A 57671-nucleotide genomic window follows, 5' to 3' on the forward strand; every position below is an offset into this window, starting at 1 on the left:
GAATTATTATTTAACGATGTTATGGATATCAAAACAAAAGTGGGTTGAAATTTTTTGTGATGAACAAACAATAAAAAGGCCAAGTAGAAGATACTTGGCCTTTGTGGGGATATTAGTGATGATGAATTTTAATTACAGCTTATTTCTTTAAAGCATGTTTCGCTGCATTTTCGCCAGCTTTACGGCCGAATACCACTGTATCAGCAATCGCATTACCGCCTAGACGGTTATAACCATGAACACCACCAGTCACTTCACCAGCAGCAAATAAACCAGGCATTTTCCAGCTTTGCAAGTTTAAGATGTTCGAGTCAGTATCGACTGCAATTCCGCCCATGGTGTGATGGATACCTGGAGCTACTTTTACAGCGTAGTAAGGTGGCGTACTTAGGCTTAATGGTAAATTAGCTCGGCCGAATGCATCGTCTTTACCTGCTGCTTGATATTTGTTGTAATCAACCGCTGTTTTAGGTAAATCGCTCATGCCAGTGATTTTAGCTAACTCTTCAATAGTATTTGCCTTACTTAACATACCTAAATGCTCGTAACCACGTACCATTTTCTTCTTCTCAACTAACTGCTCGTCAAAGACTAACCAGGCATATTGATCTTTTTGCTTAAGGATGGCATCTGAAGCGCGGTCACGAGTGGTTAATTCATTGATGAAACGTTGGCCATCCGTGTTCACCATGATGGCACCAACACCACGTACAGTTTCAGAGATTAAGATACGGCTATCTTTTCCTACTGTTGGATGCGCCTGAACCCAATCAATATCAGTCATAGAAGCACCGATTTCTTTAGCAAGTAACACACCATCACCCGTTGCTGTAACGTTGTTTGAGCTAGACATGTCTTTCATCGTTGGGCGGTAGTAAGCAACCATCTGCTTATTCATACCATAACCGCCTGTCGCAAGTACAATAGAGTCAGCTGCAACCATGTTGTAACCAGAATGACGGCCGTGAACCACCACTCCAGCAACTGATTGGTCATCGTTTAAGACGATTTTTTCAACCCTTGAGTTAACGCGAACAGGGATATCACGTTCGATTGCAGCTGTACGCAAGGTGTCAATCAAATGTGGGCCAATTGAAGCGCCACCAGATGGCGCGTGAGTACGCTCAGCTCTTGCACCGCCTGAACGTTTAAGCTCACTCATGTCAGCACCCAAAGACTCTAACCAAGCCACTGCGCCAGCAGACTCTTCTGCCATAGTTTGTACAAGCTTAGGGTCATTTTGATAACGGCCGCCTTTCATTGCATCCTCTGCATACCATTCAACACTATCTTCAATGCCTTTGGCTTTTTGCTGCGGTGTGCCTACAGCGTTAATCCCACCAGCAGCTAACATTGAGTTACCGCCTGTGTATGGTGCTTTTTCAAATAACACCACATTGGCGCCCGCCATTTTTGCAGAAATTGCAGCGTTAAAACCAGCAGAGCCACCACCAACAACGATTACATCAAGTATTTCTACAGGGCCTTTAGCAATCGCTTGTTGGATTTTGTCTTGATTCCAATCACCATCCCACTTTTTCTTCGCTTTTGAATCAGCAAAAGGCATCTCCATTTCAAAGTTGTGGCAGTTATTACAGGTAAGTTCTGGCTTAGCATGTGCTGTGTGGCATGAAGTACAGTTGATATCACCTAAATGCGATGTATGTGGATCAAATTCTAAACTGTCATTAGCTAACTCCTCATAACTACCATGGCAATCTAGACATTGCGCATTTTCATGAGTTTGACTGTCAGTCATGCTTTTCTTGATGTCTTTCATTTTGCCAGTTACATGACAAGTCTGACAGTCGCCCATTTCCGCATGAAATGATGCCAAGTCATTTTTTGCAATTGCGCTGCCCGAAGTAAGCATCATCACTGCTACTGCCGAAGCCAAATATTTAAGTTTCATGTGTTCGATCCTTTATAAGTGTTTTTTATGTCTCTTTGTTGAGAGCAAGATTACTCATTAAGGAGTATCAAAACTTAGACCTTTGTCATGTTTAAGCTTCGGTTAAGTTTTAATGAAAACCTATTCAATTTTCTTTAATCAGCAACATAAAACAAACAGCTGTGACTCATGTTCATTTTATCAATAACCAAAATCACTACGATGTGAACCATCAAATCTAGTTACCTATCTAGATAGATAGACAATGAATCTACATAAATTTTTAGCCTAGAACGTTAATAAATAACCATTTGAAAAAGTGGCACATTAATCCAGTTAAGATTTTTACACAAATAATAAATAATACAAAATTTACAATTAAAACAATGGGATTGAACATGAAAAAATCACTACTATCGCTATCAGTTATAGCATTGCTTTCTGCAAACTCTTATTCAGCACTTGCCGATTCACCGCAGTTTTATGGTCGTTTAGAAATGGCTGTCACCAATTCAGATAACGGTGCGACAACTCAAAATGGTAAGTCAGGAACGGTATTGGAGAATAATTTCTCACGACTTGGTGTACATGGCAGTGAAACAATTGCTAACGATATTGAGTTACTTTATCGCGTTGAAGTTCAGGTCAACTCAGCAACAAATGAAGGTAACGATGACGTATTCAAAGCAAGAAATACCTATTTAGGTTTAAAAGCAAATCTAGGTACGGTTTTGGTGGGACGTAATGACACCGTAATGAAAACATCAAAAGGGACTGCTGAAGCGTTTGCTTTAACCAATGCTGCATACAACCGTATGATAGCCGGCCAAGATCGTAAGGCTGACGGCATTACTTATTACTCGCCAAAAATCGCTGATTTAATTACTTTCAACGCCACATATTTACTCGATGATAACTACGCAGAATATGATGACAACGGTGAGCGCAGTGATTATGACGAACAGCAATATGCTGTCAGTATTATTGCAGGTGACAAAAAACTAAAAAAACAACCTTATTACCTAGCTGCAGCCTATAACACTATCGGTGGGGTCGATGCTTATCGCGGTGTGGCTCAAGTTAAGTTCGGCAACTTAAAATTAGGTGGTTTATTCCAAAACACTGAAAGCCAAGAATACAGCTATAAAGAAGGTAATTCATACTTCTTGAGTGCAGTTTATAATTTAAACGGAGTTAATTTAAAAGCTGAAATAGGTAAAGATGAGGCTGGTTTTGGTAAGTATTTCAAAAATAGCGCGATGTCTTCAAGTGACTATAAACAAGCAACAGATGTTGATATTAACTCTTTAGTTATCGGCGCAGATTACCGTCTTTCAAAATCAACGATGGTATTCGCTCATTACGCCAAATACGAAGGTGAATATAGAGTCGAAAATGCTGGTCCTGTTATCGATTTAGAAGAAGACAATATCTTTAGTATTGGTGTTCGTTACGACTTTTAATACCTCCGATGCGCTAAACGTTGAAGTTTAGCGCCTCCTTTAATAGGCGCCACTTTTATAAAAAATATGAGCAGTGTTACAAAAAATACAACTTAAACAATGATTTTAGCGTTGTTTATTCATATATCGTTATAATCATCTAAATCATTAATAAATTACTTTGTCATTATGAAAATAACCCTTAAACAACTTACTATTTTTAAAGCTATACATGATAACGGACAGATCTCAAAAGCTGCGCAGCAGCTTCATATGTCTGTTCCAGCTGTCAGTATGGCGCTAAAAGAGTTGGAAGGTTCTTTAGGCACACGCTTATTTGAACGAAGTAGCAATGGGTTAAGCACCAATGATAATGGCGAAGTTATTCTCCCTTATGCCAATGAGATGTTGTCTAAAGGGACTCAGCTTGAACAAATGTTTGCAGAGCGAAATGCGGTTGGCGGTACGATAAAGATTGGTAGTAGTAAAACAGCAGGTAATTATATTTTATCGCGTAAGATCCCCCAGTTTAAAAAATCCCACCCACTGGTAGATATCAAGTTAGTCATTAATAATAGCCTGACAATTGAAAAGATGGTCTCAGAAAAAGAGCTGGATTTGGGTTTTGTTGATGCAAAACCAGGGCTGAACAACCTTAAGTATGAGCAATGGATTAAAGATAAGATTTGCCTTGTCACCAGTTGCGATAACCCGATACTAGAACAAACGATTACCGCAGAGTTATTGTCTGAACAATTATGGGTGCTGGATTCTACCATGTCAGTTTCAAGGCTCAGAAATACCCAATTATTACGCAGTGCTAAAATCAACATCAATAATGAATTATCGATGAATACCATGGGCGCAATTAAACGTGCCATAGGTACAGGCATTGGCGTTAGTGTTCTGCCATATCTTGCAGTAAAAGAAGAAATTCGTCGTGGTGAGATAGTTGAATTAGAATTAGCAGGCTGGGATTTTCAACGGAAATATTGGTCAATTAGCCGAAATGACGAAGCTTTATCGCCATTATTAGAAGAGTTCATTCGTTTTTGTAACGCATAATGCGTCACTTAACACTGTAAGGTAGCCAAAGCGTTTATGATCAACCAAGATCCTGTCATATTTGGCTTACTCACCACCATCATTGGTTTAGTTTTTTATACTAGCCAGTCCTCACATCCTGTGTGGAAACAGGTTTACCGCTTCGTCCCTGTCATGGTGATGTGCTACGTACTCCCTTCTTTACTTAATACCTTCAATATTGTCGATGCCAGTCAAAGTGAATTAAATACGATTACATCCAAATTTTTAATGCCAGCTTGCTTAACCCTATTAATTATTAGTGTCGATATAAAATCAATGCTGTTACTGGGGCCCAAAATAATCATTTTATTTCTATTAGGCAGTTTTGGGGTGATCATTGGCGGCCCATTAACCTTACTGTTGTTTGCAAAAATAGCACCTGAGACGATAAGTTGGGTTGGCGCTGATGCGGCTTGGAAAGGAATGGCTACTTTAGCGGCTAATTGGGTCGGAGGCACCGCGAACCAAATCGCCATGAAAGAGATTTATCAGGTCGAAGAAAACCTTTTTGCGATTATGATTTCTGTCAATGTCATATACTCGGCTATTTGGATGTCATTCCTACTGATTTGCGCTAATAACGCAAACTTCATTGATAAGAAAATAGGCGCTGATGCCAGCCAGTTTAAAAAACTCATTGAAGTGACCGACAGAGGCATATCAAACCAACAAGGTTTACCCACACTGAAGAGTTACATGTTGATGTTCAGCGTTGCCTTTGGCGTTACTGGTTTTGCTCACTTTGGCGCTGACATCATCGCGCCTTTTTTTGCCGAAAATTACCCCCAAACTGAAAAATATAGCTTAACCTCAACGTTCTTCTGGATTGTTATCATTGTCACCACAACCAGTATTGTCCTATCCAATACCAAAATACGGGAACTTGAATCAGTAGGTGCTTCTAAAGTATCAACAGTAATGTTGTATTGCTTAATTGCAAATATGGGCCTGCAGATGGATCTGTCTATGGTTGATGATTTTCCTATCTATTTTGCTATCGGATTTGTCTGGCTTTCAATTCATGCCATGGTTGTGATTATTGCTGGGCTGTTGATGAAAGCACCGGTTGCTTATATGGCTTTAGCCAGTCAATGTTGTATTGGCGGAGCGGCATCATCACCAGTCGTAGCAATGGCATTTCACCGCTCACTGGCCCCTGTGGCAATTTTGTTTTCGGTATTTGGCTATGCTTGGGCAACATACATGGCTTGGATATGCGCAGAATTGATGAGAATGACAGCTCAATAGCTGTCATTTAAAGTTGAGGCTGAAGGTTACGTAACGCTGTTACAATTAACGCTACCTCCGCTGCCTTAATTATTAGCTCTAAATACCTTTTTTAAGCGCCAGTTTTGTAGTACCTGTTTTTGTAAGCGCCTGAATGAGCGACGATTCGAGATTTAAAGACTTCATTTTGATCGATAAAAACAATAGTTAAATTAACCCTAAATAGACTCTGGTTTTTATCTGTTGGGGTTGAGTTATGTTTAGCTTTTCAAAAATCAGCGGTAGGGTTTTTAATTGGATAGCATTATTCTGGCTTTGCTCATTAAGCCAAGTACCGTACAAGTATTTCACTTTCTTATTTAAATCCTCATCCGAGCCTGAATGTAAAAAAGTTGCATAACGCCCTTCTGGTATCATTGACTCCATAAAGTAGTCTGAAACATCAGTGACAGAGCGTAAATCAGCTTTTTGCGTTTGAGTAACGCTGACTGCAATATCAATATTAAATTGCTGCAAAGGTTCAGCTGCAGATTGATAAATAAAATTAAACGTACGGCTTGTATCGGGTGAAAGCTGATGAGCTTGTCTAAAAGCCCTCATTGCCTCAATCGTTTGTGGTAAATATTGAGCTTGTGTCCGATGTTCAATAGCAATTAGAGGAATAGCTTCAAGTTCAACCAATTCTATATTCACTTGATCTGCCATTAATTCGTCATGGCCTTCTGACAAGGTTTTTAATGGCTGCTGTTTCTCGAAAAAATTCCCCCAGTCAGGCGTTAACTGGAACTGACTTGGACTTTGACCTATTGCTTTAGTAAACGCCTCAGTAAAACTTGCTTCACTACCAAAGCCGGCAGACTCAGCCACTGTTGAAATAGGTATCGTTTTATCAAAACCCAGTTGTTGCGCCGCTTCAAGATTACGTAATAAGCCAATATAATCTTCAGTCCTTGTATGAAATAAACTATGAAAGATAAAATCGAAATGACACTCAGGAACCTGAGCGATGCTTGCCAAAAGTTTACAATCTAAACGAGATGTTAAATTGTTATCGATATGGCTTAGAACGTGCTCAAAGCGTTGGCTGATTTTTTCCACTGCAATTAACCTTAAATAAATGATCTTGAATTAAAAACTTATACGACAAATAATGCACTCAAAACGTTCGCGGTGATTTTTACAAACCAGTCGTTAACTGACTTTATTCCAACAAAAATAAGCTTCATCAGCCAGCGCTAACAACTGCTTATCCTCTGTCGTGTCACCGTAGGCATAAACTTTTTCGAATGAATCCAGTTGATATGATTGCTTTACTCTACGCGCTTTTTCATCGGCGCTGCAATCGCCATTTAAATAAGCTCCTGTTAACAGTCCATTTCTTGATGCTAATGTTGCACAAATTAATTCGTATTGGTGCTTTTCACACCATGGCGTTAAATAGGCATCGAGTGATGCAGATACGATGACAATCACATCTCCTTGCGCTTTATGCCAAGCTAGCCTTTGTTTGGCTTCCGGTTTGATGATTGAATCAAGCGTCGAAGCATATTCTTTACCTTGGGCCCAAACGGCTTTATGTGAACGTCTAAAGAAACAAAAATAACTGACAACAGTGCGGATCCTTGAGCCGCCAATAAGCTTCAATTTATAAAGCAAAATCAATGGCACTAGCAAGGGGTAACAAATCACTATGCGCCATTTAGGCGCACTGAAGTATATGAATGGTGTGTAGGAGTCTGTTTCTGTGATGGTGCCATCGAAGTCAAAAAGCGCAATATTCATGAAGGTCCTTCTGCATGAGCCAATAAATGATTAATCATCATTGACTGACTTTGTTAAAAAGCAAATATAAAAAAGCCAAGGTTTCCCTTGGCTATTTAATCTATCTTGTATGCTAAAAAATTATTCAGCTACAGGATATTCAATTTTAGCTTTTGCTTTTAACGCTGCAATAATAGAGCGGTAATCAGCTTCACTGTACTGAGGAGCTAAACGTTGTTTGATGCTATCAACAACATTGCTATCAATTCCTTCAGCGGCATTCACTTTATCAAGTGCAATAACGGCAAAACCATTGGCTAATGCAGCGGTATCAAATGCAACTGCACCTGATTCTGGCGCTGGCATTTGGAATGCTTTAGTTGTAATAGCTTGGTCGATATCTTGACTGAAACGAGGTAATTGCGCTTTAGTTGCAATAGTCACTTCAGTGATTTCATTACCCGCTTTTAACTCAGCTAATAACTCGTTAGCTTTCTCACTGGCTTCAAGGTTAGCCTGGTCTTGCACTAAACGTGCTTCGATACCTGCTTTTACTTCACTCAGTGGTAAAGTACCTGCATCTTGGTGTTTCAATAAACGAATAACAACAACATGATTAGGCTCAAGCTCAATCACTTCACTGTTCATACCGCTACCGATAACATCATCAGAGAAAGCAGCACGGATCAAGTCAGGCTTGTTTAGGTTAGCAGGTGCATTATTACGTGAGAATAACTCAGTCGACTGAACTTCAACATTAAGTGCTTGCGCAGTTTCATCTAGCGTATCAGGTACTTCGTAACTGGTATCAGCTAAAACGCTTTGTAAGCTGTAGAATTCATCTACTGCTTTCTTATTCTTTAGATCAGCCACAATTTTGTCTTGAACATCTTCAAATGGCGCAGCAGCACCAGATTGGACGTCAAGTAACTTAACGATGTGGTATCCGAATTCACTTTTAACCACTTGAGAATATTCATCTTGGTTAAGTGAGAATAATGCAGTATCAAATTCAGGATCCATTACGCCTTGTTCAAACCAGTCTAATTGACCGCCTTGTTCTGCACTAAATTGATCATCTGAATCAGTTTTAGCAACGTCAGCAAAATCTTCACCTGCATTGAGTTTAGCAAGACTGGCTTCAGCTTTCGCTTCGTCTGCACTGTCATCGCCTGATGCAAATAGAATGTGCGCAGCTAAACGTTTTTCAGGAGTTTGGTACTGTTGCTTATTTTCTTCGTAAAAGTCTCGTGCATCTTCAACAGAAGCGTCAACACCTTCAGCAATGTTCGCAACATTTAGCTCTACATACTGCAAGCTCACTTTTTCTTGATCCATAAATTGCATCAAGTTGCTGTCGTAGTAATTTTTAATCGCTTCATCAGATACTGTAGCTGATGCTAAGTATGGTTCTGAATCAACAACTAAATAGCGAATATCACGAGTTTGTCCTTGGACTTCAGCTAATTGTTTAGCTTCGCCATCTAATACAAATTCAGTGCCGACTAACGAAGTCAGTAACTGACGACGCGTCATGTCAGTGCGCATCATATTTCTGAAGCTAGCAGTTTGGTAGCCTAGCTGACGTAAAACAGCTAAGTAACGCTCATTATCAAACACACCATCCGTTTGGAAAGCAGGTTCATTAACAATCGTTTGTCTAATTTGGTCATCTGAAACACGTAGGCCTAAATCGTCAGCAGCTTGACTCATTAATTTGTCAGCAATAAGACGGTCTAATACATTCTGCTTGATACCATTCATGTAGTTATCGTCAGCAGATAATGCATCAAACATTTCACCCAGTTGTTGCTCTAGGCGGCCACGTTCGTTTTGGTAAGCTTGTTCTAGTTCATTTGCAGTAATATCGTCACCGTTAACTACGGCGACAGCAACATCAGTTGAAGTCCCTAGGTAACTACTTACACCAGCAAATGCGAACGAAAGAATCACTAGCACTAAAATACTTTTAGCAATAACGCCTTGTGAACCTTCGCGAATTTTTTCTAACATCTGAATTCTCGCTTGTTGCGATTAAAAATAAAAAGGCGCACCACTTCGGGATGCGCCTTCTTGTAATTTATATGGAGTTATCAGACGCTACCTCGGGTATGACCCAATTCCTCCGAATATCAAAACTAACTGTGTTCTTTCTGATATTTTTTTCGCAAAAAGCACTGTTAAAACAGTGCTTTCTACAAATGCCTTACAAAAGGCAACGATATTAACTATTTAGTTAACAGCGTCTTTTAGAGCTTTACCAGCTTTGAAAGCAGGAATATTTGCTGCTGCAATTTTGATTTCCGCACCAGTTTGTGGGTTACGGCCAGTACGTTCTGCACGTTGACGTACTTCAAAAGTACCAAAACCAACTAGAGAAATTTTATCGCCTTCTTTAAGTGCTTCAGTAACAGCACCAATGAAAGAATCTAATGCACGGCCAGCGCCTGCTTTAGAAATGTCAGCACCAGAAGCGATTTTCTCGATTAGTTCAGATTTGTTCATGTCATCCCCTTGAATGTTTATTTTCGCGCCGCAACCAAATCCGTCTTTAGAGCGGTCTGCGGAGGCTTTTTTGTTATAAGTTTGATACCACACCAAACTTAATTGGAAAACCATAAAAAATGTACTTGGATACAGCTCAAAGTCAGTTGCGCCAAGGGTTTGGTGCTAACTGACTCTCCACTTATCTAGGCTACCACAGCTTTCGCGTTTGTTAAGCCCCTTTTTTCACTTTTTTTAGGTTCAAAGCAACTTTTTTTGCTATTTAGCTACTTTTTGACCACTTCAAAGCCCTTTACAGGTCTCTCTAAGGCCAATTCAAGCACTTCATCAACCCATCTAACTGGGTGGATTTTAAGATCTGCAATAACATTCGCAGGAATTTCTTCTAAGTCGCGTTCATTTTCTTTAGGAATAAGAACAACTTTTATACCGCCACGGTGTGCTGCAAGTAACTTTTCTTTCAAGCCACCGATAGGCAACACTTCACCACGAAGGGTAATTTCACCTGTCATTGCCACATCACTTTTAACAGGGTTACCTGTTAAACTCGAAACTAATGCAGTACACATCGCTGCACCAGCTGAAGGACCATCTTTAGGTGTGGCCCCTTCAGGTACGTGAACGTGAATGTCACGTTTCTCGTAAAAGTCGCCATTAATACCTAATTGCTCTGCTCGCGCTCTAACAACAGTCATAGCAGCTTGAATCGACTCTTGCATTACGTCGCCAAGAGAACCGGTATAAGCAAGCTTGCCTTTACCTGATACTGACGTTGCTTCAATTGTTAGCAAATCGCCGCCAACTTGAGTCCATGCTAAACCTGTGACTTGGCCAATCTGGTTATTTGACTCAGCTTTACCATAATCAAATCGCTGCACACCTAGGAATGATTTCAAGTTATCTTGATTCACTTTTACGGTTTTAACAGACTTATCTAATAAAATCATTTTAACGACTTTACGACACACTTTAGACAGTTCACGTTCCAATGAACGCACACCAGCTTCACGGGTGTAATAACGGATCATGCCAATAATGGCACTATCTTCGATATTGATTTCTTTAGGCTTAAGTCCATTGCGCTCAATTTGCTTAGTCAGCAAATGCTTTTTAGCGATATTGAGTTTCTCATCTTCGGTATAGCCCGATAGACGAATCACTTCCATACGGTCAAGTAACGGTCCAGGAATATCCATTGAGTTAGATGTCGCAACGAACATCACATCAGATAAGTCATAATCAACTTCTAGATAATGGTCGTTAAATGCTGCGTTCTGCTCTGGGTCAAGGACTTCAAGTAATGCTGATGATGGGTCACCGCGCATATCTGAACTCATCTTATCAATTTCATCTAATAGGAATAATGGGTTTTTAACGCCCACTTTCGCCATTTTCTGAATGACTTTACCAGGCATAGAACCTATATAGGTACGACGATGACCACGGATCTCAGCTTCATCACGCACGCCGCCTAGTGCCACACGTACATACTTACGCCCAGTAGCTTTAGCAATTGACTGACCCAGTGACGTTTTACCGACGCCTGGAGGCCCTACTAAACATAAAATAGGCCCTTTAAGCTGCTTAACTCTGCTTTGAACCGCAAGATACTCAAGAATGCGTTCTTTCACTTTCTCTAAGCCGTGATGATCGGTATCTAAAATTTCTTCAGCTTTAGATAAGTCACGTTTGATTTTAGAACGTTGGCTCCAAGGCACTGACGTCATCCAATCAACATAGCTTCTCACCACTGTCGCTTCTGCTGACATTGGTGACATCATTTTTAATTTGTTTAGCTCAGCTTCAGCTTTTTCTTTGGCTTCTGCTGGCATTTTCGCTTCTTCAATCTTGCGAGCGAGTACTTCAAACTCGTCTTGACCTTCATCAAGATCGCCAAGTTCTTTTTGAATGGCTTTCATTTGCTCATTCAAATAGTACTCGCGTTGGCTTTTTTCCATCTGCTTTTTAACGCGGCCACGAATGCGTTTTTCAACTTGTAATAAGTCGATTTCGCCTTCCATCATCGCCATTAAATATTCAAGACGCTCGCCGACGTTAATCATTTCAAGTACAGACTGTTTGTCTTCTAACTTCAGCGGCATATGTGCAGCCATAGTGTCAGCAAGACGAGCCGCTTCTTCTATTCCTGTTAACGACGTCAGTACTTCTGGCGGGATCTTTTTATTAAGCTTAATGTAACCTTCAAACTGACTGATAGCGCTGCGAACGAGCACCTCTTCTTCTTTTTCAGCAAGTTCTTCAGATTCTAAGTATTGTGCCGTTGCAACAAAGAACTCTTCTTCTTGGGTGTATTTGTCAACTTTTGCACGCTGACCACCTTCAACTAATACTTTTACTGTACCGTCAGGCAATTTAAGTAATTGCAGAATTGACGCCACTGTACCAATTTCGAAAATATCGTCTTTTGTTGGTTCGTCTAAATCAGCTTCTTTCTGTGCGACCAATAAAATTTGTTTATCTTGTTCCATTGCCGATTCTAAACATCGAATTGATTTCTCTCGTCCGACGAATAACGGAATTACCATATGGGGATAAACCACTACATCTCGAAGTGGCAGCACGGGGAGTTCGATATGCGCTTCACGCTCTTGGGTCATAGTTCGATTCCGTTTGATGAATGGATTTTATAATCAGTATATTGGGATGTTTCTTGAACTTTCAATGGTTAATACGAAAAAAGGAGCCCAATGGACTCCTTATTTTTCATAAACGGCTAAAAGCGTCTATTTATTGTTCGCCACCAGCGACTTGATTGTCGGTGTTTTCATAAATCAATATAGGTGCAGACTCACCTTTTACTACTGATTCATCAACTACAGCCTTAATCACACCTTCTACAGAAGGGATGTCATACATGGTATCTAACAAGATATCTTCGATGATTGAGCGTAGACCACGAGCACCTGTTTTACGCGTCATTGCTTTATGGGCAATCGCTTTAAGTGCATCTTCACGGAACTCTAACTCTACCTCTTCCATCTCAAATAACGCACCATATTGTTTCGTCAGTGCATTTTTAGGTTGAGATAAAATTTGTACCAAAGCTGCTTCATCTAACTCTGTTAGCGTTGCAACAACAGGTAAACGGCCGATGAACTCAGGGATCAAACCAAATTTGATTAAATCTTCTGGCTCAACTTTACCTAGCGTTTGTGAAATCGTCGTTTTGTCAGCTTCGCCTTTGACTTCAGCGCCAAAGCCAATACCTGTTCCTGTTAAGCCACGTTGCTCAATCACTTTTTCAAGTCCAGCAAACGCACCACCACAGATAAATAAGATCTTAGAGGTATCAACCTGTAAAAACTCTTGCTGTGGATGCTTACGACCACCTTGCGGAGGAACAGAAGCAACAGTACCTTCAATTAATTTCAATAAGGCCTGCTGAACACCTTCACCTGACACATCACGTGTTATTGAAGGGTTATCAGATTTACGGCTGATCTTATCGATTTCATCGATGTAAACAATACCACGTTCCGCTTTTTCAACGTCGTAGTCACACTTTTGCAGTAGTTTCTGAATGATGTTCTCGACATCTTCACCCACATAACCAGCTTCAGTTAACGTAGTCGCATCGGCCATCGTGAATGGCACATCTAAAGAGCGCGCTAACGTTTCAGCAAGTAACGTTTTACCACTACCGGTTGGACCGATAAGTAGGATATTACTTTTACCTAATTCAACACCTTCAATCGGTGTGCCATTACGCAAACGTTTATAGTGGTTATATACTGCTACCGACAACACTTTCTTGGCCTGATTTTGACCGATTACGTAGTCATCTAGATGCGTTCGTAATTCATGTGGTGTTGGTAATTTATCATGATCGCGCTTAGGCGATATTTCTTTAATTTCTTCGCGAATGATGTCATTACAAAGTTCGACACACTCGTCACAAACATATACTGAAGGTCCAGCGATTAGCTTTCTAACTTCATGTTGGCTTTTTCCGCAAAAAGAGCAGTACAGTAGTTTGCCACTGTCACCGGTACTTTTGTTATCGCCCATTACCCTACCTCTGTTGCAGCCTGTTCACTGTTTTTAAAAAACCATCTGTGCAATTAATAACCTGCACAGGAACAGTCAAATATTTTTTATACGCTATTCATCACAGAATAGCCTACTCAGGCCTAAAGATCAGCTACGCTTTTCAAAAACTGAATCAACTAATCCATAATCAGCAGCTTCTTGCGCACTCATAAAGTTATCACGGTCTGTATCACGCTCAATAACTTCAATCGGTTGACCAGTATGCTCAGCTAACATTTCGTTTAATTTATTCTTAATGCCTAAGATTTCTTGAGCATGAATTGCGATATCCGATGCTTGACCTTGGAAACCACCAAGTGGTTGATGGATCATCACACGTGAATTAGGTAAACAATGACGCTTACCTTCTGCTCCGCCTGCTAATAAAAACGCACCCATGCTACATGCTTGGCCAATACACACAGTACTTACATTCGGCTTAATGAATTGCATAGTATCGTAAATTGCCATACCGGCAGTAACTGAGCCGCCAGGTGAATTAATATAGATAGATATATCTTTGTCTGGGCTTTCTGATTCTAGGAACAATAGTTGCGCCACGATCAAGTTAGCCATGTGCTCTTCCACTTGGCCAACCAAGAAAATTACTCGCTCTTTTAATAAACGAGAGTAAATATCATATGAACGCTCACCTTTAGCCGTTTGTTCAACAACCATAGGTACAAGAGCATTGAGTACAGATTCTGGCGCTTTATGCATTTTATGCTTCCCTAAAATAAAAATGGCTCGTATGAGGAACCTCATACGAGCCATTAAATGGCGAACCGCCAATCAAGTCAAGCGAAGGTTACGCTTTACCTGTTGCCTTGTTCATAAATTCTTCAAATTCGACATCTTTAAGTGTCACTTTTGCAGATTTTAATAAAACTTCAACAGCTTGCTCTTCAAGCGCTACGTTGCGCATGTTTTGCATAAGCTCTTTGTTGCCATTGTAATATTCAACAACTTCACTTGGATCTTCGTAAGCAGAAGCCATTGAAGCGATCAAACCTTGAACACGTTCGTCTTCAGCTTGAAGTTCATTAGTCTTAATAACTTCACCTAAAAGTAAACCTACTTTTACACGACGCTCAGCTTGTTCAGTGAACAAATCAGCTGGAAGCTCAGGCATGTTTTCAGTTTGACCACCAAAACGCTGCATTGCTTGTTGACGAAGTACATTCACTTCACCATCAACTAATGCTGAAGGAATTGTGATTTCGTTAGCTGATAATAAGCCTTCGATAACTTGTTCTTTAACATTTGCTTTAAGCGCTTGTTCAAGTTCACGAGTCATGTTTTTACGGATTTCAGCTTTAAGCGCTTCTAAGCCACCTTCAGCGATACCGAATAAAGAAGCGAATTCATCGTTAACTTCTGGTAATTCTGCAGCTTGAACTTCAGTAAGGGTAATAACGAACTTAGCCGCTTTACCTTTTAAGTTTTCAGCATGGTAATCTTCAGGGAAAGTCACTTCGATTTCGAATTCATCACCGGCTTTATGACCAATAACACCAGCTTCAAAACCTGGGATCATACGGTTGCTACCAAGCTCTAGTTCGAAGTCGTCAGCTTTGCCGCCTTCAAATTCTTCACCGTCTACTGAACCTACGAAGTTCATTTTAGCTTTGTTGCCTTCTTCAGCAGCAGTTTCAACTACAGCGAACGTAGCGTGTTGCTTGCGAAGCGTTTCAATCATTGTATCAACGTCAGCGTCATTAACTTCAGCTTGTGGTTGCTCAACTGCGATTGCATCTAAACCAGTTAACTCAACTTCTGGGTAGATTTCGAAAGTCGCAATGAAGACGAAGTTTTCGCCTTCATTTTCGCCTGGAGCGAAAACAGGTGCGCCAGCTGGGTTTAACTTCTCAGCCATGATCGCTTCAATGAAGTTGCGTTGCATTACTTCACCAGTCACATCTTGACGGATAGCTGCACCGTAACGTTGGTTGATCACAGATACAGGTACTTTACCTGGACGGAAACCTGAAATTTTTGCACGTTTCGCTTCACGTAATAAGTTGTCTTTAACTAATTTCTCAATTTGTTCAGCAGGAACAGAAATTGTTAGGCGACGTTCTAGGCCTTGAGTTGTTTCAACAGAAACTTGCATTGTTTTACCTCGAAATATGTCTGACGTCCTTTGTAATAGTCGAAAGCTCAACTATTAAATATTCATTTCTTGATGATTAATGTTTACTAATAAAAGTGCGATACAGCAGCTTTTCAGCGCCATTACCCGTAGTAATTCGTATTAGATATTTATCAAGACGCGACATTATAGCGACGGTTTACTGCTGAGTCGAGTGTGAAAACGGGGTAAAATGGGGATTTTAGACATAAAAAAAGCGACCTAAGGTCGCTTTCTCTACAATCGTGCATTTTTAATGCAAAATTTGGGGTGACTGATGGGGCTCGAACCCACGACAACCGGAATCACAATCCGGGGCTCTACCAACTGAGCTACAATCACCATAATATGGTACGCCACTCAGGATTCGAACCTGAGACCCACGCCTTAGAAGGGCGTTGCTCTATCCAGCTGAGCTAGTGGCGCATGGTTTACAAATATTATCTGTATAACCTGTAAGCTTAATAAATTGATTTGGTCTTCAACTTATGTTTCAAGCTTATTCGCAAAGCCTATGCTTTACAAATATAAAATTGGTCGGTGATAGAGGATTCGAACCTCTGACCCTCTCGTCCCAAACGAGATGCGCTACCGGGCTGCGCTAATCACCGAGATGTCTACTGCAAATAAGTATTAAGTTGCCCTAATTGGCTTATCTGTGAGAACGGAGCGCATATTAGCGAGTCACTTTAATATCGTCAACGACTTTTTTTATAAACTGGTTCATCTGCTGTTTTTACAAACAAAAAATTCTGTTTTTAATAAATCGTTTAGCCATTATTCATGACATGCCTATGCCTGACTGGTAGAATACGCCACGTTAAATTTTACCTCAATCGCGCCATATAAAGGAAACTATACACACATGACAGCCCAAAACATTGATGGCAAAGCGATAGCTCAATCTATAAGAACCACATTAAAAGAAAAAGTATTGACGCGCAAAGCAGCTGGAAAACGTGTTCCTGGTCTTGCTGTAATTTTAGTTGGCGCTGATGCGGCATCACAGGTTTATGTTGGCAGTAAACGCCGCGCCTGTGAAGAAGTTGGGTTTGAGTCATACTCTTATGACCTTGAAACCACCACAACAGAAGCAGAACTGCTTGCACTGATTGATCAATGTAATGACGATCCAAAAATCGATGGCATATTAGTACAGTTGCCATTACCTGATCATATTGAAGACTCGAAAGTTATTGAGCGTATCAGACCTGATAAAGACGTTGATGGTTTCCACCCATACAATGTAGGGCGCTTAGCTCAACGTATTCCAGTACTTCGCTCATGTACGCCAAAAGGCATTATCACCTTAATCAAGTCGACAGGAATTGACACCTACGGTTTAGATGCAACCATTGTAGGCGCTTCAAATATTGTCGGTCGTCCAATGACACTAGAGTTATTACTTGCAGGGTGTACAACCACAACATGTCATCGCTTTACTCAGAACCTTGAACAAAAAGTACGTCAGGCCGATTTACTGGTTGTTGCAGTGGGTAAACCTGGGTTTATCCCTGGTGATTGGATTAAGCCTGGCGCTATTGTTATCGATGTTGGTATTAACCGACTTGAAAACGGCAAACTTGTTGGTGATGTAGAGTTTGATATAGCAGCTGAAAAAGCCGCATTTATAACGCCAGTCCCGGGTGGTGTAGGCCCGATGACGATTGCAAGCTTACTTGAAAATACCTTGTATGCCGCTGAGCAATATCACGACTAATCAATTTACTGTGCTCATCTGAATTAACTGATTATTCGTTTATTCGTTTATTCGCCCCCACAAAAAAGCCTGCTCAATGAGCAGGCTTTGTTATTTAAGACTTAACTTTCAGTTTGGATTACGACTTTTTACGCCAAGTCGTGCCTTCTTCACCATCTTCTAAAACAACATTTAATGCGTTTAGTCTATCGCGCGCCGCATCTGCTGCAGGCCAGTCTTTTTCTGTACGAGCACGATTACGCTCAACAATAAGCGCTTCAATCTCTGCAACTTCGTCATCACTTCCTTCACCTTGGAAGAAAGTATCAACGTCACGATTGATTAAGCCTAATACATCAGTCAAGGATTTTAGGCTCACACCTAACGCACTTGCTTGAGTCATATCGACTAATTTCAAACGATTAATTTCGCGTACCATTTCAAAAATAACTGAATAGGCTTCAGGCGTATTAAAATCGTCATCCATAGCGGTGTTAAATTTGGCAATAAATTCTTGTGCAGGCGCTGCGGCAACAGTTAAATCTAACCCTTTAAGCGAAGTATAAATGCGCTCAAGTGCAGACTTTGCCTGCTTCAAGTTATCTTCAGAGTAATTTAACTGGCTACGGTAATGACCAGACAGTAAGAAATAACGAACCGTTTCAGGGTCGTAATGCGCTAATACATCACGAATAGTAAAGAAATTGCCTAATGACTTAGACATTTTTTCTTTATCAACCATGACCATACCTGTATGCATCCAGTAGTTCACATATTGTGAACCATGGGCACAGCAGGATTGAGCGATTTCATTTTCATGATGGGGGAACTGTAAATCACTACCGCCGCCATGAATATCAAAATGCTCGCCTAAATGCTTACTGTTCATTGCTGAACATTCGATGTGCCAGCCCGGACGACCTGGTCCCCATGGCGATTCCCATGTTGGCTCACCTGGTTTAGACATTTTCCATAATACAAAATCCATAGGATCGCGCTTAGTATCTTCTACTTCTACACGCGCACCAGCTTGAAGTTGCTCAAGGTTTTGCCCTGATAGGCGTCCGTATTGCGCATAAGAAGAGACACTGAATAACACATCGCCATTATCAGAGACATAAGCATGCTCTTTGGCAATTAATGTTTCAACCATTTCGATAATTTCATCGATATGTAATGTCGCGCGAGGTTCGAAATCTGGGCGCATCATGTTTAATGAATCGAAATCATTATGCATTTCGCCAATCAAACGCTCTGTTAACGTATCGCAACTTTCTTTGTTTTCAGCAGCACGTTTAATGATTTTGTCATCAACGTCAGTAATATTACGAAGGTAATTCACGTCATAACCACGGTAACGTAAGTAACGAACAATCATATCGAAAGAAACAAAAGTACGACCATGACCAATGTGACATAAATCGTATATGGTGATCCCACATACATACATGTCAATTTTGCCTGGATTAATCGGCTTAAATTCTTGCTTTTCACGACTCATACTATTGTAAATTTTCAACATCGATGGTTCTCTTTTACTCGTTTTAATACCAATATAATTGGAACAAAGTCTATCATGAGCAACACTGTTTTGAACACTGCACTTTAAGCCTCAAGTTAGATAAGTTAGAATCGCGCAACAATTTTTATCTAGGTATTTAAATATGATCACTTTGCACACAAACATGGGCGACATCAAAATTGCTCTAAATGCTGAAAAAGCGCCTCTTACTGTTGAAAATTTCATCAAGTACGTTAAAGACGGTTTTTACGACGGTACCGTTTTTCACCGTGTGATTGATGGTTTTATGGTTCAAGGTGGTGGTTTCACTGAAGATATGGTTCAGAAAACACCTAACGCTGCTGTAAAGAATGAAGCGAATAACGGCCTATCAAACAAAGTTGGCACCTTAGCTATGGCGCGTACTTCAGATCCGCATTCGGCGACGGCGCAGTTCTTCATTAACGTCAGCGACAATACTTTCTTAGATCACAAAGCAGAAACTGGCCAAGGTTGGGGTTACTGTGTATTTGCTGAAGTAGTTGAAGGCATGGACATCGTAGAAAAAATTAAAGCTGTAAGCACGGGTAACCGTGGTATGCATCAAGATGTACCACTGGAAGCAGTAGTCATCAACAGTGCGTCTATTGCTGAATAATCAATAGTGCATACTGTATTTATGGGCGATTTGCACTTAAGTGCAGATCGTCCTGATATCTCACAAGCCTTTATCGATTACCTCGATTCAGATTTATCTGACGTTGAGGCGATGTATATCATTGGTGATTTGTTTGAAGTTTGGACCAGTGATGACATTGCTGAACCATTTACTGACGTCATAGCGGCGCACATCAAACAAGTGTCTGAAAACATGCCAGTGTTTTTTATTCATGGTAATCGTGATTTCATGATAGGCAAAGAATTTGCTGCTAAATCTGGCATGCAATTGCTACCAGAGATTAAAATACTCGATTTATATGGCATCAAAACGGTTGTGCTGCATGGTGATAGCTTATGTACTCTTGATAAGTCTTATCAGCGTTTTCGCCGCTTTAGAAATTCGGCCATTGTGAAATGGATATATTGCCACTTACCTAAGTCAACTAGACAAAAAATTGCAGCTGATATCAGGCACAAAAGTCAAAATGGCAATAAAGATAAAAGCTATGTGATTATGGATGTTGAGCAAACAGCGGTTGATGCATTACTCAGTGACACTGATTGCCAAAGAATGATCCACGGCCACACTCATCGCCCAGCCATTCATGAGTTAAACAATAATAAACAACGTATCGTTGTCGGTGATTGGTACGATCAAGGCAGCATTTTAATTGTAAAAAAAGACAGTGCTGAATTACAGCAACTGCCCTTCTCTGCTAAAAAAAATCAGCTCTAGTTGCTGATAACTTTTATTCAGCCAACCAATAATCGCACTAAATCATCCTATGGTTAGCAATCACGCTCTGATTAAACGGATTGTCTTGAGGTTTAAACTGGTAAGCCACTATGAAACTTAAAGTCTTCGTCGGGCAATAAAATCAAATCTGCTTCTACAGTGGCAAAAAAAGCGACCCTTTCACTGATATCTTTGCCTGAAATAGACTCTGCAAGTGATAAGTAGTCTTGGTAATGCCGCGCTTCAGAGCGAAGTAAAGAGATATAAAACTTTTCTAAATCAGCATCAAGGTGTGGAGCAAGTTTTGCAAAACGCTCACACGATCGAGCTTCAATAAACGCTCCAATAATTAACTTATCGACTAATGCATCAGGTTCAAACGTTTTAACGTGCTTCATCATGCCTTTAGCATAGCGACCCGCTTCAAGAAGTTCATAAGGGACATTCTTTTTTTCCATCAGCTCCATGACTTGATAGAAATGATGTAATTCTTCTTTAATCAGCAGCACCATTTTATCAACGAGATCTTGTCCATAAGGACAGTTTTCTCTCACAATAACTTGCTTGGTAATATTACTTTTACCTTTTAAAGAGCTTAGATCGCCAATACGTTTGTAAGCAAACTCTTCATAAGGTTTAACCCACTCAGTTAATCTATTAGCACTTTCTTTATCTACAGCGTATTTCCGAATAAGGAACATCGCACTTTGCGCCGCTTTAAGCTCACAAAGTAAATGGTCGCGTAATATAACCGATAGATTATCAGAATGGCTCGCTTTTTTAATCCAACTATCTGGTGTCTCACACTTTAAAAAACGATAAATGGGCGCCAATAATTGCTGCATGTACTTAAACTTTTGTTAGGGTTTGAACGTATTTTACCTTCGTTGAGGATATTTCTACAGATAAAACACGATTAACCCTTGACGAATCGATGCTTATGTTCAATAAATAGTCTATACATCTTCGTAACAATAGTTGCTAAAGTTGTATTTCGATTGCCTTTAATGGATAAACTTCTATAGGGATGAAGTTATTACTGTGATTAAATCGCTCAAAAAGCAGAGCATTTAAGACAGTATGTGTTGGACTGATTAAGGCGGTTGATATATGGGGCTATGATCAGTTCGTCTGAAGTTTGGCGAGCTATGTATGAATGCTAAACAAGGATAATAACAATGATACTAAATCACTTAATGGGGCTATACACTCATCCGAAGGAAGAGTGGAAAACAATTGAACGCAACCATGAGGCTGTCAAAAGCAGTCTCAGTCACATCTTACTTATCGCATTAATTCCTGCAGTATGCAGCTTTATCGCAACAGCTTATATTGGATGGCACCCTGCAAATGGTGAACCATTATTTTTAACCCCACAAAGTGCGATGTTTATGTCTGTGGGTATGTATTTCGGGTTGATTGGCGGTGTTTTAGCGCTAGCTTATTTATCTTATTGGATGGCTAAGACCTTCGACGCCTCTCCAACATTCACTCAAGCCTTAGAATTAGCAGCTTACACAGCGACACCATTATTCATGGTCGGTATTTCAGTTTTATATCCAGTGTTATGGTTTATCATGCTGGTTGGACTGGCTGGTTTAGCCTACTCAGTATATTTACTCTATGCAGGCGTACCTATCATCATGAATATTCCCGAAGAAAAAGGCTTTATTTATGCCAGCTCTGTAGTGACTGCAGGACTCGTGTTATTAGTCGGCTTAATGGGAAGTAGCGTTATTTTATGGAGCTTAGGCTTTGGACCTATGATGCAATAAGTATTTATATACTATAATTAAAGGCGCTTTCGGCGCCTTTTTTATTGCGTAAATGACTTAGCGTTTTTCGCGCAGTTTGAAATAATTATGTTTAGGATAAAATATGACCAAAAACACCTACCAAAAAATACTCTTTGTTGTATTACTCCTAGCCAGTCTTTTTGCCATTAATTACTGGGTAAAATCTCCTCCGCCGTCACCAATTGACCAAGAGAAAAATTCATATATTGCAGAGTCACCTAGCAAACCTGCTAATACCGAACCTTCAAATACCTTACCTTCAAATACCAAGCTTGCTAATGCAAAACCTAAACCTGTAATAAACAAGAGTAGCCAACCACCTGCTAAAGACATTAGTTTGAACTCTTTAGATGAACTAATCGAATTGTTTAACTCACTTAATTACAACACAGAAAGCTGGGCCGCTGGAGTTAGAGAGGTCCCTCGCTTAACGTTTGAAAGTGTCAGCGAGAAATGGCAACAAACATCTAATGAAATACCGGTACAACTAAAAAAAATGGTGTTTTTTAGGTTAATGGCGCCACTTATTCTTATCAGCAATGAGAACATAACAATAGAAAGAGAAACAGTTAAAGAGGCTTCCTTAAATGATGAGCAACTGATCACTATTGCTCGTAAATACCGAGTCATTAATGATCACCTTGAAGCAATAACCGAAGAACAACGCCAGCAGCTATTAAAACGTGTTGATATCATGCCACCTTCTCTAGTATTGGCTCAGGCGGCAGAAGAAAGCGGCTGGGCAACCTCGAGGTTTACTCTTGAAGGTAATGCTTTCTTTGGCCAATGGGACTTCAGTGGCAATGGCATGATCCCAAAACAACAACGAAAAGAGTTAGGTAATTATGGCTTAGCTCGTTTTGACACGCCTCAAGCTTCTGTTGAAGGCTATATGCTCAATATCAATACTAATGCTGCCTATTTGAAATTACGTGAGCTACGAAGAGATTTAAGAGCAAATAATAAGCCAATTACAGGTTTAGAGTTAGCCAATACATTGGATAAATACTCGGAACGAGGCCAGGCATATATTGATGGAATTCAACAAATGATTCGATTCAATAAACTTGAACAAGTAGATGAAGCTTATCTCAGCGAAAGTGCTCCGCTACATTTGATAACAGCTAATCAATAACTTATTTTCAATTCGCTTTTGAGCTTTTAAATGCTGATAAAAAAATGCCAGAGTATTCACTCTGGCATTTTTAATTTTAAATCCCGTTTTAAGCAACGAGGCATTAACTGCTATATTGACTGATTATGCGAAAGAATCACGCAATGGCACAGTCAAATTGAACACTAAATGCTCTTTACTAGAATCTTTATTGTCCGCACAGAAGTAGCCTTCACGCTCAAACTGATAAGCTTTTTCAGCTTCAGCATTCACTAGGCCTGCTTCTGCAACTCCCTGTAAGACAACCAATGATTCACTATTGATAACTTCATCAATAGTATCGAATGCCGCTGGGGTTGCATCAGTAAATAAACGATTATAAATGCGGAACTCAGCAGGTTTAGCAGTACTTGCTTCGACCCAATGAATCACACCTTTTACTTTACGACCGTCACTTGGGTTCTTACCCAAGGTTTCATTATCGTAAGTACAATAAACCGTTGTGACATTACCTTCGTCATCTTGTTCAAAGCGCTCAGCTTTAATCACATAAGCATTACGTAAACGAACTTCTTTGCCTAATACTAGGCGTTTGAAATGCTTATTTGCTGATTCACGAAAATCTTCCGCATCGATAAATAGCTCTTTACCAAAAGCTAATTCGCGCGTACCCATTTCTGGTTTATTAGGGTGCATTGGTGCATTGATCGTTTCAGGCGTTGCTGAAGGGTAATTCTCAATAACCACTTTAATTGGTCTCAATACAGCCATTGCTCTCGGTGCATGTTCGTTTAATTCTTCACGAATACAAGCATCTAGAACACCACCTTCAATCAAGTTTTCTTGCTTGGTCACACCAATGCGTTGACAGAATTCTCGAATCGATGCAGGTGTATAACCTCTACGACGTAACCCTGCAATAGTAGGCATGCGAGGGTCATCCCAGCCGTTAACTAAATTATTAGTCACTAGGTCGTTCAATTTACGTTTCGACATCAAAGTGTATTCAAGATTCAATCTTGAAAACTCATATTGACGAGTACGGTTAGGCTGATTGAAATCATCCAAATGATCTAATACCCAATCGTACAAACGACGGTTATCTTGAAACTCTAAGGTACATAATGAATGCGTAATATTTTCAATGGCATCAGAAATACAATGAGTAAAGTCGTACATCGGGTAAATACACCACTTATCACCGGTTTGGTGATGATGTGCAAAACGAATACGATAAATTACAGGGTCGCGCATACACATGAACGGCGAAGCCATGTCAATTTTAGCTCTTAGTGCACATTCACCTTCTTTGAATTCTCCTAAACGCATTTTCTCAAATAACGCTAAGTTTTCTTCAACAGAAGTGTCGCGATAAGGACTGTTCTTACCAGGCTCTTTTAATGTGCCACGGTACTCACGCGTTTCTTCTGCATTTAAGAAACAGACATAAGCCAGACCTTTAGTGATTAACTCCACCGCATACTGGTGTAGTTGATCAAAATAATTAGACGAATAACGAATTTCACCAGACCAATCGAAACCTAACCAACGAACGTCATCCTGAATTGAATGAACATAATCGATATCTTCTTTTTCAGGATTGGTATCATCAAAGCGCAAGTTACACTGACCTTGATAATCTTGTGCAATACCAAAATTCAAACAAATAGACTTCGCATGACCAATATGTAAAAAACCATTTGGCTCTGGCGGGAAACGGGTTTGCACACTAGTGTGCTTGCCACTTTTTAAGTCTTCATCAATTATATTACGTATGAAGTTACTTGGACGTACTTCGTTGTCCACTTGACTCATGGAGTTCCTCTTAGTGCACGATGGTAAAATTTTCAGAACTTCGATGATCCTACAGTTTTAAGCGAGTTACAATGCCTGTTTGATAAAAATAATAGTCTAAAAACAAAAAACCAGCATTTATCAAAATGCTGGTTTTAATTTGAACATTAAAAAGGCTTATTCAGTGATAACTCTTACACCTGGAATAATCTGTTGGTTCTTTTTACCTTGTTTCTTAAGCCAGAAATAATAGCCCACTAAAGCAATAGTAAAGAACGAAATCCAGCTGACCGATTGCACTGGGTGTTTGGCAATATTAGCACCTTGATACACCACGGTAGCACTGCCGTAAGCTAAAGCAAATGTCCATAAAGCCGCGAATCGAGCCCACTTGTTACCGAACTCATTCACTAATGCACCCATTGCAGCAACACAAGGCGTATATAGCAATACGAATAATAGGTAAGAAAATGCAGCCACCTTAGTGGTAAAGCCAGCTTGAAGTGCGCTAAACGTTGAGCGATCCACGCCCTGCTCCTCAGCAGCTTCCTCAATACTTTCAACATTACCCACATCTAATGACAATGGATCCTCAGGTGCAATACCAAATAGGTTCTCAGGAATTGTACCTAATGCTTCAGAGAAGCTTTCAGACAGGCTTGCAAGCTCTTCATCACCATCAGATGGATCTGAATAAAGACTGTTTAATGTGCCCACAACGGCTTCTTTCGCAAAAATACCTGTAATAATACCTACTGTTGCTGGCCAGTTATCTTGCTCAACACCCATTGGCGAGAATAACGGAGTGACTTTTTGGCTTAATACACTTAGTACAGATTCTTTACTGTCTTCATGACCAAAGCTACCATCAGTACCAATAGCATTTACAAAGTTAAGCAAGGTCACCACAATCACAATGGTTTTACCTGCACCTAAAATAAAACTTTTTGTACGCTTAGTTGTACGAGAAAACACTGCTTTAAGCTTAGGCATTTCATAGCTAGGCAATTCCATTACAACCGCGCTGCTACTTCCTGGTAATACTGTGCTTCTTAGTAATAAACCTGTACCCACTGCAGCAATAATACCGATGATATAAAGTAAAAAGACTAAGTTTTGTCCTGACTCAGGAAAAAACGCAGCAGCAAACAATGCATAAACCGGTAAACGTGCACCACAAGACATGAATGGCGCCATCATGCCTGTCACGATTCTTTCTCTTTCACTGCCTAAAGTACGGGTAGCCATAATCGCTGGTACTGAACAACCAAAACCAACAATCATTGGAACGAATGCTTTACCCGGAAGACCGATACGACGCATCAAACCGTCGACCACAAAAGCGGCTCTAGACATGTAACCCGACGCTTCTAATACTGACAAGGCTAAAAAAAGCGCTGCGATGACAGGAATAAAAGTCGCTACTGTTTGGATACCCTGGCCAATACCGCCTGCAAGGATTGTTACAAGCCAAACTGGCGAACCAATCGACTCCAGTAGTGCACCGAACTGATCAACAAATACAGCACCTGCGGCGATATCGAAGAAATCAATAAATGCACTACCAACATTGATACTGAACATGAACATCAAGTACATAACAAATAAGAATACTGGCACCCCTAAAACCGGGTGTAATAATACTTTATCTAACTTGTCACTGGCACTTTCGTGCCCCGCAATATCAACTGAACCATCGAAAACTTTTTGAACGAAATCAAAACGAGTTGTAGCTACCAATACTTCAATATCAGTACCTGATTGTTCTGCTATTTGGGTGCACTCTTTGACAACATCTTTAAGGTTAGTGCTATCACATTGACCGCAACCATTACCATTGCCCAACATAGCTAATGCACGACCGCGGCTGAGTTCTTCTGAATGGCGCTGTAAAGTTTTTACGCCTGATTCAATACTTTCATCGTATTGAAGCATAAGCGGTGATTCTGTAATTTCACCATTTAATAATCTTAATACTTGATCTTGCACTTGCTTTACGTCTGCTTCTTTTCGTGAGCAAACAGCAATAACAGGACAACCTAATTCTTTACTCATTAACGCTAAATCAGTGTTGATACCCAATTTTTTGGCAGCGTCGATTTTATTAAGCACCACAACCATAGGAACACCAAGCTCTCTAAGTTGTACGGTTAAGTAAAGGTGTCTTTCAATGTTTGTCGCATCAACTAAATTAATGATGCCATCAACACGTTGCTCAGCGAGATATTGTTGTGCAATTTGCTCATCTAAAGAACAGTCACAACTATTGCCAGCTGGTAGTAAATCATATATTCCCGGTAAATCTGTTAAATGAACATCTGTACTATCTAGGGTGAAATAACCTGTTTTTTTCTCAACAGTCACACCAGACCAGTTCCCCACTTGCTGGTTAGAACCTGTCAAAGCATTAAATAAAGTAGACTTACCTGCATTTGGGTTGCCTACTGTTACGCAATGGAATTCTTTAGTCATTTGTTACTACCACCTCAATAATATCCGCTAAATCACGGCGCATACATAAACGACTGCCTCGTAACTCTAATTCAACGCCTGATCCCATCGGTGCACGGCGGAGCATTTTGAACGCTGTATGAGGTGTAATCCCCATTGATAACAATTTACGCTTTACCGTTTGAGGTAAAGAAAGTTGACCGATTTCAGCAATCTTCGCCGTGTCTCCGGGGTTGAGTTCACTGAGCTTCATTAGACATTCACCTTGCGTTCAAAAATTTTGTTATGGGCTGATTTTATATGAGCCATGTAAGCAATACCTTTACCTAGATCATGTTTTGTAAGTGGAAACGAGAATAGTTTTCAATTGTATTGGTAATTATGTGATAAATATCCATGTTTAAGAAGATATTTTGTGTATTAATTTTGTAAATTTACAGATAAAAGAAGTTCGTGTTGTCTTTCGTGTTATCTAGGCTTATGAACGTATGTCAGATTGAAGCAGGCCAAATACGTGTTCATCAATTTTCACATCACCGATTCTATGGTTTTCTCTAAGCAAACCTTCCTCAATGAAACCACACTTTTTCATGACTTGTGCTGAAGCATTATTCTTTACAGCGCAATAACCAATAAACTTTTCAATATTAAACTGGAAAATTCCCCAATCAATTACCGCTTTGAGACTTTCTGTACCATAACCAAATCCCTGCTTACTCGGTGTGATCAAGTAACCCACTTCAGCCCTATTCATTATTTCACAATCACGAATGAATCCCGTTAATCCAACAAATTCATGAGTATCAACAGTTTCAATAACCAATGTTAGCCATTTACCTGATTGAAAATCCCAAGGTAATAAGCGTTGCTCAAAAGTAGTTTTAATATCTTCTTCTGAAGTAAATTCCCTAATATATTTCAAAACCGATGGGTCTGAATTTATGGCGAAAACATTAGCCCAATCTTCCTTTTTAATTGTTCTGATCAATAGCCTGTCCGTATACAGCTCAACCATTTCACACTCCTTATGCGCTTCATATTTTAAAGACAAAAAAGGCAGCCGAAGCTGCCTTCAACGATTAATGTTGAATTAACCGCGGCTAGTCACCTCAAGCAAGTGATAACCAAATTGAGTTTTTACAGGACCCTGCACTTCATTTAATGGAGCACTAAATACCACTTCATCAAATTCACGAACCATCATTCCAGGACCAAATGAACCCAATTCACCGCCTTGTGCACCTGAAGGACAAGAAGAGTTCGCTTTTGCGATTTCAGCGAAATCAGCACCTGCAACGATTTGTTGCTTCAATTGTTCACACTGCTCTTCTGAACTAACTAAAAGGTGTCTTGCTGTTGCCTGTACCATGGTGAACCCCTACTTTTAAATAATAAAACGTAAAATATTAGGGAGCATCAATTGCTCCCTAAATTTAAATAACAATCGCTAAGCTAACAGTAATTAACTATTTTGCCAATTCAGTTTCAACCCAACGTGCAATCTTTTTCTCCATAACCGCCATTGGTAATGAACCAGTGGTTAATATTTGGTCATGAAAACCTTTCAGATCAAATTTCTCACCCAGTTGCTCTTCAGCATCAGCTCTTAGCTTCAAAATCGTAAGTTGACCGATTTTATAAGATAAGGCTTGGCCTGGAATTGCCATATACCGTTCAACCTCGGCGACAATATCTGACTCCGCCATTGGCGAGTTATCTTTCATGTATTGAATTGCCTGCTCTCGACTCCAACCTTTAGCATGCAGACCAGTATCGACCACTAAGCGCATTGCACGTAACATTTCATCTGACAGCTTACCGAAATATTGGTAAGGGTCATTAAATAGGCCCATTTCGATCCCTAAATACTCCGCATATAAAGCCCAACCTTCTTCAAATGCCGTGTAACCTTGAAAGCGTTGAAATTCAGGTATACCAGTAAGCTCTTGCTTGATGGCAATTTGAAAATGATGACCAGGAGCGGCTTCATGTAAAGAGAGCGTCGTCATGCCCCACTTTGGTTGAGCTTTTAGGTTATAAGTGTTGATGTAAAACACACCAGGGCGAGACCCATCCACAGCTGGAGATTGATAAGAAGCGCCTGCTGCTGATTGTTCTCTAAAGCTTTCAACAGGTTTTACAACATAATCTGCTTTGGGCATAACATTGAAGTATTTTGGTAACTCTTTATTAATGTCATCTTTCAACGACATATAACCATCAATAAGCCCCTGTCTTTCACTGAAGAAATACTCAGGTTCACTCCCTAATGATGCAAAAAACGCAGTTAAATCGCCTTCAAATTTTACTTGTTCTCTCACCACATCCATTTCAGTTAAAATACGTTTTACTTCAGACAAACCAATTTGATGAATCTCATCTACTGACATTTTTGTTGTTGTATGGCTATTGGCTAGAGATTGATACCATTCTTTACCGTTAGGAAGTCCCCACCAACCGTCAGATGCTCTAGCATGAGGCAAATACGTCTCATTAAAGTAGTTTCGTAATTGTGTTAATGCTGGTAATAAATCAGCTTCAATTAACACACTATATTCATCTGTTATGGCTTTCTTTTCAGCTTCGCTAAAATCATCTGGTAGTGCATTAATTGGCGCATAAAATAAGCTTTCACTTGGTGATGAAACTAATTGAGCATCTAATTGAGGAATAATACGTTCAACTAACACTTTAGGCAGCACAACTTTGCTCTTAATACCTTCATCCATTTGAGATTGGGCTAACACAGTCCAATTAATAAAACCTTTTAGACGACCTAACCAATTTTGATAGTCTTCTACTGTTTTGAATGGTTGGGCACTCTCACCGCTGCCTAACTGAATCATACTAATGACAGTGCTATAAAACTGATTCATAGGCATCAAGTATTCAGGATAAGACTCAGCAACTAAATCCATGTGACGATCATAGATAAACATGTCAAAACTCAGCGCTAAGTTTTCAGGTAGTTGCTCGACATCAATAGATTTAGCTTGTTTTAAATAGCGAGAATTAAGCTCATGTCTTTGCTTAAGGTAGGCCGGTGTTAATGAACCACCAAACTGATCGTTGTAATCATTTACCCCTACATATGTGGCATAAATGGGTTCTAAAGCCAATAAATCTTTAAAATAGCTATCAGCCATTTGGTTATATCGCTCTGCTTCTGATTGTGATTGTGTTGCAGATTCAGGTGTTTCTGTAGTCGAAGTATTTTTGTTACTAACATTATTAGTAATATCTTTATCGCTACAAGCTGATAAGGCAACAACAGCTGCTATAGCTACTGCTAGAATATTTTTGTTCATTGGTATTTCCCTATTTGCGGCAACAAGTTTACCGAAATCAATTGTTAATCTAGTTTTAATTTTTATGAGTAATTTATGGAATTTAGCGACTAATAGCCAGTAGAAAACTGTAACAGAGGATAACAAAGAAAACTGATTATTACAGATAACTATAAGACTAACAGGCATAAAAAAAGCCCCATAAAGGGGCTTTTTTATTAACAAATATTATAACGTAATATTGTTAATACGTGCTTTTTCTTTAATATAAGAAATATAGCTATTAGCACTACGCTTCGTCTTGCTGTACTTAGCAGCTCGATTTGCACGTTTGTAAGCAGACTTATACTGCTTCAAACTTAAATGCGCTAATGTTAACTCAAGTTCTGCTTCACCTGGCTCATCTAAGCCAATTGACAGTGCCTTTTCAAACACAGGAATTGCAGATTTTGGCTTTTCAGCTATTGCTAAAATCTTACCTTGTTTAAGGTAAAGATCAGCGTCACCTGACAACTCAGCGGCTTGGCCATAAAGTTTAGCAGCTTTCGTGAAGTCCTTAGCATTATGATAGAAACCGGCTAAAATCTTAATTGTCTTTTCAGACTCTTTGATTAAACCAGATTTCATATGCTTTTCATAAAGCTTAGCAGCATTAATCGGAGCACCGTTTTGCGACATAAGCTGAGCTAGACGAGTAATGTTACCGTCAGACTCAAGAAAACCATTTTTATAAGCTAAATCATAAGTTGCTAATGACTTAGTGTAATCTTCAGTCATCAAATAAAATTGAGCAAGCTGAACCCAAAGACGTTTGTCGTCTTGGAATAAAGGCACCATAACTTCTAGTATCTTTACAGCTTCTTTATACTTCTTCTGGTTGAAGAAAGCAGTCAACTTCATTTGGTAAAGGCCTTTATCAGGCTTTTCAACTAACGAAAGACCTTTATCGGCTACTTCAAGGACTTTATCCCACTGTTTAAGTTCACTGTAGGCAATACCGACACGTCGGAATACTACTGGGTCAACTTTACAAGTGAAATCCATCCACTTGTAGTAGTAAGGAATAGCGTCTTTGAACTTCTTTTCCTGAAGTAACAAATCAGCATACAGACGCAATGTCGCAGCATGATCTGTACCACCAAGAATATCAGCATCAACAGCAGTTTTTAAGTATTTAACTGCTGTCGCCATTTGACCCTTTTCAGCATAAAACGAACCGATCATACGATCGATATACGCTTTATCGAAATCATTTTTAGTATTAACTTCTAATAAGATTTCAATCGCTTGGTCAAGACGGCCTTCTGTATATTCTTCAAAAGCTTTTTGAACTTTTTTACCAGCACTTGCCCCAACTGCTCTAGATTGACGGTCATCAATCGGACACTTTTCAGCGGCTTGAGCTGTAGAAACAGCAAGTAGAGAGCTAGATGATAAAGTCAGTAATAACGCACTAGCTAGTGTAGATATCTTACGCATTAGTTACCTCCTTTATCCAATGAGAAATCAAGCTGTACTGTCATATTAGGAACTTTCATTGCTTTTCCATCAATGATCTTAGGCTTATATTTCCATTTCTTTAGTGCTCTAACTGCTTCGCGGTTAAATAAACGCTTAGGTTCAGCTTTAATAACTTTAACATCTTCGATTCCGCCGAGTTCATTAATAGTAAATGAAAGTTGAACATAACCTTCTTTACCATCACGTGCTGCAGCAATTGGGTATTGAGGATCAATACGTACAATTGGTGTTGCATCACCGTCTCGCGTCATCATGTTGCCAAGTTTAAAACCTGTGCTAGCACCGCCTGCCACAACACCACTCATATTAAATGCCATATTCGTATCAATATCTGATGACGTGTCAGGCGGAGTCGTATCCGGCTTTGGTGGTTGCTCAGGTGGCGCTGGTGGCTTCGGTTTAACCCTTGGCTTGTCCTGAACTTTCGTATCCTGCTTATCCATACTGATCTCAATAATAGGAGAATCAGTTTTGGTATCGGCGCGCTTGGCGCCGCCACCGACCAAGAAGGCCATGAAGACAAACAGGGCGAAAGTAACAGCAGCACCTAAAATGAGTGATACTATTGCTCTCAGCATATTAGTCTTTCCCCGCTGAAATCGAAATTTTATCGATACCCGCTTTCTTAACGTTGTCCATAACCTTAACTACAAGGCCATGCTCGGCTTCTTGGTCTGCTTCGATTAATACAGCCGCTTCAGGTGATTCAGCTAACATACGTTCTACGTTTGCTGTTACACGCTCGATGTCAACCTGACGGTTTTCCATCTTAATTACGCCTGTCTTACTCACACCAATAAAGATGTTTGCAGATTTCTGTTGTGTCGCTGTAGAAGCTTCAGGTTTCTTATAATCAAGACCTGAAGGCTTAATGAACGAAGTCGTCACAATAAAGAAGATAAGCATAATGAACACGATATCTAGCATCGGAGTCATATCTACTTGTGCTTCTTCTTCTACATTTAAATGCTTTTTACGTGCCATTTTAAATACTCTCTCTAGTGGTGTGGCAAGCTATCTTTAAGCTTTTCGAGACTGATTTTCATTTTTGCATCTAATCGAGTGCTAAAAAATACACCAGATAATGCTGCAACCATTCCTGCCATTGTCGGCATGGTTGCCATTGAAATACCAGCCGCCATCATACGAGCGTTACTCGTACCATGAACTGCCATCACATCGAACACTGCAATCATTCCGGTTACGGTACCAAGTAGACCAATCATAGGACAGATGGCTACCAAGGTTTTGATCATCAGCATACGAGCATTCATATCTTGTTTTGCTTGGGACATCCAAGCTTCACGGATACGGTGCGCATACCAAGAGGTTGAATCCTCTCGATTATTCCATAAGTTAATAATACCTTTATGCTCTTTTGGTGCTACCCAATTGACATACCAAAAGCGCTCTAGCATCAATACCCACATTAGGAATAGTACAGCCGCTACCAGCCAGAGGATATCTCCTCCGGTGGCCATGAAGCCCCTGACAGAGTCCCAAACATCCATCAGGATTAGCATCATTAGTCAGCCCTCTTCTCAGCATGCTCTGCAATAATACCAGCGCTTTGCTCTTCAAGAACTTGAACCACTGTTTTACTACGTGCTACTACGATTGCATGCATAAGCATTAATGGTAGTGCAGCAACTAGACCTTGAACAGTTGTCATCAATGCCATTGAAATACCACCAGCCATTAAGCGTGGGTCACCTGTACCGAACAATTGAATTGTTTGGAAGGTTGCAATCATACCCGTTACTGTACCTAGTAGACCCATCATTGGAGCGATAGCTGCTAGTACTTTAATGATTGAGATACGAGCTTCAAGAGCAGGTGTTTCTTTCAAAATTGCTTCGTCAAGTTTCAACTCAAGTGTTTCAACATCAACATCTTTGTTCTCTTGGTAAACCTTAAGAACACGACCTAATGCATTGTTACCTGGATTATTGATATCTTTACGTTGCGCTTTAACTTTAGCACCAACAACATATAGCGTTACTAGACGTTCAATCGAAATTAAAGCACCAAGAACAAGTAAGCCAATAATGATGTAACCAATTGGTCCACCCGCTTCAATACGTTCTTCGATTGTCGCTTTTTGAGTGAATACGCTAAGTAATACGCCACGTGCAGGGTCAACGAATAATTTTTCGTAACCTGAAGTTGCACTAGTGAATGACTTAACACTTGAAACCTGAGCGCCACCCGGTTGTTGTGATAGTTGTTGAATTAAACCAAGGTCTGCGTTGTAAACAACATATTGACCGTCAGCTAATAAGTTATATGCACCAACACGAATAACAGAGGTGTTCTGAACACTACCGTCTAAACCTGTAACGTCTGCATCAAAACTAACAACTTTGCCAGATTCAACCATTTCGAAAAGCTGTGCTTCCCAAAACTGCTCTAGTTCGTTAATTTTAGGTAATTCTTTACGAGCACCTAGTTCTGCAATAAATGCATCACGACCTGGGAACTGTGCAGTAATGTTAGATGAAACTAACTTACCAGCAAAATCACCGGCTTCACCTTTAACAACACCAAACATTTCGCCTAAATCACCAGAAGCAATCTTACGATCTTCTTCTAGTTGGGCAATTTTACGTTCGTTGTCAGTAAAAGCTTGAGCTAAATCTTTACCACGTTGAGTTTCAGCTGCTAAAGCTGATTTTTCACGCTTTAAAAGAGCCGCTTTATCGCCACGCTCATTCAAAAACTCTGCTTCACGCTTTTTGTTTGTTTTACTTGCGTTTGCACGATCTGTTTGTACTTGTTTCAACAATTGTTCAATCGTCTTTGGTGCATCAGCAGCACTAACCATTCCAGACGTTAGCGACAGAGTTGCAGCAACGATTGCTGTAGTAATAAACTTTTTCATTATTGCGCAGCCTCCGCAGCAGGGATTGGTAAGGCGAATAGATCAGGAGCACCTTGACCACGAGCCTGTTTAATTGCTTTGCTTAAGTTACGAAGATAGCTATCTTCTAACTTATCCCAGCTTTTAGAATCTTCGTTATACATCCAAGCCGACTTTTGATCTTGGCTTTGAGCATATAAACTTACTCGACCGAAATTTAAGAAATCAACTAGGATTTCTTTACCGTCAAGTTCTAATTGGCCTGTTTCTGCAATAAGTTTTGAACCGTATTCACGTTCAATATTGTATGCATCAAGGATTAAACGGTACTTTTCAGCTAATGTAACTTCAGCACTGTTTAATGTATCTTTTAAGCGTTGAACACGAGTTTCACGCGCTTCAAGATTGAATGGTAGGTCTAAAGCAATGAATTGCTCTAGTGCATCAACCATTTTAAACATTAAAGGAACAACACCTTGTCTAAGAGCATCAACACCGTCGATATCATCTTGAATTAGTTTCATAGTTGCTTCTTGATCTGCAACTAAGCCTGCAACGTAATCGTTGTATGATTTAAGAGACTCACGTTCATCAGCAACTGAGCCATACTCAAATAGCATGTCTTGTGCTTGATCAAAATATTTGTCTACTTTGTTTTGCGACGCAGCAGCATCTGTATGAATCTTAGTATCTGCTTTTTGTACATCGCTTAGAGGATCTGCAATCACGAAGTTGCTGCTAGCTAATGCAAGCGCGCCAACAAGTGCAGTAGCGATTTTTGTTCTATTGCTTACCTTGGACATAGTTCCCAACCAATTTATAGTGAATTAGAAAGCTTAACTAATGAGTAACAACCAAGATTAATTTGTTAATCTTTGTTGCTGCTACTAAGTCTATCTTTCTCTTGTGATTGTTAGTTTTTTCTTCCCTATTCTATACCTGCTAAGGCATAGACCCGCTCGCATCATTTCACAAAATGTTGACCTATGTCAACAATTGAGAACATCTAAAAGTACTGGAAAGACGAGTTAGTTCTACAAATTGAATCGAAAGATTATTTTCTATACATTTCATTTCAGAAACATGCAGGTTGATTAGCTATCTGCAATATATTACTTGCTATTTTTTTTCAAAGTCACTTCCCATGCAAGTACCTTAGAATCTTCATTAATTTGATTTATAGAAATTAATGACATTTCATTGGGTAGCTTCTTAAGTAGCATGATAATTTTTTCTAAATCCATTGCTGCTGATTTAAGCTCCGTTAACCTAAGACGTTGAGTCGAAATTTCATTAATAACAAAAGATAAATATTCTTTCTTTTTATTAATTGACCACATTATACCTTTTGTAAAAAAATCACCTATATACATCATTAATTCACTTTGCTTAGCAGCTTCTTCATCCACTTTAATAATCTGATTTATATTCTTATTTACTTCTTTACGATATTGTTCGCAAACTGGGTTCTGCTTTGCTTTTTGCAGATCCAATGGAGAATTGATCTCTCCCATATGATTGATTAATTCAGAAATATTTAAAAATAAATCATCGACAGCAGGGTTAGTTATAATACTTAAAGTTCTCTGGTTAAGTTTAAGTACTTCAGAATTAGTGTTATGCATTATGAAGTGAGCTTCACCATCGAACTTCAGTACTCTAGTAACCTCTTTAATTGTTATCTCTAAATTTGAGTATTCCACACCAAACTGAGATGTACATTTGTTGAACGTTTCTGCTTCAAAAGGTAGTTCCTGACAATTAATGTTAGATAACAATTTAATATCTATAGTGGAATGTAGTTGGCAATCCAGCTCTTTCACTCTAGCCATATCAACGCCAACCACAGTCCCTCTGTCTACTTTTTTAACCAAGCAAGCTTCAAGGAGTAATGGTATAGAACCATTACCAGTACAAAGATCTAACACATTAAAATCATCATCAAGTTTTATAAAATGCTTTTCCCAATACTTCTTTAAAATACCTTCATAATTATTTTTTATCTCTCCACCAAAAGAAGTCAAATACCCTTGGCTCCAATATTCACTCCAATGCTCACTCATTTTCTCACTCCAAAATTTTGCAATAAAAAAGGCTCCCTAAGGAGCCTTTAAAATAAACTATTTAAGAACAGTTTAGAACTTCAGAGTATAACTTGCACGGTATTCACGACCGTAGTTGTTATATAAGTCAGCATTATCAAATGTACCTGCAGAACTTAATACAGGGTCTTCATCTGTAAGGTTATTAACACCTAGTAAAATAGAACCAAAGCTACCAGCATTATAAACGTAGCTTAAGTTATGAATTAACCATGAGTCTAGTTTACCTGTATCATCGTCTTCATAAGTAGATGAAGTGTAGTTAGAGTTCCAAGAAACACTGTGATCACCAACTAAATAGTTAATCGTAAAGTTAGCCTTGTAATCAGGAGAACCATTCCAACCAGCTGTGTTAATAGCCTCAGAACCACCTTCAACTTCTTCGATGTAATCAAGAACGAAGCTGTTAGTCCAGTTTAATCCAATATCACCGGCACCAGTTTCAAATTTAGCGTTTAATGCAACGTCAACACCAGTGATTTCTAGTTTATCGCCATTACCATAACCAGTACCAACTTCTAGAGCACGACCTAGCTCACCATTCGGGCCATTTGGCGCACGATCAACATAGAAAGTTTCTGAAGTTTCTAGAGTACCAGCATCAATACCACGCATAACGTTAGTGATTGAACGACGGCTGATTACATTGTCAATATTCAAGTTGAAGTAATCTACTTTAACACCGATATCATCAACTATGTCCCAAGCAACACCAAAGTTTAGATACTCCGAAGTTTCAGGGCCAAGATCTTTGTTAGCACTAATATATGTATCGTACTGAGGTGAAGCACAGTCTGCAGCTGAAATACCATTTGATTCACAATATGGGTAATCAGTACCGGTATCAGCACTAAATGTTGTTGCCGCATAAAGTTGGTCTAATGAAGGTGCACGGAATGCTTCTGAATAAGATGCACGTACAACAACATTATCAAGAGCCTGCCAGCGAACTGACGCTTTAGGCGCTACATTGTCACCAAAATCTGAATAATCATCGTAACGAGCAGCTAAGTTTAACTCAACATCATCAATGATAGGTAATGCAACTTCATAGAAAGCAGCCCAAACTTGACGATCACCGCCTGCAGAGTTACCCGCACTACCACCAATTAAGCCTACTTCAGATTGTGCATCATACACTTCGCTGTAGTTTTGGTCGAAATATTCCATACCAAAATAATGAGCAGCTACGCCACCAGGCAATTCGAAAGCATCAAAACCGATACCACCACTGTACTGATCAAAAGTAGCACGACCTTGAGTTAAGGTTGTTGCTTTCATGTTATTAATACCAGCTTCAGAACCTAAATCAATATCATTAGCTTGGTTGTAAGCAAGACCAGAATAACTTAAGTAGTATTCGCCAATCGATTTGTTATCAGCAATATTATGGTGGTAATAAAATTCCCATTCTGCATCATCTAAGGCACTAATAGTACCTCGTAAACCTGTTAAATAATCTTGGTTATAGTCGTCAACACTACCATCACGAGTACCAATACCTACCCAACGGAAATAACCAGTAGTCTCTTCACCATATGGGTTATGTGGGTTATCAGCAGCCATATTTTGCCAAGGAGCGGCTGGAGGAGCATAACGACCGAATGAACGATTTTGCGTAACCATTGCACGACCAAACCATTCGATATCTTCAGCAACTTCATAATTAGCATCTACATAAACTGTATTACGGTCAATTGATGCTTTGTTATAAGAAACGTTCGCATAAGCATACATACAATACTCAGAGCCTTCACTCCAATCAGTATCAGCTGATACACGTGCGAAAACGTCGTTACCATACTCGCTAATTAAATCATCACATAAAGGAGAAGCTTGAGCACCTGAAAAATCAGGAGCTGCAACTGTTGCACCATAAATACTCCAGCCTGGAGTGTCTACATATGCTTGTGAATTAGCATTAAGTTGCGCTGCTGAAGTGTAATCACGATCTGCATCAGAGATTCCTTCACGGTCTTGATGATCAAATGCAAAAGTAATATTACCTTTGTCCATCTCATAACCAGCTACAACCGAGAACTCTTTACTTGTTAATCCGCCATCGCGATCACGTGAACCACCACCAACATTAAATTCAAGACCTTGATAGTTCTTCTTCATGATGATGTTTACAACACCAGCAATTGCGTCAGAACCATAAGTAGATGATGCACCATCAGTCAGAATATCAATACGTTCAACAGCAGCCATAGGAATAGCATTTAAGTTAGCTGATGCTCCGCCTAGAGTTGGTGAACCTGGGAAACGTTTACCGTCAATCAATACTAATGTACGGCTTGAGCCTGCACCACGTAAGTTAATAGTAGCTTGTGATTGTGCAGAACTACCTGAACGCTCTGAAAATGAACCGAAAGAGTTCAAGTTACTATTACGAAGCGCGTCAGCAACAGTAAAGTTACCTTCCATCTTCATATCTTCAGTAGTAATTGAGGTAATCGGTGAAGCACCTTCTAAATCAGTACGCTTGATTCGCGAACCAGTTACTTCAATTCTTTCTACTGTATCGCCTTCTTCAGCAGCAAAAGCTACTGGTGAACTAAATGCTGCCGCAGCTGCACCACTAATCATTGCTAGACGCACTGATTTAGCTAATAAATTCTTATGCATTGTCAATCTCCCTGGACTTATATCTTTCTTATTTTTCCAACTCAATAAAATCAAGTTGGTGAATGTGTGCGAATTACACCGCTACTACATTTCAAGAGCAATAAAATCACATCTAAAACATTTATTCAACATATGTTTCATTAACATAACGAGAGATTGAAGCGCGAAGGTAGTTAATCTGTTCAAATTTATGAACGCAAACAGAGTTATATTCTACGACCCCAACGTAAAGGTCTGAAAAAAAAGAATTTAATTAATCACCACTAAATGCACCTAATGTTAATAATTTGTTTTCACTCGGTGCTTTTTTAACCTTTGAATTGATAAAAAATATACTCAAAAAACCACAAAGCCATACATCTAATTAACATTCGTTGTTACATTCATAAAAAAAAGGCCAAAAAAAACACCCTAAATAGGGTGTTTTTCAATTTAAAAACGGCTTGTGAAATTATTAAAGCACGTAACGAATACCGAAACCAATTCCGTCATCGTCAGATAACTTCATTGCAGCTTCTTCACTTCCACTGAAGTCACTGTTGTCGATGCGACCTTCAATGTAGATAACTGTATTAGCATCCCAGATGTAATGAACACCTACTGCAGTGAATTGGCGCTTAAATGTATCGCCGTTATAATCAGCTTTATATGCATCGCCACCATCAATTATGTTGTAAGAAGCAAACGCACGAATATTGTTATTGAAACGGTATGAAAGCAATGTTTCTACACCGTACGCATCAGACAACAAACGACCGATATTATCTGTATCATGGAATTCTTGTTTATTATAGTTGGCTGCTACATATAAACCTTCTGCATCCCAACCTTCACCGTAAGTTAAACCGAAGCCATAAATGATATCAGTTTCTTCGATTTTTTCATTTTCAATGGTTTCACCTTTGAACTCACCAATGTTTACACCTGCAGTTACAGAAAACTTGTCAGTAGCCTGATAAGTAAAAGCAGCACCGTATGTATTATTGTACTCAATGGTCGCAACAGACTGTTGTGCAGTGATCATTGGAGTTGTTGGTAAATTCTCAACTGAGCCATCTTCATATACTGTGAATTCATCTTGTTTAAGCTGTGCTTGAACTGCAAAGCTGAAATCACCGAATGCATTACGGTATTGAACTGTTTTGTCACCACGACCGGTACCGTTTACAGAACCATCACCTTTGTTGTACGTGTAAGTACCAGATGCATCACCATCCCATACAAAGCCGTAGTTAGTGTTGTAAACAACGTCGTACCATGCGCCCCACTGTTTACCAACAGTTAACGTACCGTAAGTGTCATGATTCACACCAACATAACCTAAACGGTTAGCTAGGAAGTCACCATTTTCATAAGACAATTGGTCATTGTTGTACTGGATTTTACTGTCACCGAAAGGATTTACGCCCCACTCTAATTTAGCAAATGCATTCCAGCCATCACCCATTTGGCGATCGAAACCGAAATTAATACGTGAAGCGCCATTTACAACTTCAGTATCACCTTGTCCGTGATATACACGCGCATCAATAAATCCGCCGATTTCTACAGCGTTTTTATCATCTTTATAGATTTCGATAGCTGAAGCTGCAGGTACGAACATAACAGTTGCAAGTGCTGAAGCGATTAAAGTCTTTTTCATTAAGCTAAACCTTCCCATTTTATTTTCATCATAATTTCTGATAACAGTCCATTTTGTTTGTATTATCCTTTCATCAAAGGCTAGCATGCTGAAATATATCAAAACAAAGAAATGCGTGCTTTTTACGCCTGAATAAACTAAAACAACACATCAAACAGCACAATCAACTACCAAACCACTCAAAAATAGTAACGATTTACCACAAATGCAATATTAAGTAACACTAAATTAACATCATCTGATTACTGCTTAGACTTTCAAACCCTTCTCCAAGTAACGCTAAAACAGGTTCAGCAATCGGTTTTATCTGTTTTTCAACATAATATTGATAATCAATTTTTTCACCGGTGGCCTCTATGGGCTGAGCGCCATTTAATGTCATACGGTATTCAATCATAGTGCCCCGCTTGCCCGCTTTATCATTTCCTGTTAATTGACAAAGTCTAATCGCAGCTTTTACATGAGGTGACGATTTCGCAGTGTATTCTTCAACATGTCTTTTTAATCTTTTTCTAAATATAAGTTCATCATCCAATTTACCGTCATCAAGATCTTGCAGCTCTTGTTGCAAATACGCCTTCACGTCACCTTTAGTAAAAAGTAAAAAATACAAGCGATATTGAATCCTTCTCGCAACAGGGCTCCAATCACTTCGCACCTGCTCCATTCCTTTAAAGGTAAGTTCAATTTGTCCTTCTTTATCTTCTGTTGCGCCTACATAACGTTTTTTACTGCCCGCATCAGAGCCTCTTAAAGTCGGCATCACAAATTGATTAAAATGACTTTCAAATTCTAACTCAAGATAGCTCTCAATTCGGTATTGCTCTTTACAGGTTTTCGTCCACTTGTCAGTGACCATTTTTGCAAGTTTATTTCCTAACTTGGCGATATCTTCAATTTGATGATGTTGACCAAGCCAAACAAAAGTTGAATCAGTATCGCCATAAATCACTTTATAACCTTCTGCTTCAATCCATGTTTTAGTTTGCTTCATTATCTGATGGCCACGCATCGTAATTGAGCTTGCGAGTTTTGCATCATGAAACACACAACCTTTGGAGCCTAAAACCCCATATAAAGAGTTCATGATTATCTTTATAGCTTGAGAAAGAGGTTTATCATGATTAAGTTTAGCTAAATCTCTTTGCGCTGCGAGCTGAGCAATAAGTTTTGGTAAAATGGGATTATCACGACTAAATTGAGCCTCTAAAAAACCTGGGACAGTATGCTCCTTAAGTTGATTTTCCGCTTCTATTAATCCTTTGGGGTCGATTAAAAAAGTACGAATAATTGAAGGGTATAAACTCTTAAAATCGAGAACTAATACATCCTTATAAAAACCAGGAATAGAGTCCATCACATAACCACCTGGTGACTCTAAGCCATGGCTTGTTGCTCTTGCAGGGGCAACGTAGCCACTTCGATGTAAATGCGGAAGATAGAGATTATTAAAAGCAGCAACCGATGCTCCAACTCGGCCAAATTCTAATCCCGTCAACTTTGCTCTTTCTAAGGCAAAAGCCAATAATTGTGTTTTTTGAAAAATATCCCAAACCAGTCGGCAATCTGTCAGGTTATAAAAAGCGAGTGCTTTTTTGTCATTAGCAAATAAATGGCAAATCTCTTGCCCTCTATTTTCAACATGATCAATGGCTTTACCTTCTTCTAATAAATGCTGCGAGACATGTTCGAGTGAATATCGCTCAAATTGATAAAATGCCGCTTTTATCCAGTCAATACCATCCAAAACAACCCTTCCTGGTAAAGACAGCGTTTCTGGTCTGAATTTATCTTCAACTTTCCATGACAATTCTGTACCACCACGACCGATTAACAAAGGAATTCGATGATACTGACAACGCCTATATAGAAGTGCTAAATCAAAGGTAACCACTGCCCAGCCAATAATAATGTCAGGATCATATTCATTGAACCAATGAATTAACTGATGGATTAATGCCACTTCGTCATCAACCCATTGAATATATTCAACGCTATCATCAGACTCATTAATCTCATAAGCGTCAAAATCAGGTCGACCAAGCATAATGACTTTTTTATATAAGGGGCTTTGATTATCAAGTGCTGATTGAGTGCCATATAATCCAACTGAGTACAACTCTCCAGATGGGCTGCATTCAAAATCCAGTGAAATCATTGATAATGGAATGGCTAAATCTGCCTTTCTTGTTTTGAATGCTGCATAGCATGCTAGTGGGTCATTCGAATGGCTAGCACTTGCAAAAGTAGCCCCCTCAGTCAGTGATAAAGGTGTTTCTGCATTGCTTGAGTCAGCAGAAACAATGAACTCTGCATCTAACGCAATAAATCTCTCAATAAGATAACGTTGCTCTGCCCTTATATCGGCTTCATAGATCTCGATTCCTGCATCATTGGCAATTCTGAGCAATTGCTTCTGTACTGTCGTTGACTTTAAATAGATGCATGAAACAGCTTGATGCTTAAAGTTTTTTAAACTGATAGGCTCAATACGTATACCTGAATTGAAATGACCGAGAATCAATTCACTGTCACTTTGTTTACAAAAACAGATAACTTCAGCTTGTTCTAGTTCAATGAGTGCCGGTCCTGTTTCTGTTTTTATATAATATTGCAGCATTAATCGACCGTGACGATAAGTCGCATGTCTAGTCAGCACCCTTCCTTTAATCGAAAGTAAAGCATCATTGTTAGTTTTAGTGCTAGTGCTAGTGCTAGTATCAGTGCCTATTGAATTTTGTATTGTCATCTACAATGTTGCCCTGAAATCGTCTGTTTATGCATGATTAACCTATCGTTGGGGCAAATAAGTATTTTCAGTTAACTAAATAAACTTATCTTTACCACTAAATTACTTACCTGTGTCGTTAAAGACGCTATAAACGTTCGATTATTTATTCCGAACATTTAAAATCACTGTTATTATGTACAGCATATACCAGCAAATAAAGAATTAGTAAGTAAAGATTACTAATGGGCCATACATGTTAACGGATCATATTAAAACTCAGATCCGCACTATCTATAAAGATATTGCGACTGCGATGCCAAATTTTCGTTCTCGTAGAGAGCAAAACTACATGGTGGCTGAAATATCTAAAACATTAGCTGGTGATTATGATAAACATCGCAGGATCATGGTTTGTGAAGCTGGTACCGGTATTGGTAAATCTCTTTCTTATATCTTAGGTACTATTCCACTTGCATTAGCCAGCAAGAAAAAAGTATGTATTGCTACCGCAACGGTGGCCCTTCAAGAGCAATTATTGCACAAAGACCTGCCTTTTTTTTTACAGCAATCAGGTGTCGACTTTAAATTTGGTCTCGTAAAAGGCAGACAGCGCTACGTTTGCCTAGCAAAACTTGCAGCAATGATTGGTCCAGAAGACACATCACAATTAGCAATGTGGCAAACCAAACCTGACCAAAGTCAAATAGACTTACTAAAAGTACTGCATCAAGATTTTCAGGCAGGTAAATGGAATGGCGAAATTGATACTTTAGAGCAACCATTACCAGATTTCTTATGGCAACAAATTTGTTGTGACAAGCACAGCTGCCATCGTCAAATGTCCAGTCACCACAACTGTCCATTTCATAAAGCGCGCGAAGACGTAGAAACTTGGGACGTATTAATTGTAAACCACAGTCTACTATTTGCTGACTTAGAGCTTGGAGGCGGGGTGATTTTACCTGAGCCTGAAGATATGTTTTACGTTATTGATGAAGCCCATCACCTGCCAACCGTTGCCAGAGACTTTTCCAGTGCGCAAGCCACACTAAGAGGAGCCAGTGACTGGTTAGAAAAAGCCTCGAAAACTTGCTCAAAACTGCAAAATCAACTTAAAACGACTCATATCATTGCGCCAGTACAAGCCATGCTTGACCATATTGGCGATTTAGTGACTCAACTTAATCAAGTGGCGCATTTTTGCGATACGCAACCTAAATTATTTGCTAACCCAGAAACTCGATTACGTTTTGAAAATGGCAAATTACCAGAGTCATTACTAATACAGGCCGAAAATTTAGCGACCACCTCAAATCTAGCCGTCAAACAGTTTAACAAAATTCAATCTGTGCTCAGTGAAGCCATTAAAGATGGTGAATTGCCTAAACATCAATCTGAAGCCGTTCTCTCAGAAGCGGGATTTATCCTGCAGCGACTTGAGAACTTAAGTAAGCTTTGGAAAATGTTAGCTAAAGAGGATTCGAAAAAAGGTGCTCCGATGGCACGTTGGGCAGAATTAATTACCGGAAAACAACAGGATTACTTATTCTGCGCCTCCCCTATTGAAGTTGGCTTTATGCTTGAACACATGCTGTGGCAAAAAGCAGCAGGGGTCGTATTATGTAGTGCAACGCTTCGAGCATTAAATAATTTCAATCATTTTGCTCATCAAGTTGGTCTATCCCTTAATGATGGCAGTCGCTTCTTAGCACTACTATCGCCATTTGATTACGAAAATAATGCCACTTTATTTATCCCACAGATGAATAACGAGCCAACAGAAGATGCCTATACTGACGAACTAGCTGAACAAATCATTGCACTAGTTGAAGATGAAATGGCGACATTGGTTTTATTTGCCTCATATTGGCAAATGGAAAAGGTCACAGATCAAGTCAGTGGCAAAATACCTAAAGAGCAACTTTTTGTTCAAGGAACCATGCCAAGACAACAAATATTGCAACAACACAAACAACGCTGCGATGAAGGTAAACCAAGCATAATTTTTGGTACTGGCAGTTTCTCAGAAGGGTTAGATTTACCGGGAGATTATTTAACTAACTTAATCGTGACTAAATTGCCGTTTGCGGTGCCAACCTCACCCGTTGAACAAGCACATGCTGAATACATAAAGAGTAAAGGTGGCAATCCATTCCTGCAGCTAACTATTCCAGATGCTTCACGCAAATTAATCCAGAGTTGTGGTAGATTACTCCGTAAAGAAGATGACTATGGTCGCGTAACCATTTTGGATAGACGTCTTATTACTAAGCGTTATGGCAAATCATTACTTGATGCCCTTCCGCCATTTCGTAAAGTTATAGAATAGGTAATTATTTGGAATTCTTGTTAGATCCAAGCCACTGGGTAATCTTGGCCGTTATTGGTCTTGTGGCCGGTTTTATTGATGCTGTAGTGGGTGGTGGTGGATTATTATCTATCCCTGCATTATTAACAATGGGAATACCGCCCCATTTAGCACTTGGTACCAATAAACTAGCAGCTTGCTTTGGTTCAATGACTGCTGGGTATACTTATTATAAGCAACAGCTTATTAACTTAAGATTTTGGCGAACCGCCTTTATCGCGACTTTTTTCGGTGCAATTTTAGGCAGTATTTTTGTATATCTTATAGATGCTGCTTGGCTCGAGAAAATCTTACCTTTAGTTATTATCAGTATCGCCATCTATACCTTATTTAGCCCCAAAGCAATGGGCGAGAATCTAAAAGCCGCTCCGATGACATCCCCATGCAAACAAAAACAAACTGCTCAAGGTGTACTATTAGGTGGATACGATGGCTTTGCCGGTCCTGGGATTGGTGCATTTTGGACGGTATCAAGCATAAGACTATACAAATTGCCACTACTAAATAGTTGTGCATTAGCGCGTGTAATGACTTCTGTTAGTAATGTCACTGCATTAGTCATCTTCGCTTTACTAGGAGAAGTCGATTGGGTTCTAGGGTTATGGATGGGGGTTTGCATGATGGCAGGCTCGTTCATTGGCGCTAAATCGGCTATTAGATTCGGTATTCCCTTTGTAAAACCTCTGTTTATTATTACTGTTTTATCAATAGCAGCGCATCTTGCTTGGACAGCCTGGTTATGAGAAATACCAACCAACTTATTTATCAATTAAAGCAGCAGCTCAGCTCGCTTGAACAAGATGCACTGCATCATGATCAACAATTGCCAGCCCAGCAAAAGAAAATGCTCCAAGATATTGAACGTTTTAACTCACAACTATTTATTCAACAAGGAGCACAACTTAGCCCTTGTATTCAGCAACTGAAAAAAGACATTCAACAATTAGAAAAGCAACTTTCTCTTAAACTCGATGTCAAAATAATCGAACTGAGTTGTCAACGTATTCAAGATCGCTTTACCGCATTGCGCCGCGCACTCGTTACAACCAATATCAATGTTAAGACTGCAGAGCAGAAACGTGCCAACAGTCGCGCAAGGTATGCTAAGAAACAACAGCAACAACATTCAGACAGTGGTTTTGGCTGGATAGCCAGTAATGTGATGAAGAATAGCCACCAGATATATCAAGAGTTAAATAAACATTTGAATTGGGCTACAACTTTTGAACAAAAAATTGCAGAAATGGAAACTAAACTTGCAAACTGCCACAGTACTGACAAAATCATGATACAAAATGAAATACTTTCTCTACATCGTCGATTAGGGAAATGTCGTCAAGCAATCAGTTATATTGAAGAAAGAATTCAAATGTTTGAACGACCGCATCGAAATAACAATCGTTAAGGAGCAACAATGAAATTTACCCTTCCGCTCAGTGCAGCGTTATTAGCTTTAGCGACTTCAACGTCAGCTATGGCGGCTAACCTAACTATCCCAATGTCATTTGAATATCTTGCACTTGACGGTAAAGAAATCGATACCAACATGTTTACTCATAAGACTGACCTTGAACTTGATAACGGCAGCCATAAAATTGCTATTCGCTATCATGACATGGTTGATGATGATTTTAGTGACAGTCAAAGCTTTGTAAAATCATCACCTTTTATTGTGGCTATCAATGTTGATGGTGATCATGAGTATCAGCTCAAGCCAATTGACGGTGAATTTGTTAAAAAGCCAAAGTCATTTGCTAAAGACCCGCAAATCGTTATTTCTCGTAAAGACAACGGTGCTGTTGATTACAAAGTGACGCAAACTGATTATGAAGAGAGTACTTTTATCAGTAATTTGTTTAGCGGTAATAAAGGTGAAGATATTGATACGCTAGCAGCTTCTGCGACTGACAGTAATACGAAAACGCTACCAGTTGCTGCAGTAGCAACAAGCGCAACAGTTACAGCAACGGCCCCTGCGGCTTCAAAACCTGCAGTAAAAGCTGCAACTCCAGCTGCAGGCGAGACAGCAACACACCCAGAACAAATGCTTCAATATTGGTGGTTACAAGCAGATGAAGAAACAAGAAAAGAATTCATGAGCTGGGCAATCAAGCAATTGTAAATTGATTATCAAAATAAGCGTGTAAATTTCACATTGAGTATTCCACTTGTTTATCACGCCAGCTATTCTAAGCTGGCGTTACCTTCTACCCACCGATTTCCAACAAGTAAATATCAGTTGCTGCAGCAATACCTGCTGAACAATCAAATAGCTAAACCCTCCGATTTTCATTCACCGGAAATGATTCAAGTTGAAGTACTCAAGCAAGTGCATCAAGACAAGTATGTTGATGATTTCATCGACAACAAACTTGACCTTAAAGTCATGCGCCGAATTGGATTCCCTTGGAGTGAAGCACTATTAAATAGAACCTTACACGCCGTTAGTGGTACAAGCTTATGTGCAAATTTAGCCATCGAACATGGCGTTTCTTTACATCTCAGCGGTGGATACCATCATGCTCACTATGATTTTGGCAGTGGATTTTGCATATTCAATGACTTAATAGTCGCTGCCAGTGGCATGATTTCTAATGGTAAAGCGACTAAAGTGCTTATTATTGATTGTGATGTTCATCAAGGAGATGGCACCGCAACCCTATCATCACAATTCGACAATATTATCAGTTGCTCTTTTCATTGCTTAAAAAACTTTCCTTCAAGAAAACCTCATTCAGACCATGACATAGAATTTGATAAAGGAATTGATGACCACCACTTTCTTCATTCACTCGAACAAGTGGTTCCTTACCTCATCAATATTCACCAGCCAGACCTAATTTTATATGATGCTGGCGTCGATATTCATAGAGATGACGATTTAGGCTATCTCAACATTTCGACAGCAGGTATTTTAGCGCGTGATAAGTTTATATTTAAAACCGCTAAACAAGCTAATATCCCTATTGCAGCAGTCATAGGCGGTGGTTACAGCCGAAATGAAGCCGAATTATCTCATCGTCATAGTCAACTTTTTATTGCAGCCAATTCAATCTGGTAGCAAACTGATATAAAAATTCATTCTCTTGGAGTAAAACATGCAAGTTGATATTCGTAATTACTATGAAGTGCTATTAATGGAAATATTAAGAGATGAAGGTTTATTAGAAGAACTGCCAGAAGAGTATTTAGCTGATCTATGTTGCGTAACCTTAAACCAGCTTCCAGTGCGTTACATCAGGCATTTAGTCGATACGTATTTTTTCGAAGATTACAACGAATTGCAAAGCATGAAAAATGAAATACAACTCGCATTAGAGAAATCTCGTGAATTTTTGAAAGCCAACTTAAAAAGACGTATTGCGGAAGAAGAAGCTGAAGCAAAGGCAAAACTTGAATCGATACCGAGAATTGAAAGTACTGAAAATTAAAAGTACTGAAAATTGAAAGTACTAAAATTAAACAGATCTAAACTGAGAAAATTGAATACAAAAATTTTCTATATAAAATATGTATGAGTAAGACATTAAGAATTTTTATGGTAAAACAAGAAGAATTTGGAGGTTCCCCTAGAGCCACACCCCGGCACACGAGTCACTTGCTGCGGTTGCTCCCTTCCAGGCCTGGCCGAGTTCACAAGTTATCATTGCGGGGGGACCCTAAGGTCACCATAGATTTCACATAAAACCTGTTTTACGTGAACGGCAGGATTATCCCCCACACCTGTGACATGATCAAGTTAAATCGCCATACTTTCATCATCTTTATGTTTGTTTGAACAATGATTACTCAATTGAATGCTTTTTCGTACATTGCCAAAATCAATAAAGCCATTCATAAGTCACTTTTCTCTGCTTTAGATTAATTAGAACAACCTTTAATTTAATCAAAAGCCATCAAAGCCGATCTAGATCACACTTTTTAACAAAAGTGAGATTTTAACGCTAAAAACCACATAAAAAGTCATTCAAATACAAACAAAAGTCACACAATTCACTTATTATTAGTAATGGTAATTTTAGCAGTAAGTAATGTATTGGATGGTACGTTAGTTAATGATTCTATTAATTAAGTTTACTCTAATTAAATAATCCATATAGTTTAGTGAAAAACACTACAGCAACGCTCAAGCAACAATTGCGACGCAAGCGCTTTTCACATTTTACAATTTCAACATTTTAACTTTCAAATTGTAGAATTAAGTAATACCTCTTTCGGAATAGTAAGATCTAAATCACAGTGATTTTAGCCCTAACTAAATAGAATAAAAGAGCTTTACATAGACTTGGATATTATCCATACACTTGATTTTATGATGAAGAATCAAGTTTAAAACAAAATCTCTTGCAGGGAACAATGATGAAAAAATTCAATTTTAATACTACTGCTAAAGCGGTATTTAGTGCTGGGCTTTTAGCCTTCGCGCTAACCGGTTGTGGCAGTGACGGAACCGATGGTGAAGATGGTGAAGATGGCACTATTGGAAAACCAATTGGTTCGGTATCAGCATTAACAAGTACTATCACAACAGCTAGCGTTGATGAAAACCAATTCTTAACTGTCAACTTTAAGTTAGCTGATGCTAATGGCGTTGCGGTTACTGGTTTAACACAAACAGATCTTGCTGCTATTTCTTTTGGTCGAGTAGGTTCAGCTGTTGAGCCCGGCGAAGATGAAGTCGTTAATCCAAGTGTCGATAGACAAATTTGGTTAAGCTATTTCAACAAAGATAAAGGTGATGGTTACTTTACTGGCTCTAGCTATTTTGATGGAAGTAAAAGTGAATGTGAAGACTGCTTTGTTGATAACAAAGACGGTACATACTCAATCACAATTGATAAAGCGATTGATACCTTAGAAAAATATGATTACATGGCAGACGCGACCAACGGCGTTTACATGTCTATCAAAACCACTAATAACAGTGCACAAACACTCGTTAACAATAGTTTTTTCTACTGGGTTCCAGCTACTGATGTAGAAGTTGAAAAACCACTTCAAATTCTTGCAAACTCAGATTGCCAAACATGTCACCGAGCTGGTCAAGCTGGCGAGTTATCAATGCATGGCAGTAAGCATAATACTGAGGAAGCCTGTTCTTTCTGTCACACAGATTACAACAGCTACAGTAAGCAAGATACTGATGCAGACGGTAACCCGATTGGTGAAGCTTACGAATATGATGGTTCGATTAAAGGTATGGTTCACAGCATTCATACAACTGCGAACTTCTCTGACGATGGCGTTTACCCACAAATGACATCTAATTGTCTCACTTGTCATAACCCAAATGAAGAGTTCAACTTAACTGATAGCTGGAAAGCTGATATTGATACCACTGCATGTTGGAGCTGTCACAGCCCTAGCCCTGCTGCTGAAGCGGCTGGTGTTCCAAAATCACATAGGCAAGGAAATAATTGTCTTGATTGTCATACAAGTGAAGGCATTGGTCGCAGTACACAAGAAGCTCATTATGATTTGAACAGTAACTTCTTAGCAACTGCACTAAAAGTTGAATTTTCATCGATGACAGTTGCTGATGATGAATCAGAAATTAAAGTTAATTTCACCGTTAAAAATGGTGATGAATTAGTAGCAATAAATCAAATTGATCCACGCCCTTACCAATACGGTGGCTTTAATAGTGCAATCGTTATCAATGGTGTACTGACTGATGACTTCTTGGTTAATTACCAAAAAGTAGGTTATGACACATTTGCTGAAGAAGCTGATGGCTCAATTACAGCGACTATTAGTGCTGCTGACTTTGAAATCGCAACATTAATAGATGCTGGCTCTACTATTGTACTAAGCAGCCAATTACATGTTTGTTCTGGCAAAGGTGTGGTTGAATATTGTGATGCTGATGATTTAGATGCGGGTGACCAAGATGCTCCATACGTAACGTCTGATACTTACTACTTCAATTTAGATGGTAGTTCAGTGGCTGAATCTCCACGTATGCAGCATGCTGAAATGGCTGATTGTCAACAATGTCATACAACGCAAATTACGCATCGTTATACCAATGATATTGATGGTTGTGCATCATGTCATAATGGAACACGTGCAACATCAGGTGGCGAAGCATCTAACTTAGCAACTAAAGTTCATGATAAACATTATGTCTATGACTCAAGTGGATCTTTATTCTTTAAGAAAACTGAGTGTCAAGCTTGTCACGGCGATGATGGTTTCTCTATCCAAGGCATTGCTACTGATGCAGCTCCCGTAGCATTTGGTAAAGATGATGTTGGCCTGTTAGTTGTGTCTCCTCAATCAGCAGCTTGTTTAAGTTGTCACGTACCTCCTTACGGATTAAGTGAATCAACAATTAGCCACATTGAAACTAATGGCGGTGTAGTTGGAACAATCGATAGTCTAGGTGTACCAGAGGCGGATTATGACGCATTAAATGTGATAGAGACTTGCTCTACTTGTCACAACGATAGTCAGATCCTTGAAGCACACTCCGACTGGGGTGGACAGTAAAGGTTAGCTAGCAATACAAAGAGTCGCCACCGTGCGGCTCTTTTTTGCTTTAAGCCAATAAAAACAAGGTTTACTTGAGAAAATGTATACCTCTTTAGAAATAGACTGATCTGCTTCACAGTATCAGTCTAGGTTTAAAGATTTTTCTCTGATTGTGGATTAACCTTGTATTTGATGAATTTAAAACCCAAAAAGCTAAATTGACTCAAGAGACTACGTATCTCGGCAATACAAATAGCCAAGTCAAATTTATGCAATGTCTTATTACGCAGGGACAAATGATGAACAAGAAAAATTCTAAAATAGCACTGATGCTTGTAGCAAGTGCAGTCAGCGTAGCCTTAACAGGCTGTGGCAGTGACGGTGATGATGGTAAAGATGGTAACCCTGGTCTTCCAGGCGGTACTCCAGCTGAAGCAATTGAGCAGCTAAAATTAGAAGTGCTGTCAGTTTCTTACGCTGACAACATCCCTACTGTAAAAGTTTATGCGACTAATGAAGATGATGAAGCAGTAGTCGGCCTTAAAGACTTTTCAATCGAAAATGCAGCTCAGCTTATCCCAGTTGGCGCTAGCGGCGCTGGTAATAGCGCAAACTGGCAGAAACTCGGCTCTACATCGACTTTCGTTGATAACAAAAACGGTAGCTATGAGTTTAGTTTTGACAGTTTCGATACTGATACATTCAACGCTGAATTAACTCAACGCTTCAACATTGTCGCTGAGGCTTCGACGTTACTGGATGGTGTAACGTCTGTCCCTGTCAGCGAAATCGTTGCAGACTTCGACGGTGAAGGCTACCAAGCTCTATACACCAAAAATATCGTTTCTCATGAAGTATGTGCAAGTTGTCACGCTGAAGGTGAAAAGATTTATCACAAAGCAACTACTGTAGAAACTTGTATCACTTGTCACACTCAAGAGTGGGCAGATGGTCGTGGTAAACCTGAAGTTGCTTTTGCTCACTTAGTTCATAACGTTCATAACTCTAATAAAGTTTGGGGTCGTAACGATTACACTGCAGAAACTGCACACGCAATTGTTCAAGACAACTGTCAATCTTGTCACGTTGAGTCAGAAGAACTAACTGAATGGGGCAACTGGACTCGTATTCCAACAATGGAAACCTGTACAAGTTGTCACACTGGCATCGATTTCGTCGCTGGTGAAGGTCACTCTCAACAGTCAGATAACTCAAACTGTATTGCATGTCATAACGCGAGCTGGACTGAAGAAATCCACACAGGTGGTTTCGAACAGAAGAAAGCATTTATCGACATGTATGGTTTAACTTCTACCTTGATGGTTAACTCAGACAAAACAGCCACTATCTCAGTGACGATTACTGATGCTGCTGGCAGCGCTGTTGATGCATCAACATTAGTTAGCAAGATTCAACGTATTGAAACGATCACTAACGTTGGTCCTAACTTCCCAATAATGGGTTACAACGCAAGCCCAGGAAATGGACAAGCAAAAGTTGCTTACGATTTAGTACGTAATGGCGAACTTGGCGAAAACGTTTCTGTTGAAGCTGGTGCACTACAGTACACCTTACCGGTTCTTCCATTTGGAGAATACTCACCTGCTGGCATCCAAGACACAGATACCGCCTTTACCTTCATTGGTTTAGAAATGTGTAACGATGGCACTGCTGCAGTTGATTGTGGCGATGATATCGCAACTACAAGTATGAAAGCTGACTTAGTATTCGGTACGCTTTCAGGTGAAGCAGCTAGTATGCGTCACACTGATTCAGTTGCATTCAATACGTGTGAAAACTGTCACGGCGAAACATTTGAGATTCATAAAGGACACCATGCAGGTTTTGTTATGACTGAGCAATTAGGTCGTGAGAACGCTGACGGTGAAGTGGTTATTGGTGTAGATGGTTGTGTAACTTGTCACACTCCTGACGGTACTTATGCTTCTGGCCAAAACCAAGGCGCACTTGAAATGAAACTTCACAGCGTTCATGGTGAAGAAGGCATCATCAAAGATTGTGCACAGTGTCATAATGACTTCAATCTTGATGCATTCAAGCTTAAAGGTGCATTAGCATCATCGGTCATCGAAGCTTTCTCAGATCCTGGTCAAAAAGAGAGCTTGTACACTACACCAATCACAGCAACTTGTGCTTCATGTCATGGCTTTGATGAAATCAAGAACCATGCTCAAAGCCAAGGCGGTTTAGTTAATGGGCCTTACCAAGAGGCGAATGATGCTGCTCAGTTAGAAACCTGTTTCTTCTGTCACGCACCAACCATTTCCGATCACACCGCGGTGAAGATGTAATTTCCCCTTAAGGGAGGAGCTTGCTTCTCCCTTTCATTACATAAATCACATCTACATCATGGATAGATTGGGAAGCCATACTATGAAAATCAAAATGAAACTAAATTCTATAATCCCGACATTTGTAGCAGTTGTTATGCTATCTCTTGGGATGTCTCACTCGGCTTATGCGTCGAAGTGGGATGCTAAAATGACCCCTGACGAAGTTGAAGCTGTTCTAGATAAGAAATTTGAAGAAGGCAGCTACTCTCCTAAAGGTGCCGACTCTTGTCTGATGTGTCACAGACGTTCTGAAAAAGTCATGGATATCTTTAAAGGTGTTCACGGCGCTATTGAATCGTCAAAGAGTCCAATGGCAGGCCTTCAATGTGAAGCATGTCACGGCCCAATGGGTAAACATAACCGTGGTGGTAACGAACCAGTTATCGCTTTTGGCCCTGACTCTACCCTAGCGCCAGAGAAGCAAAACAGTGTTTGTATGGGGTGTCACTTAGACGACAAGCGTATGTCTTGGAACACTAGCCATCATGATAATGCCGATGTTGCTTGTGCTTCTTGTCACAGTGTCCATACCGCTAACGACCCTATTCTGTCTAAAAAAACAGAGATGGAAGTGTGTACTAGCTGTCATACAAAACAAAAAACAGATATGAATAAGCGCTCAAGTCATCCAATGCAATGGAATCAAATGACTTGTAGTGATTGTCATAATCCACATGGAAGCATGGCTGATTCAGACTTGGTTAAACCAAGTGTGAACGAGACTTGTTATACATGTCACGCTGAAAAACGTGGACCTAAACTTTGGGAGCATGCACCAGTAACTGAAAACTGTGTAACGTGTCATAACCCACATGGTTCAGTGAATGAAGGAATGCTTAAGACTCGTGCTCCACAACTATGTCAGCAATGTCATGCCAGTGATGGTCATGCAAGCAATGCTTACTTAGGGAACACAGGAATGGGTTCTAATGTTGGTGATAATGCCTTTACTGGTGGACGCAGTTGCTTAAATTGTCATAGCCAAGTACATGGTTCTAACCACCCTTCTGGCAAATTACTTCAGCGTTAAGGATGTACGACTATGAAATTTAAACTGAATATAATCACCTTAGCGTTAGTTGCCAATGCAGGATTTGCAATGGCAGCTGATGGTTACGGTGTAGGCAGTGCCAATACTGACAAAGTCAAATTCGACAAGTGGGTTTGTAAAGGTTGTGCAGTAGAAACTGGCGTAACAGGTAGTGTTGGCGTGGGTGTTGGTTACAACAGCGAAGATGACATTCATTCAGCTAACGCATTTGGCAGCGACAATGAGTTTGCACCTAAGCTAGATGCTGATGTGAATTACATCGGCGAGTCTGGTTACCGTGCAAAAGTTGAAGCGACTGACTTAGGTCTTGATAACGGTCGTTTAGACGTGAATGTCGGTAAGCTTGGTCAGTACAACCTGAACCTAAACTACCGCTCTATTGCAACGTACGACTCAAATAGTGTTGTATCACCGTACAGTGGTATTGGTGGCTCAGACTTAACTTTACCTGATAACTGGCAAACAGCGGGTTCAACTGACGGTATGACTGAGTTATACAGCAGCCTTAACCCATTTGAGCTTTCGCTTAAACGTGAACGTGCAGGTTTGGGTTTTGAATACCAAACAGAATCAATGTTCACTACTTACGTGAATTATCAACGTGAAGAAAAAACCGGTATTAAAACAGCATCAGGTAGCTTCTTCAATCAGTCAATGATGATTGCTGAGCCGGTTGATTACACCACTGATACCATTAATGCTGGTATTAAGTTTAGCGGTAAAAACTGGTTTACTAGCTTGAATTACGATGGCTCTATCTTTAAAAATGATAATGCCCAATTAAGTTACGATAATGCCTTTAACCCGAC

At 39.6% G+C, this 57671-nt stretch carries 45 protein-coding genes, 3 tRNA genes and 1 other RNA gene (1 of these 49 running past the window's edge); 18 read left to right on the plus strand and 31 right to left on the minus strand.

Annotated features, from left to right (window positions below; genetic code table 11):
* Positions 1-139 precede the first annotated feature (139 nt).
* Entirely contained in the window at positions 140-1912 is a 1773-nt protein-coding gene (locus tag BCU84_RS13260; RefSeq protein WP_102528562.1) for a flavocytochrome c, read from the minus strand.
* 377 nt (positions 1913-2289) lie between these two features.
* On the opposite strand from BCU84_RS13260, the gene BCU84_RS13265 reads away from it, so the two are divergent.
* The 3 genes from BCU84_RS13265 (at position 2290) to BCU84_RS13275 (ending at position 5667) form a co-directional block, all read left to right on the plus strand.
* Complete coding sequence (locus BCU84_RS13265) at positions 2290-3354, plus strand: porin (protein WP_102528563.1); 1065 nt, start codon at positions 2290-2292, stop codon at positions 3352-3354.
* 168 nt (positions 3355-3522) lie between these two features.
* The gene (locus BCU84_RS13270; RefSeq protein ID WP_102528564.1) at positions 3523-4398 is read left to right on the plus strand and encodes a LysR family transcriptional regulator; all 876 of its coding nucleotides are present in this window, start codon (positions 3523-3525) and stop codon (positions 4396-4398) included.
* A 36-nt stretch (positions 4399-4434) separates the two neighbouring features.
* Complete coding sequence (locus tag BCU84_RS13275; RefSeq protein WP_102528565.1) at positions 4435-5667, plus strand: DUF819 family protein; 1233 nt, start codon at positions 4435-4437, stop codon at positions 5665-5667.
* 186 nt (positions 5668-5853) lie between these two features.
* Here the strand turns inward: BCU84_RS13275 and BCU84_RS13280 are convergent, their stop codons facing one another.
* From BCU84_RS13280 to BCU84_RS13330, 11 genes are all read right to left on the minus strand, one after another.
* Positions 5854-6744 carry a GyrI-like domain-containing protein gene (locus BCU84_RS13280; RefSeq protein ID WP_102528566.1) on the minus strand — a complete coding sequence of 297 codons (891 nt, stop codon included), beginning with the start codon at positions 6742-6744 and terminating at the stop codon, positions 5854-5856.
* 93 nt (positions 6745-6837) lie between these two features.
* Positions 6838-7428: an HAD-IB family hydrolase gene (locus BCU84_RS13285; RefSeq protein WP_102528567.1), complete on the minus strand. Its 591-nt coding sequence runs from the start codon at positions 7426-7428 to the stop codon at positions 6838-6840.
* Positions 7429-7548: 120 nt separating this feature from the next.
* Positions 7549-9420: a SurA N-terminal domain-containing protein gene (locus BCU84_RS13290; protein ID WP_102528568.1), complete on the minus strand. Its 1872-nt coding sequence runs from the start codon at positions 9418-9420 to the stop codon at positions 7549-7551.
* 219 nt (positions 9421-9639) lie between these two features.
* Positions 9640-9912, minus strand: coding sequence for an HU family DNA-binding protein (locus BCU84_RS13295; RefSeq protein ID WP_055023877.1), 273 nt, complete (start codon positions 9910-9912; stop codon positions 9640-9642).
* Positions 9913-10178: 266 nt separating this feature from the next.
* Positions 10179-12530: an endopeptidase La gene (lon, locus tag BCU84_RS13300; protein ID WP_102528569.1), complete on the minus strand. Its 2352-nt coding sequence runs from the start codon at positions 12528-12530 to the stop codon at positions 10179-10181.
* 130 nt (positions 12531-12660) lie between these two features.
* Entirely contained in the window at positions 12661-13941 is a 1281-nt protein-coding gene (gene clpX, locus BCU84_RS13305; protein ID WP_102528570.1) for an ATP-dependent protease ATP-binding subunit ClpX, read from the minus strand.
* A gap of 129 nt (positions 13942-14070) precedes the next feature.
* Positions 14071-14682, minus strand: coding sequence for an ATP-dependent Clp endopeptidase proteolytic subunit ClpP (gene clpP / locus BCU84_RS13310; protein WP_102528571.1), 612 nt, complete (start codon positions 14680-14682; stop codon positions 14071-14073).
* An 88-nt stretch (positions 14683-14770) separates the two neighbouring features.
* Entirely contained in the window at positions 14771-16075 is a 1305-nt protein-coding gene (gene tig, locus BCU84_RS13315; protein ID WP_102528572.1) for a trigger factor, read from the minus strand.
* Between the two features lie 284 nt (positions 16076-16359).
* A tRNA-His gene (locus BCU84_RS13320) sits at positions 16360-16435 on the minus strand.
* Positions 16436-16442: 7 nt separating this feature from the next.
* Positions 16443-16519: transfer RNA gene (locus tag BCU84_RS13325), tRNA-Arg, on the minus strand.
* A gap of 108 nt (positions 16520-16627) precedes the next feature.
* Positions 16628-16704 (minus strand) — tRNA-Pro (locus BCU84_RS13330).
* Between the two features lie 254 nt (positions 16705-16958).
* Here BCU84_RS13330 and folD point away from each other — a divergent pair.
* Positions 16959-17813 carry a bifunctional methylenetetrahydrofolate dehydrogenase/methenyltetrahydrofolate cyclohydrolase FolD gene (gene folD, locus BCU84_RS13335; protein WP_102528573.1) on the plus strand — a complete coding sequence of 285 codons (855 nt, stop codon included), beginning with the start codon at positions 16959-16961 and terminating at the stop codon, positions 17811-17813.
* 118 nt (positions 17814-17931) lie between these two features.
* On the opposite strand, the gene cysS is transcribed toward folD, so the two are convergent.
* On the minus strand, positions 17932-19314 hold the full coding sequence (cysS, locus tag BCU84_RS13340) for a cysteine--tRNA ligase (RefSeq protein ID WP_102528574.1): 1383 nt from the start codon (positions 19312-19314) through the stop codon (positions 17932-17934).
* Between the two features lie 142 nt (positions 19315-19456).
* Between cysS and BCU84_RS13345 the strand changes: the two genes are divergently transcribed.
* Both BCU84_RS13345 and BCU84_RS13350 read left to right on the plus strand, forming a co-directional pair.
* On the plus strand, positions 19457-19951 hold the full coding sequence (locus tag BCU84_RS13345) for a peptidylprolyl isomerase (RefSeq protein WP_102528575.1): 495 nt from the start codon (positions 19457-19459) through the stop codon (positions 19949-19951).
* A gap of 6 nt (positions 19952-19957) precedes the next feature.
* Complete coding sequence (locus tag BCU84_RS13350; RefSeq protein WP_102528576.1) at positions 19958-20689, plus strand: UDP-2,3-diacylglucosamine diphosphatase; 732 nt, start codon at positions 19958-19960, stop codon at positions 20687-20689.
* A 92-nt stretch (positions 20690-20781) separates the two neighbouring features.
* Here BCU84_RS13350 and miaE read toward each other — a convergent pair whose 3' ends face one another.
* The gene (gene miaE / locus BCU84_RS13355; RefSeq protein ID WP_102528577.1) at positions 20782-21534 is read right to left on the minus strand and encodes a tRNA isopentenyl-2-thiomethyl-A-37 hydroxylase MiaE; all 753 of its coding nucleotides are present in this window, start codon (positions 21532-21534) and stop codon (positions 20782-20784) included.
* A gap of 333 nt (positions 21535-21867) precedes the next feature.
* Here miaE and BCU84_RS13360 point away from each other — a divergent pair, with 333 nt between their 5' ends.
* Positions 21868-22464 carry a Yip1 family protein gene (locus BCU84_RS13360; RefSeq protein WP_102528578.1) on the plus strand — a complete coding sequence of 199 codons (597 nt, stop codon included), beginning with the start codon at positions 21868-21870 and terminating at the stop codon, positions 22462-22464.
* Positions 22465-22567: 103 nt separating this feature from the next.
* On the plus strand, positions 22568-23620 hold the full coding sequence (locus tag BCU84_RS13365) for a glucosaminidase domain-containing protein (RefSeq protein ID WP_102528579.1): 1053 nt from the start codon (positions 22568-22570) through the stop codon (positions 23618-23620).
* A gap of 123 nt (positions 23621-23743) precedes the next feature.
* On the opposite strand, the gene glnS is transcribed toward BCU84_RS13365, so the two are convergent.
* The 16 genes from glnS to BCU84_RS13445 form a co-directional block, all read right to left on the minus strand.
* Positions 23744-25414 (minus strand): glutamine--tRNA ligase, encoded by a 1671-nt coding sequence (glnS, locus tag BCU84_RS13370; RefSeq protein ID WP_102528580.1) that lies wholly within the window; start codon positions 25412-25414, stop codon positions 23744-23746.
* 156 nt (positions 25415-25570) lie between these two features.
* A complete protein-coding gene (gene feoB / locus BCU84_RS13375; protein ID WP_102528581.1) occupies positions 25571-27865 on the minus strand; it encodes a Fe(2+) transporter permease subunit FeoB in 2295 nt (764 codons plus the stop codon).
* Positions 27858-28097, minus strand: coding sequence for a FeoA family protein (locus BCU84_RS13380; RefSeq protein ID WP_102528582.1), 240 nt, complete (start codon positions 28095-28097; stop codon positions 27858-27860). The genes feoB and BCU84_RS13380 overlap by 8 nt, the downstream gene beginning before the upstream one ends.
* A 225-nt stretch (positions 28098-28322) precedes the next feature.
* A complete protein-coding gene (locus BCU84_RS13385) occupies positions 28323-28859 on the minus strand; it encodes a GNAT family protein (protein WP_102528583.1) in 537 nt (178 codons plus the stop codon).
* Positions 28860-28934: 75 nt separating this feature from the next.
* Positions 28935-29213, minus strand: coding sequence for a peptidylprolyl isomerase (locus BCU84_RS13390; protein ID WP_102528584.1), 279 nt, complete (start codon positions 29211-29213; stop codon positions 28935-28937).
* A 97-nt stretch (positions 29214-29310) separates the two neighbouring features.
* Positions 29311-31152, minus strand: coding sequence for a DUF885 domain-containing protein (locus BCU84_RS13395; protein ID WP_102528585.1), 1842 nt, complete (start codon positions 31150-31152; stop codon positions 29311-29313).
* 207 nt (positions 31153-31359) lie between these two features.
* Complete coding sequence (locus tag BCU84_RS13400) at positions 31360-32610, minus strand: tetratricopeptide repeat protein (RefSeq protein WP_102528586.1); 1251 nt, start codon at positions 32608-32610, stop codon at positions 31360-31362.
* Positions 32610-33230 carry an energy transducer TonB gene (locus BCU84_RS13405; protein ID WP_102528587.1) on the minus strand — a complete coding sequence of 207 codons (621 nt, stop codon included), beginning with the start codon at positions 33228-33230 and terminating at the stop codon, positions 32610-32612. The genes BCU84_RS13400 and BCU84_RS13405 overlap by 1 nt, the downstream gene beginning before the upstream one ends.
* Before the next feature lies 1 nt (position 33231).
* Positions 33232-33636, minus strand: a complete 405-nt coding sequence (locus tag BCU84_RS13410; RefSeq protein WP_102528588.1) for a biopolymer transporter ExbD — start codon at positions 33634-33636, stop codon at positions 33232-33234.
* A gap of 14 nt (positions 33637-33650) precedes the next feature.
* Entirely contained in the window at positions 33651-34178 is a 528-nt protein-coding gene (locus BCU84_RS13415; protein WP_102528589.1) for a MotA/TolQ/ExbB proton channel family protein, read from the minus strand.
* Complete coding sequence (locus BCU84_RS13420) at positions 34178-35533, minus strand: MotA/TolQ/ExbB proton channel family protein (protein ID WP_102528590.1); 1356 nt, start codon at positions 35531-35533, stop codon at positions 34178-34180. Before BCU84_RS13420 ends, BCU84_RS13415 begins: the two co-directional genes overlap by 1 nt.
* Positions 35533-36315, minus strand: a complete 783-nt coding sequence (locus tag BCU84_RS13425; protein WP_102528591.1) for a DUF3450 domain-containing protein — start codon at positions 36313-36315, stop codon at positions 35533-35535. Before BCU84_RS13425 ends, BCU84_RS13420 begins: the two co-directional genes overlap by 1 nt.
* A 309-nt stretch (positions 36316-36624) precedes the next feature.
* Positions 36625-37575, minus strand: a complete 951-nt coding sequence (locus BCU84_RS13430; protein ID WP_102528592.1) for a class I SAM-dependent methyltransferase — start codon at positions 37573-37575, stop codon at positions 36625-36627.
* Between the two features lie 72 nt (positions 37576-37647).
* Entirely contained in the window at positions 37648-40242 is a 2595-nt protein-coding gene (locus BCU84_RS13435) for a TonB-dependent receptor (protein WP_102528593.1), read from the minus strand.
* Positions 40243-40696: 454 nt separating this feature from the next.
* Positions 40697-41884, minus strand: coding sequence for a porin (locus BCU84_RS13440; protein ID WP_102528594.1), 1188 nt, complete (start codon positions 41882-41884; stop codon positions 40697-40699).
* Positions 41885-42107: 223 nt separating this feature from the next.
* Positions 42108-44633, minus strand: a complete 2526-nt coding sequence (locus BCU84_RS13445) for a DNA polymerase II (protein ID WP_102528595.1) — start codon at positions 44631-44633, stop codon at positions 42108-42110.
* A 235-nt stretch (positions 44634-44868) separates the two neighbouring features.
* Here BCU84_RS13445 and dinG point away from each other — a divergent pair, with 235 nt between their 5' ends.
* The 6 genes from dinG to BCU84_RS13475 are packed head-to-tail and all read left to right on the plus strand — an operon-like array spanning position 44869 to position 50414.
* On the plus strand, positions 44869-46944 hold the full coding sequence (gene dinG, locus BCU84_RS13450) for an ATP-dependent DNA helicase DinG (RefSeq protein ID WP_102528596.1): 2076 nt from the start codon (positions 44869-44871) through the stop codon (positions 46942-46944).
* Between the two features lie 8 nt (positions 46945-46952).
* Complete coding sequence (locus tag BCU84_RS13455; RefSeq protein WP_102528597.1) at positions 46953-47726, plus strand: TSUP family transporter; 774 nt, start codon at positions 46953-46955, stop codon at positions 47724-47726.
* Positions 47723-48388 (plus strand): primosomal replication protein, encoded by a 666-nt coding sequence (locus BCU84_RS13460; protein ID WP_102528598.1) that lies wholly within the window; start codon positions 47723-47725, stop codon positions 48386-48388. The genes BCU84_RS13455 and BCU84_RS13460 overlap by 4 nt, the downstream gene beginning before the upstream one ends.
* Before the next feature lie 9 nt (positions 48389-48397).
* Positions 48398-49105, plus strand: coding sequence for a DUF2057 domain-containing protein (locus BCU84_RS13465; protein ID WP_102528599.1), 708 nt, complete (start codon positions 48398-48400; stop codon positions 49103-49105).
* Positions 49106-49138: 33 nt separating this feature from the next.
* On the plus strand, positions 49139-50044 hold the full coding sequence (locus BCU84_RS13470) for a histone deacetylase (protein ID WP_102528600.1): 906 nt from the start codon (positions 49139-49141) through the stop codon (positions 50042-50044).
* A 37-nt stretch (positions 50045-50081) separates the two neighbouring features.
* The gene (locus BCU84_RS13475) at positions 50082-50414 is read left to right on the plus strand and encodes a late competence development ComFB family protein (protein WP_102528601.1); all 333 of its coding nucleotides are present in this window, start codon (positions 50082-50084) and stop codon (positions 50412-50414) included.
* Positions 50415-50549: 135 nt separating this feature from the next.
* Here the strand turns inward: BCU84_RS13475 and ffs are convergent.
* An RNA gene (gene ffs, locus BCU84_RS13480) (signal recognition particle sRNA small type) lies at positions 50550-50646 on the minus strand.
* Positions 50647-51342: 696 nt separating this feature from the next.
* Between ffs and BCU84_RS13485 the strand changes: the two genes are divergently transcribed.
* The 4 genes from BCU84_RS13485 to BCU84_RS13500 form a co-directional block, all read left to right on the plus strand.
* Positions 51343-53475 (plus strand): OmcA/MtrC family decaheme c-type cytochrome, encoded by a 2133-nt coding sequence (locus BCU84_RS13485; RefSeq protein WP_157936224.1) that lies wholly within the window; start codon positions 51343-51345, stop codon positions 53473-53475.
* 281 nt (positions 53476-53756) lie between these two features.
* Positions 53757-55769: an OmcA/MtrC family decaheme c-type cytochrome gene (locus BCU84_RS13490; RefSeq protein ID WP_347231197.1), complete on the plus strand. Its 2013-nt coding sequence runs from the start codon at positions 53757-53759 to the stop codon at positions 55767-55769.
* A gap of 82 nt (positions 55770-55851) precedes the next feature.
* Positions 55852-56841, plus strand: coding sequence for a DmsE family decaheme c-type cytochrome (locus BCU84_RS13495; protein WP_102528603.1), 990 nt, complete (start codon positions 55852-55854; stop codon positions 56839-56841).
* 12 nt (positions 56842-56853) lie between these two features.
* On the plus strand, positions 56854-57671 hold the 5' end (the start) of the coding sequence (locus BCU84_RS13500) for an MtrB/PioB family decaheme-associated outer membrane protein (RefSeq protein ID WP_102528604.1). 1270 nt of this gene lie beyond the right edge of the window; only the first 818 of its 2088 coding nucleotides appear in the window; it begins with the start codon at positions 56854-56856; its stop codon lies beyond the right edge, outside the window.

The organism is Shewanella sp. 10N.286.51.B7 (assembly GCF_002873615.1).
Lineage (GTDB): Bacteria > Pseudomonadota > Gammaproteobacteria > Enterobacterales > Shewanellaceae > Shewanella > Shewanella electrodiphila.

What these genes read in the sequence shown, in the direction of transcription:
- BCU84_RS13260 (WP_102528562.1), bottom strand. Translation starts at nt 1,912, where the DNA reads ATGAAACTTAAATATTTGGCTTCGGCAGTAGCAGTGATGATGCTTACT.
- BCU84_RS13265 (WP_102528563.1), top strand. Translation starts at nt 2,290, where the DNA reads ATGAAAAAATCACTACTATCGCTATCAGTTATAGCATTGCTTTCTGCA.
- BCU84_RS13270 (WP_102528564.1), top strand. Translation starts at nt 3,523, where the DNA reads ATGAAAATAACCCTTAAACAACTTACTATTTTTAAAGCTATACATGAT.
- BCU84_RS13275 (WP_102528565.1), top strand. Translation starts at nt 4,435, where the DNA reads ATGATCAACCAAGATCCTGTCATATTTGGCTTACTCACCACCATCATT.
- BCU84_RS13285 (WP_102528567.1), bottom strand. Translation starts at nt 7,428, where the DNA reads ATGAATATTGCGCTTTTTGACTTCGATGGCACCATCACAGAAACAGAC.
- BCU84_RS13290 (WP_102528568.1), bottom strand. Translation starts at nt 9,420, where the DNA reads ATGTTAGAAAAAATTCGCGAAGGTTCACAAGGCGTTATTGCTAAAAGT.
- BCU84_RS13295 (WP_055023877.1), bottom strand. Translation starts at nt 9,912, where the DNA reads ATGAACAAATCTGAACTAATCGAGAAAATCGCTTCTGGTGCTGACATT.
- lon (WP_102528569.1), bottom strand. Translation starts at nt 12,530, where the DNA reads ATGACCCAAGAGCGTGAAGCGCATATCGAACTCCCCGTGCTGCCACTT.
- clpX (WP_102528570.1), bottom strand. Translation starts at nt 13,941, where the DNA reads ATGGGCGATAACAAAAGTACCGGTGACAGTGGCAAACTACTGTACTGC.
- clpP (WP_102528571.1), bottom strand. Translation starts at nt 14,682, where the DNA reads ATGCATAAAGCGCCAGAATCTGTACTCAATGCTCTTGTACCTATGGTT.
- tig (WP_102528572.1), bottom strand. Translation starts at nt 16,075, where the DNA reads ATGCAAGTTTCTGTTGAAACAACTCAAGGCCTAGAACGTCGCCTAACA.
- folD (WP_102528573.1), top strand. Translation starts at nt 16,959, where the DNA reads ATGACAGCCCAAAACATTGATGGCAAAGCGATAGCTCAATCTATAAGA.
- cysS (WP_102528574.1), bottom strand. Translation starts at nt 19,314, where the DNA reads ATGTTGAAAATTTACAATAGTATGAGTCGTGAAAAGCAAGAATTTAAG.
- BCU84_RS13345 (WP_102528575.1), top strand. Translation starts at nt 19,457, where the DNA reads ATGATCACTTTGCACACAAACATGGGCGACATCAAAATTGCTCTAAAT.
- miaE (WP_102528577.1), bottom strand. Translation starts at nt 21,534, where the DNA reads ATGCAGCAATTATTGGCGCCCATTTATCGTTTTTTAAAGTGTGAGACA.
- BCU84_RS13360 (WP_102528578.1), top strand. Translation starts at nt 21,868, where the DNA reads ATGATACTAAATCACTTAATGGGGCTATACACTCATCCGAAGGAAGAG.
- BCU84_RS13365 (WP_102528579.1), top strand. Translation starts at nt 22,568, where the DNA reads ATGACCAAAAACACCTACCAAAAAATACTCTTTGTTGTATTACTCCTA.
- glnS (WP_102528580.1), bottom strand. Translation starts at nt 25,414, where the DNA reads ATGAGTCAAGTGGACAACGAAGTACGTCCAAGTAACTTCATACGTAAT.
- feoB (WP_102528581.1), bottom strand. Translation starts at nt 27,865, where the DNA reads ATGACTAAAGAATTCCATTGCGTAACAGTAGGCAACCCAAATGCAGGT.
- BCU84_RS13380 (WP_102528582.1), bottom strand. Translation starts at nt 28,097, where the DNA reads ATGAAGCTCAGTGAACTCAACCCCGGAGACACGGCGAAGATTGCTGAA.
- BCU84_RS13385 (WP_102528583.1), bottom strand. Translation starts at nt 28,859, where the DNA reads ATGGTTGAGCTGTATACGGACAGGCTATTGATCAGAACAATTAAAAAG.
- BCU84_RS13390 (WP_102528584.1), bottom strand. Translation starts at nt 29,213, where the DNA reads ATGGTACAGGCAACAGCAAGACACCTTTTAGTTAGTTCAGAAGAGCAG.
- BCU84_RS13395 (WP_102528585.1), bottom strand. Translation starts at nt 31,152, where the DNA reads ATGAACAAAAATATTCTAGCAGTAGCTATAGCAGCTGTTGTTGCCTTA.
- BCU84_RS13400 (WP_102528586.1), bottom strand. Translation starts at nt 32,610, where the DNA reads ATGCGTAAGATATCTACACTAGCTAGTGCGTTATTACTGACTTTATCA.
- BCU84_RS13405 (WP_102528587.1), bottom strand. Translation starts at nt 33,230, where the DNA reads ATGCTGAGAGCAATAGTATCACTCATTTTAGGTGCTGCTGTTACTTTC.
- BCU84_RS13410 (WP_102528588.1), bottom strand. Translation starts at nt 33,636, where the DNA reads ATGGCACGTAAAAAGCATTTAAATGTAGAAGAAGAAGCACAAGTAGAT.
- BCU84_RS13415 (WP_102528589.1), bottom strand. Translation starts at nt 34,178, where the DNA reads ATGATGCTAATCCTGATGGATGTTTGGGACTCTGTCAGGGGCTTCATG.
- BCU84_RS13420 (WP_102528590.1), bottom strand. Translation starts at nt 35,533, where the DNA reads ATGAAAAAGTTTATTACTACAGCAATCGTTGCTGCAACTCTGTCGCTA.
- BCU84_RS13425 (WP_102528591.1), bottom strand. Translation starts at nt 36,315, where the DNA reads ATGTCCAAGGTAAGCAATAGAACAAAAATCGCTACTGCACTTGTTGGC.
- BCU84_RS13430 (WP_102528592.1), bottom strand. Translation starts at nt 37,575, where the DNA reads ATGAGTGAGCATTGGAGTGAATATTGGAGCCAAGGGTATTTGACTTCT.
- BCU84_RS13435 (WP_102528593.1), bottom strand. Translation starts at nt 40,242, where the DNA reads ATGCATAAGAATTTATTAGCTAAATCAGTGCGTCTAGCAATGATTAGT.
- BCU84_RS13440 (WP_102528594.1), bottom strand. Translation starts at nt 41,884, where the DNA reads ATGAAAAAGACTTTAATCGCTTCAGCACTTGCAACTGTTATGTTCGTA.
- BCU84_RS13445 (WP_102528595.1), bottom strand. Translation starts at nt 44,633, where the DNA reads ATGACAATACAAAATTCAATAGGCACTGATACTAGCACTAGCACTAGC.
- dinG (WP_102528596.1), top strand. Translation starts at nt 44,869, where the DNA reads ATGTTAACGGATCATATTAAAACTCAGATCCGCACTATCTATAAAGAT.
- BCU84_RS13460 (WP_102528598.1), top strand. Translation starts at nt 47,723, where the DNA reads ATGAGAAATACCAACCAACTTATTTATCAATTAAAGCAGCAGCTCAGC.
- BCU84_RS13465 (WP_102528599.1), top strand. Translation starts at nt 48,398, where the DNA reads ATGAAATTTACCCTTCCGCTCAGTGCAGCGTTATTAGCTTTAGCGACT.
- BCU84_RS13475 (WP_102528601.1), top strand. Translation starts at nt 50,082, where the DNA reads ATGCAAGTTGATATTCGTAATTACTATGAAGTGCTATTAATGGAAATA.
- BCU84_RS13485 (WP_157936224.1), top strand. Translation starts at nt 51,343, where the DNA reads ATGAAAAAATTCAATTTTAATACTACTGCTAAAGCGGTATTTAGTGCT.
- BCU84_RS13490 (WP_347231197.1), top strand. Translation starts at nt 53,757, where the DNA reads ATGAACAAGAAAAATTCTAAAATAGCACTGATGCTTGTAGCAAGTGCA.
- BCU84_RS13495 (WP_102528603.1), top strand. Translation starts at nt 55,852, where the DNA reads ATGAAAATCAAAATGAAACTAAATTCTATAATCCCGACATTTGTAGCA.